Annotated in this window: 39 protein-coding genes and 1 other RNA gene (1 of these 40 running past the window's edge); 22 read left to right on the forward strand and 18 right to left on the reverse strand. The window is 73.4% G+C overall.

What is annotated here, in order from left to right; genetic code table 11:
- Window positions 1-554, reverse strand: the 5' portion of a protein-coding gene (locus QI554_RS20715; protein ID WP_281471644.1) for an alpha/beta hydrolase. It extends 343 nt beyond the left edge of the window; the window shows 554 of its 897 coding nt (coding positions 1-554); it begins with the start codon at window positions 552-554; its stop codon lies off the left edge, out of view.
- Window positions 555-887: 333 nt separating this feature from the next.
- Between QI554_RS20715 and QI554_RS20720 the strand changes: the two genes are divergently transcribed.
- Window positions 888-2582, forward strand: a complete 1695-nt coding sequence (locus QI554_RS20720) for a long-chain-fatty-acid--CoA ligase (RefSeq protein ID WP_281471645.1) — start codon at window positions 888-890, stop codon at window positions 2580-2582.
- Here the strand turns inward: QI554_RS20720 and rarD are convergent.
- Window positions 2506-3537, reverse strand: coding sequence for an EamA family transporter RarD (gene rarD / locus QI554_RS20725; protein WP_281471684.1), 1032 nt, complete (start codon window positions 3535-3537; stop codon window positions 2506-2508). The two genes, QI554_RS20720 and rarD, sit on opposite strands and share 77 nt — an antisense overlap.
- A gap of 288 nt (window positions 3538-3825) precedes the next feature.
- Between rarD and QI554_RS20730 the strand changes: the two genes are divergently transcribed.
- Entirely contained in the window at window positions 3826-5433 is a 1608-nt protein-coding gene (locus QI554_RS20730) for an ABC transporter substrate-binding protein (RefSeq protein WP_281471646.1), read from the forward strand.
- A 108-nt stretch (window positions 5434-5541) separates the two neighbouring features.
- On the opposite strand, the gene QI554_RS20735 is transcribed toward QI554_RS20730, so the two are convergent.
- A complete protein-coding gene (locus QI554_RS20735) occupies window positions 5542-6246 on the reverse strand; it encodes a PaaI family thioesterase (protein ID WP_281471647.1) in 705 nt (234 codons plus the stop codon).
- Between the two features lie 145 nt (window positions 6247-6391).
- Between QI554_RS20735 and QI554_RS20740 the strand changes: the two genes are divergently transcribed.
- The 4 genes from QI554_RS20740 (at window position 6392) to QI554_RS20755 (ending at window position 10952) form a co-directional block, all read left to right on the forward strand.
- Window positions 6392-7252, forward strand: a complete 861-nt coding sequence (locus QI554_RS20740) for a MaoC/PaaZ C-terminal domain-containing protein (RefSeq protein ID WP_281471648.1) — start codon at window positions 6392-6394, stop codon at window positions 7250-7252.
- A 276-nt stretch (window positions 7253-7528) separates the two neighbouring features.
- Entirely contained in the window at window positions 7529-8608 is a 1080-nt protein-coding gene (locus QI554_RS20745) for a Zn-dependent alcohol dehydrogenase (RefSeq protein WP_281471649.1), read from the forward strand.
- Window positions 8609-8706: 98 nt separating this feature from the next.
- The gene (locus QI554_RS20750; protein ID WP_281471650.1) at window positions 8707-9630 is read left to right on the forward strand and encodes a 3-oxoacyl-ACP reductase; all 924 of its coding nucleotides are present in this window, start codon (window positions 8707-8709) and stop codon (window positions 9628-9630) included.
- A gap of 155 nt (window positions 9631-9785) precedes the next feature.
- On the forward strand, window positions 9786-10952 hold the full coding sequence (locus QI554_RS20755; protein ID WP_281471651.1) for an Rv3169 family protein: 1167 nt from the start codon (window positions 9786-9788) through the stop codon (window positions 10950-10952).
- 72 nt (window positions 10953-11024) lie between these two features.
- On the opposite strand, the gene QI554_RS20760 is transcribed toward QI554_RS20755, so the two are convergent.
- The 8 genes from QI554_RS20760 to QI554_RS20795 form a co-directional block, all read right to left on the reverse strand.
- Window positions 11025-12317 (reverse strand): PASTA domain-containing protein, encoded by a 1293-nt coding sequence (locus tag QI554_RS20760; RefSeq protein ID WP_281471652.1) that lies wholly within the window; start codon window positions 12315-12317, stop codon window positions 11025-11027.
- Between the two features lie 221 nt (window positions 12318-12538).
- Entirely contained in the window at window positions 12539-14467 is a 1929-nt protein-coding gene (locus tag QI554_RS20765) for an ABC transporter ATP-binding protein (RefSeq protein WP_281471653.1), read from the reverse strand.
- A gap of 349 nt (window positions 14468-14816) precedes the next feature.
- Window positions 14817-16517, reverse strand: a complete 1701-nt coding sequence (locus tag QI554_RS20770; RefSeq protein WP_281471654.1) for an ABC transporter ATP-binding protein — start codon at window positions 16515-16517, stop codon at window positions 14817-14819.
- Between the two features lie 106 nt (window positions 16518-16623).
- Window positions 16624-16773 (reverse strand): VenA family class IV lanthipeptide, encoded by a 150-nt coding sequence (locus QI554_RS20775; protein WP_281471655.1) that lies wholly within the window; start codon window positions 16771-16773, stop codon window positions 16624-16626.
- Between the two features lie 114 nt (window positions 16774-16887).
- Window positions 16888-18804 (reverse strand): alpha/beta hydrolase family protein, encoded by a 1917-nt coding sequence (locus tag QI554_RS20780; protein WP_281471656.1) that lies wholly within the window; start codon window positions 18802-18804, stop codon window positions 16888-16890.
- Window positions 18801-22703, reverse strand: coding sequence for a class IV lanthionine synthetase LanL (gene lanL, locus QI554_RS20785; RefSeq protein ID WP_281471657.1), 3903 nt, complete (start codon window positions 22701-22703; stop codon window positions 18801-18803). Before lanL ends, QI554_RS20780 begins: the two co-directional genes overlap by 4 nt.
- A 387-nt stretch (window positions 22704-23090) precedes the next feature.
- Window positions 23091-23855: an SDR family NAD(P)-dependent oxidoreductase gene (locus tag QI554_RS20790; protein ID WP_281471658.1), complete on the reverse strand. Its 765-nt coding sequence runs from the start codon at window positions 23853-23855 to the stop codon at window positions 23091-23093.
- Between the two features lie 555 nt (window positions 23856-24410).
- Window positions 24411-25586, reverse strand: coding sequence for a PASTA domain-containing protein (locus QI554_RS20795; protein WP_281471659.1), 1176 nt, complete (start codon window positions 25584-25586; stop codon window positions 24411-24413).
- Between the two features lie 344 nt (window positions 25587-25930).
- On the opposite strand from QI554_RS20795, the gene QI554_RS20800 reads away from it, so the two are divergent.
- From QI554_RS20800 to QI554_RS20810, 3 genes are all read left to right on the forward strand, one after another.
- Entirely contained in the window at window positions 25931-26758 is an 828-nt protein-coding gene (locus QI554_RS20800; protein WP_281471660.1) for a Nif3-like dinuclear metal center hexameric protein, read from the forward strand.
- Between the two features lie 152 nt (window positions 26759-26910).
- Window positions 26911-27654 (forward strand): zinc ribbon domain-containing protein, encoded by a 744-nt coding sequence (locus tag QI554_RS20805; protein ID WP_281471685.1) that lies wholly within the window; start codon window positions 26911-26913, stop codon window positions 27652-27654.
- Window positions 27651-28814: a bifunctional RNase H/acid phosphatase gene (locus QI554_RS20810; protein WP_281471661.1), complete on the forward strand. Its 1164-nt coding sequence runs from the start codon at window positions 27651-27653 to the stop codon at window positions 28812-28814. Before QI554_RS20805 ends, QI554_RS20810 begins: the two co-directional genes overlap by 4 nt.
- A 51-nt stretch (window positions 28815-28865) precedes the next feature.
- On the opposite strand, the gene yaaA is transcribed toward QI554_RS20810, so the two are convergent.
- Window positions 28866-29666, reverse strand: coding sequence for a peroxide stress protein YaaA (gene yaaA, locus QI554_RS20815; protein WP_281471662.1), 801 nt, complete (start codon window positions 29664-29666; stop codon window positions 28866-28868).
- A gap of 150 nt (window positions 29667-29816) precedes the next feature.
- Between yaaA and QI554_RS20820 the strand changes: the two genes are divergently transcribed.
- Both QI554_RS20820 and rnpB read left to right on the forward strand, forming a co-directional pair.
- Window positions 29817-31247 carry an RNB domain-containing ribonuclease gene (locus QI554_RS20820; RefSeq protein ID WP_281471663.1) on the forward strand — a complete coding sequence of 477 codons (1431 nt, stop codon included), beginning with the start codon at window positions 29817-29819 and terminating at the stop codon, window positions 31245-31247.
- Window positions 31248-31271: 24 nt separating this feature from the next.
- Window positions 31272-31673, forward strand: an RNA gene (rnpB, locus tag QI554_RS20825) — RNase P RNA component class A.
- A 33-nt stretch (window positions 31674-31706) separates the two neighbouring features.
- Here rnpB and QI554_RS20830 read toward each other — a convergent pair.
- Entirely contained in the window at window positions 31707-32000 is a 294-nt protein-coding gene (locus tag QI554_RS20830) for an ArsR/SmtB family transcription factor (RefSeq protein WP_281471664.1), read from the reverse strand.
- A gap of 87 nt (window positions 32001-32087) precedes the next feature.
- Between QI554_RS20830 and QI554_RS20835 the strand changes: the two genes are divergently transcribed.
- A complete protein-coding gene (locus tag QI554_RS20835) occupies window positions 32088-32459 on the forward strand; it encodes a VOC family protein (RefSeq protein ID WP_281471665.1) in 372 nt (123 codons plus the stop codon).
- A gap of 11 nt (window positions 32460-32470) precedes the next feature.
- Here QI554_RS20835 and QI554_RS20840 read toward each other — a convergent pair whose 3' ends face one another.
- Window positions 32471-33142: a hypothetical protein gene (locus QI554_RS20840; RefSeq protein WP_281471666.1), complete on the reverse strand. Its 672-nt coding sequence runs from the start codon at window positions 33140-33142 to the stop codon at window positions 32471-32473.
- Window positions 33143-33354: 212 nt separating this feature from the next.
- Here QI554_RS20840 and QI554_RS20845 point away from each other — a divergent pair, with 212 nt between their 5' ends.
- From QI554_RS20845 to QI554_RS20855, 3 genes are all read left to right on the forward strand, one after another.
- Window positions 33355-33555 carry a hypothetical protein gene (locus tag QI554_RS20845; protein WP_281471667.1) on the forward strand — a complete coding sequence of 67 codons (201 nt, stop codon included), beginning with the start codon at window positions 33355-33357 and terminating at the stop codon, window positions 33553-33555.
- 87 nt (window positions 33556-33642) lie between these two features.
- Window positions 33643-33885, forward strand: coding sequence for a chaplin (locus QI554_RS20850; protein ID WP_281471668.1), 243 nt, complete (start codon window positions 33643-33645; stop codon window positions 33883-33885).
- 453 nt (window positions 33886-34338) lie between these two features.
- Window positions 34339-35046, forward strand: a complete 708-nt coding sequence (locus QI554_RS20855; protein ID WP_281471669.1) for a bifunctional DNA primase/polymerase — start codon at window positions 34339-34341, stop codon at window positions 35044-35046.
- Between the two features lie 43 nt (window positions 35047-35089).
- On the opposite strand, the gene QI554_RS20860 is transcribed toward QI554_RS20855, so the two are convergent.
- Together QI554_RS20860 and map are read right to left on the reverse strand one after the other, a co-directional pair.
- The gene (locus tag QI554_RS20860; RefSeq protein WP_281471670.1) at window positions 35090-36067 is read right to left on the reverse strand and encodes an SCO2278 family lipoprotein; all 978 of its coding nucleotides are present in this window, start codon (window positions 36065-36067) and stop codon (window positions 35090-35092) included.
- 82 nt (window positions 36068-36149) lie between these two features.
- Window positions 36150-36998: a type I methionyl aminopeptidase gene (gene map, locus QI554_RS20865; RefSeq protein WP_281471671.1), complete on the reverse strand. Its 849-nt coding sequence runs from the start codon at window positions 36996-36998 to the stop codon at window positions 36150-36152.
- A gap of 99 nt (window positions 36999-37097) precedes the next feature.
- Between map and QI554_RS20870 the strand changes: the two genes are divergently transcribed.
- Entirely contained in the window at window positions 37098-37325 is a 228-nt protein-coding gene (locus QI554_RS20870; RefSeq protein WP_281471672.1) for a hypothetical protein, read from the forward strand.
- An 81-nt stretch (window positions 37326-37406) separates the two neighbouring features.
- Here the strand turns inward: QI554_RS20870 and QI554_RS20875 are convergent, their stop codons facing one another.
- Window positions 37407-38066 (reverse strand): YegP family protein, encoded by a 660-nt coding sequence (locus tag QI554_RS20875; RefSeq protein WP_281471673.1) that lies wholly within the window; start codon window positions 38064-38066, stop codon window positions 37407-37409.
- Between the two features lie 225 nt (window positions 38067-38291).
- On the opposite strand from QI554_RS20875, the gene npdG reads away from it, so the two are divergent.
- A complete protein-coding gene (gene npdG / locus QI554_RS20880; protein WP_281471674.1) occupies window positions 38292-38984 on the forward strand; it encodes an NADPH-dependent F420 reductase in 693 nt (230 codons plus the stop codon).
- 208 nt (window positions 38985-39192) lie between these two features.
- On the opposite strand, the gene QI554_RS20885 is transcribed toward npdG, so the two are convergent.
- Window positions 39193-39804 carry an NADPH-dependent FMN reductase gene (locus QI554_RS20885; RefSeq protein WP_281471675.1) on the reverse strand — a complete coding sequence of 204 codons (612 nt, stop codon included), beginning with the start codon at window positions 39802-39804 and terminating at the stop codon, window positions 39193-39195.
- Window positions 39805-39978: 174 nt separating this feature from the next.
- Here QI554_RS20885 and QI554_RS20890 point away from each other — a divergent pair, with 174 nt between their 5' ends.
- The 5 genes from QI554_RS20890 (at window position 39979) to QI554_RS20910 (ending at window position 46320) form a co-directional block, all read left to right on the forward strand.
- A complete protein-coding gene (locus QI554_RS20890) occupies window positions 39979-40164 on the forward strand; it encodes a hypothetical protein (protein WP_281471676.1) in 186 nt (61 codons plus the stop codon).
- Between the two features lie 232 nt (window positions 40165-40396).
- Window positions 40397-41428 (forward strand): recombinase RecA, encoded by a 1032-nt coding sequence (gene recA, locus QI554_RS20895; protein WP_281471677.1) that lies wholly within the window; start codon window positions 40397-40399, stop codon window positions 41426-41428.
- Window positions 41429-41519: 91 nt separating this feature from the next.
- Window positions 41520-42536: a regulatory protein RecX gene (locus QI554_RS20900; RefSeq protein ID WP_343230800.1), complete on the forward strand. Its 1017-nt coding sequence runs from the start codon at window positions 41520-41522 to the stop codon at window positions 42534-42536.
- A 647-nt stretch (window positions 42537-43183) separates the two neighbouring features.
- Window positions 43184-44716, forward strand: coding sequence for a ribonuclease Y (rny, locus tag QI554_RS20905; protein ID WP_281471678.1), 1533 nt, complete (start codon window positions 43184-43186; stop codon window positions 44714-44716).
- A 221-nt stretch (window positions 44717-44937) separates the two neighbouring features.
- Window positions 44938-46320, forward strand: a complete 1383-nt coding sequence (locus tag QI554_RS20910; protein WP_281471679.1) for an L-serine ammonia-lyase — start codon at window positions 44938-44940, stop codon at window positions 46318-46320.
- Window positions 46321-46429: the final 109 nt, after the last annotated feature.

Raw genomic sequence — 46429 nt, forward strand, 5'->3', positions numbered from 1 at the left:
GGCCAGGCCCGCAGCGGGTCCAGCCACGGCGAGACGAGCACGAGCGCGTCGGGCCGCCGCCCGCCGGACGATGCCTGCTCGAGCGCGACGCTCAGCGCCAACCCGCCGCCGGCCGAGTCGCCGGCCAGCACCATCGGCGTGTCCGCGGGGGTGTCGGCGGAGAGTGCGCACCACGCGGCCCGCGCGTCGTCGAGGGCCGCAGGGTAGGGGTGTTCGGGCGCGCGCCGGTAGTCGAGCGAGTAGACGGTGGCGTGCGCGGCACGGGCGAGGTGGGCGGTCCAGCTGAGGTAGGCGCGCGAGGACCCGACCACGTAGCCGCCGCCGTGCAGGTACAGCATGACGCGGCTCGGCACCCGGGGCCCGACGGAGACGCGCCGCGCGGGCACCCCGCCCGGGCTGCGCCGCAGCACGTGCGAACCAGGGGGCAGCGGCTGCGCCTGCGCGTTCATCTCGAGCCAGGCCCGCTGGACGGCCACCGGCACCTGCGGGTGGAGGACCGGGCGCAGACCGTGGCGCACCAGTGCGCGCGCGACGGGAACGGAGAGTTCGGGCACGACGATCCTCCTCGACGGGTGGTACGCGCGCGGGCGGGCGGACCCGGGCGGGTGCAGCCCGCGCGGTGCGCCGTGACCCCTACACCTCTTGACCTTTCCTACGGTGGCACTGCGGTGACCGCCGCACCAGGGCCGTACGGGCGTGGTCCGGCCGCCTCAGGGGCCGGTCGCGTCCGGCGCCCGCGGCCCCGTGTCCGGCGTCGATCTTCACATGTCCCGGGGACCCCACTACCTTGCGCAGGGCACGTGCAGGGCACGTGCGGGGCAGCAGGGCAAGGCAGTCGGGCAGGGGTACCACAGTCGACGTCCGTCGACCGAACGAGCGGAGCGCGCATGGCCGGCCGGTGGAGTGTCTCAGTCAACGACCTGGTCCGGCGGCGCGCCGGCGACCCGTCCGTCGCTCTGCGGTACGAGGACCGCTCGTGGACGTGGGACGAGCACGTCGCGCTGTCCGCGCAGCGCGCCGCGTTCCTGGCGGACCAGCGCGACCCCGGGCGGCCGTTCCACGTCGGCGTGCTGCTGGAGAACGTCCCGGAGTTCTCCTTCCTGCTGGCCGCGGCCGCGGTGTCGGGCGCGGTGGTGGTCGGCCTCAACCCGACCCGGCAGGGCGGCGAGCTGGCGCGCGACGTCGAGCACACGGGCTGCACGATGCTGATCACCGGTGCCGCGCACGCCGCGCAACTGCGTGACGCGTTGCCGGACTTCCCCGCCGAGCGGGTGTGGAACGTCGACGAGCCCGGCTGGGCGGAGGCGCTCGCGCCGTACGCGGGCGCCGCGCTGCCCGAAGCCGAGCCGACGTTGGACGACCCGTTCATGCTGATCCTGACGTCGGGCACCACCGGCCACCCGAAGGCCGTCGTGTGCTCGCAGGGCAAGATCGCCACGCAGGGCATGAGCGTCGTGGGGATGCAGCGGCTGACCGGCGAGGACGTCGCGTACTGCGCCATGCCGCTGTTCCACTCGAACGCGATGATCACCTGCTGGGCGCCCGCCGTCGCGGCCGGGGCGTCGCTGGTGCTGCGCCGCCGGTTCTCCGCGTCGGGGTTCCTGCCGGACGTGCGCGCCTACGGGGTGACGTACGCGAACTACGTGGGCAAGCCGCTGTCGTACATCCTGGCGACCCCCGAGCTGCCGGACGACGCCGACAACCCGCTGACCCGGGTGTTCGGCAACGAGGGCGGCCCGCAGGACGTCGAGCGGTTCGCGCGCCGGTTCGGCTGCACGGTGCGCGACGGTTTCGGCTCGACCGAGGGCGGCCTGTCGTTCACGCCGGTGGCCGACATGCCGTCGGGCGCGCTGGGCAAGCCCAACGGGAACATCCGGATCCTGGACCCGGAGACCCGCGAGGAGTGCCCGCCGGGCCGGTTCGACGCGTCCGGGCGGCTGCTGAACGCCGACGAGGCGGTCGGCGAACTGGTCAACCTGGACGGCGCGGGCGCGTTCGAGGGCTACTGGAACAACGACGCGGCGACCGCCGACCGGCTGCGCGAGGGCTGGTACTGGAGCGGCGACCTGGCGTACCGCGACGCGGACGGCCTGGTGTTCTTCGCGGGCCGCAGCGGCGAGTGGGTGCGGGTCGGCGGCGAGAACTTCGGGTCGGCGCCGGTCGCGCGGATCCTGGCGCGGCATCCGGACGTCGTGCTCGCGGCGGTGTACGGGGTCCCGGACGAGGCGGCCGGCGACCAGGCGATGGCCGCGGTGGTGCTGCGCGACGGTGCCGAGTTCGACCCGGCCGGGTTCGCCGCGTGGCAGGCCGACCAGCCGGACCTGTCGCCGACGTGGCGTCCGCGCTACGTGCGCGTGGCGCGCGAACTGCCGCACACGCAGACCAACAAGGTGCTGACGCGGGTGCTGGCCCGGCAGGCCTGGTACGGCGACCCGGAGGGCGCGGACACGCTGTGGGTGCGGCCGGGCAAGGACGGAGCCTACGAGCCGCTCACCGAGGCCGAGGTCAAGGCGTTGGAGAACCGGTTCGCGGAGCACGGGCGGGCGCACGTGCTGGATCTGCTGGTTCGGCCGGGAGCGTAGCCGGGGGAGCCGGGGCCGACGAGGACGCCGTCGTCGCCGCCGCCTCGCGCGCGTCGGCGACGGCGCGCCGGGTGCGGCGGGACTGCGCCAGCGCGTCCGCGCTGAGTACGACGAGGGCGGTCCAGATGAGGCCGAAGCCGATCCAGCGCGAGGTCGGCATGGCCTCGTGGTAGATCCACACGCCGACGGAGAACTGCAGGATCGGGCCGAGGTACTGCAGCATGCCGATGGTGGACAGCGGCACGCGTACGGCGGCGGCGCCGAAGCACAGCAGGGGTATCGCGGTGACCACGCCGGTGCCCATCAGCAGCAGCGTGTGGCCGGCCGACACGGTGCCCAGCGTGCCCTCGCCGGTCCACGACAGGTAGACGAGGTAGCCGGCGGCGGGCAGGAACATCACGGCGGTCTCGGCGGTCAGCGACTCGGTGGGCGCGAGGCCGACGGTCTTCTTGACGTAGCCGTAGATGGTGAAGCTGGTGGCGAGGACGAGGGCGAGCCACGGCAGTCGTCCGTACGCGACGGTCAGCACGAGGACCGCGGCGATGCCGAGCCCGACGGCGATCCACTGGGCGCCGCGCAGGCGTTCGCCGAGCACCAGTACGCCGATCATGATGAACGCGAGCGGGTTGATGAAGTAGCCGAGCGACGTCTCGACGACCTGGTCGGTGTTGACGCCCCAGATGTACAGGCCCCAGTTGGTGGTGATGACCACGCCGGCGAGCACGATCTTGGCGAGCCGGGCGGGGTTGCGCAGCAGCTCACGGATCCACGACCAGCGGCGCAGCACCGCGAGCACGAGCACCATGAAGACCAGCGACCACACCATCCGGTGCGCGAGGATCTCGACCGCGCCGGCGGGCTTGAGGTGCGGCCAGTACAGGGGGAACAGGCCCCACATGATGTACGCCGCGACACCCAGCCACAGTCCGCGGCGCTGTTCCGCCGCTCCTCGCAAATCGCCCACGGGGGGACCCTAATCGCCGGTTCCACCGGGTGTCCCGGTCCAATTCGCCGCCGGTGGCCTGGACCACTGGGGCAGCGCGCGGGGCGGCGCGGGACCGGACCACATCCGGGCGTTTGCCTTCCGGTTGTCATCTGCACTGCTACTCCGGGTAAACGGTCAACCCGTGCCGGGGCAAAGGTTCATGACGCGAAATCGTTATGTGACGATCCGTCAGATCGCTGGGCGATCGTTGCTAGGTTGACCGAATCCACCAATCTCGGTTGCCCGCCAGGAGCAGTTTTGCGCCACGAACGAGTCCGCACCCACCGCCGGTTCGCCGCGGTCGCCGGTGCCGTCACCATCGCCCTCGCCGTGACCGCGTGCGGCGGTGGCGGCAAGACCGACAAGAAGTCCGACGCCTCCCCGGCCGGCGCCACCGGTGCCCCGGGCAGCAGCGGCGACCTCACCGTCCTCATCACGCAGGAGACCCGCGGCATCGACCCCGCGGTCTCCACCATCTCGTCGCTCAACGGCGGCACCCAGGCCGCCGCGGTCTTCGACGTGCTGTTCTGGATCGACCCGAAGACCGGCAAGGCCGTCCCGCAGCTCGCGGAGGGCGCGACCTCCGACGCGGAGGGCAAGGTCTGGACGATCAAGCTGCGCCCCGACGTGAAGTTCACCGACGGCACCCCGCTCGACGCGGAGGCGGTCAAGTTCAACTGGGAGCGCCACCAGAACCCGGACAACAAGTCCGTCGCGTTCGCCGCCGCCAAGGGCCTGACGTTCGAGGCGGTGGACGCCACCACGCTCAAGGTCACGCTGGCCGCGCCGAACATGGCCTTCGACAAGCTGATCGCGCACAACCTCGCGTTCATCGGCTCGCCGACCGCGATCAAGGCCGACCCCAAGGGCTTCATGGCCAAGCCGGTCGGCGCCGGCCCGTTCAAGGTCAAGTCGTGGGTGCGTGACTCGGCGCTGACGCTCGAGCGCAACACCGCCTACTGGGCCAAGGACAAGCCGCTGCTCAGCCAGGTGACGTTCAAGCCGGTCATGGACCAGACGCAGCGCCTGAACGCGCTGTCCGCCGGCCAGGCCGACCTGGTCACCACGGCCAACTTCAAGATGGTCGCCGAGGCCAAGGACAAGGGCCTGACAGTCGCCTACGACGAGAAGAACGGCGGCTTCATGACCATGTTCAAGACGGACAAGCCGCCGTTCGACGACCCGCGCGCCCGCCGCGCGTACGCGCTGATCATGGACCCGGCGGACCGCGCCGCGAAGATCCAGGGCCCCGACGGCGCCGGCCAGACGCTGAAGACGTTCCTGATGCCGTCCTCGCCGTTCGTCGACCCGACCGCGGTCATGCCGTCGAACAACAAGGTCGAGGCGCAGGCGCTGCTCGACCAGCTGGCCGCCGAGGGCAAGCCGCTGAAGTTCACGTACACCACGAACAGCAGCGCGGCCGCGCACGCCGGTGCCGAGTACTGGCAGGCGCAGACCAAGGGCATGAAGAACATCGAGATGAACCTCGAGTTCCTCGACGGCTCGTCGTACGCGACGAAGGTGATGATCCAGAAGGACTTCCAGGCCGCCGAGTTCGCGGTGACCTTCGACGACCCGGAGCCGGTCCTCTACAACGTGCTCGACTCCAAGGGCGCGGAGAACCGCACGGGCTACAGCAACCCGAAGGTCGACGAGGCGCTGGACAAGGCCCGCAACTCGACCGACGAGGCGGTGCGCAAGGCCGCGTACGCGACCGTGCAGCAGGAGCTCGTGAAGGACCTGCCGTTCTTCTCCTACGAGAAGTCGTTCGCGGCCGCGGTGCAGGGCAAGAAGGGCAAGATCGAGGGGCTGACGCTCTTCGAGGACGGCCTGATCCTGTTCGACCGGGTGAGCGTCAAGAGCTGACCCGGTCCCAGGGCCGAAGGCGTCGAGGGCCCCGCGCGGCGTGCCGCGCGGGGCCCCGCGTCGTGCCCCGGCCTCCGCGCCGCGGGCCGTCCGGGGTGCCGCCCCGGGTCACACCGAGCGGGCCCGGATGAACAGCCCCTCCGCGTCCGCGACCAGCACGCCGCCCGCGTACGAACGGGCCTCGACCCACGCCTTGCGGCCCTCGACGCGGACGACCTCGGCCTCGTAGTCGACGCGCTCGTGCAGCGGCGTCCCGCGGCGCATCCGCACGGTGAGGTAGGCGGTCATTCCGAGCGCGCCCGCGCCGGACTGCGCGACGCCCATCACCTCGTCGAACGCGGCCGCGACGTAGCCGCCGTGCACGCGCCCGTTGGGGCCCTCGTACGCCTCCCCGAACACCGCGTGCGCGCGGATCACCGGCCCGTCCGCGGCCAGCTCCATCGGCGGCGCCAGCGGGTTGGCGGCGCCCACGAACGGGCTGCGCTCGTGCAGCTGGATGTCGGCGAGGGAGGGTGTGCGATCTCTCAGCGAGGGCATCGCGGCGATCCGGGCTGCCAAATCTGATACCTCGTCAGCTACGCTGCCGAGAGCGTCCGCGTCGCCTTCCGGGTCGATGGTCTTGGCCGCCTCAATCAGGCGGCGGGTGGCCTCGGCCAGGCGGTGGCGGGCGGCGCGTCCCGCGCTGTCCGGGTCCGGGCGCGGCGTCCAGGTGCCGCGCAGCTCCGCCAGGACGTCCGCGGGCACCTCCGGCACCCCGGGGGCCCACGCGGGCGGTTCGTCGTTCGCGGCGGGCAGCGGTTCGAGCGTGGACATGGCGCCCCCAGGTGCGGTGTCGGTCACAGACGCGGTCGATCGAGGCCCGATCATTGCAGCAAAAAGGAAACAAGTTCTAGTTTGTGAGCGCCGCGGAACACCCGCGCGGCACGGACTCGACGACCACACCCAGGGAGGAGACGTCATGCCCATCGACGTCGCAGTGGCCACCGGTGCAGAGCCCCGCAAGGGCGAGATCAGCTGGACGCACAAGGATGTGATCCTCTACCACCTGGGCGTCGGCGCGGGCACCCCGGCGACCGGCGCCGACGAGCTGCGCTACACGTACGAGAAGAACCTCCAGGTGCTGCCGACGTTCGCGACCGTCGCGGGCACCAAGGTCGGCGGCAGCCTGTCCGCGCTGCCGGGCATCGACATCAACCTCCGCGCCGTGCTGCACGGCGGCCAGGAAGTGATCATCCACAACCCGCTGCCGGCCAAGGCCAAGAACATCCAGGCCACCAGCCGCGTCGCCGACGTGTACGACAAGGGCAAGGCGGCGGTCATCGTCCTGGAGTCCTCGGCGACGCTGGAGGACGGCACGCCGCTGTACGACTCGCGCGCCGAGATCTTCGTGCGCGGCGAGGGCGGCTTCGGCGGCGACCGCGGCCCGACGACCAAGATCGACGTGCCGGAGCGCGAGGCCGACCACACCGTCGACGTGAAGACCCGCGAGGACCAGGCGCTGCTGTACCGCCTGTCCGGCGACTGGAACCCGCTGCACGCGGACCCGGACTTCGCGAAGGCGGCGGGCTTCGACACCCCGATCCTGCACGGCCTGTGCTCGTACGGCCTGACCCTGAAGGCGGTCGTCGACACGGTGCTCGGCGGCGACGTGACCCGCGTCAAGCGCTACCGCACCAAGTTCGCGGGCATCTTCTTCCCGGGCGAGACCATGCGCGTGCGCGTGTGGGACGAGGGCGGCTCGCTGATCGTCCAGACGTCGTCGGTCGAGCGCGACGACGCGGTTGTGTTGTCGGACACGGTGGTCGAGTACACCAGCTGAACCCGAGCCGACCCCACGGTCGGTCGAAACAGTCGGCGGCGGGCCCGGTTTGCACGTATTTGTGCAGGCCGGGCCCGTCTCTTTGTCGCCCGAGCGCGCTCCGGGCGGTCCGGACTCCTTCACCGTGCGCGGCCGGGCGTATAGCTTGACCCTGTCATCGACCTTGTCGAAAACAAGAACGCGTTATATTTTCGCGGCGTCGACGACCACACCTCCGACCGGGCCCGGCCAGGGCGCCGGCGACCTCAAGGGCACGGCTAGGACGAGGAGCAGCTCATGCGCGCAGCCATCCTGCACGAGACCGGACAGGACAAGCTGGAGGTCCGTGACGACGTCGAGGCCGTGGGCATGGGCCCCGGCCGCGTGCGGGTCAAGCTGCACGTCACCGGCGTGTGCCACTCCGACCTGTCGGCGATGACCGGCGTCCTGCCGCAGCCCGCCCCGTTCGTGCCAGGCCACGAGGGTGCCGGCGAGGTCGTCGAGGTCGGCGACGGGGTCACCTCCGTCGCGGTCGGCGACAAGGTCGTCATCTGCTGGGCCCCGCCGTGCGGCGTCTGCAACTACTGCACCGGCGGCCAGTCCAACCTGTGCCTGAGCGGCTTCATGAACGCCGGCACCCAGAACTTCACCTACGGCGGCACCCCCGCGTTCGGCTTCACCGGCACCGGCACGTTCGCCGAAGAGGTCGTCGTCGCCGCCCCGTGCGCCATCAAGGTGCCCGACGACGTGCCCTACGAGGTCGCCTCGCTGATCGGCTGCGGCGTCACCACCGGCGTCGGCGCGGTCTTCAACAGCGCCAGGATCGAGCCGGGCGCCTCCACCGCGGTCATCGGCGCGGGCGGCGTCGGGATCGCCGTCATCCAGGCCCTGCGCGCCGCGGGCGCCGCCGACATCGTCGCGATAGACCCGGCCACCAGCAAGCACGAGTGGGCCAAGAAGTTCGGCGCCACGCACGCCATCACGCCGGACGAGGCGCAGGCCGCCAAGAACGACCTCACCGCCGGCCAGGGCTTCGACTACGTCTTCGAGGTCGTCGGCAAGTCCTTCACCGCGCGCAGCGCCTACGAGCTCACCCGCCGCGGCGGCAACACCGTCATCGTCGGCGCCGGCGCCATGGACGACAACGTCCAGTTCAACATGTTCGAGCTCTTCTTCGACCAGAAGCAGATCATCGGCAGCATCTACGGCGGCGGCGACATCGTGCGCGAGTACAACCGCATCATCCGCATGTGGCGCGCCGGCCGCCTCGACCTCGAGGCGATGATCACCCACCGCCTCGACCTCGCCGACATCAACGACGCGTTCGACCTGATGAAGAGCGGCGAGTCGATCCGCACCATCGTCACCCTCGCCTGACCCGAGGCCGATCCACCCGGGCCCGCCGCCCCACCGCCCCGAGGCGGCCGCGGCGGGCCCGCCACCGGCGGCCCGCGACCACCCCTGGAGACCAGCACATGACCACGTCCCTTGCCGGCAAGGTAGCCGTCATCACCGGTGCGGGCGGCGGCCTCGGCCGCGCCGAGGCCCTCGAACTGGCCAAGCAGGGCGCGAAGGTCGTCGTCAACGACTTCGCCCCCGAAGGCGCCCCGAACCCGGCCCAGGCCGTGGTCGACGAGATCGTCGCCGGCGGCGGCGAGGCGATCGCGCACCGCGGCGACATCTCGAAGTTCGAGGTCGGCGGCGAGCTGATCCAGCTGGCGATCGACACCTACGGCTCGATCGACATCCTGGTCAACAACGCGGGCGTGCTGCGCGACCGCATGCTGTTCTCCATGACCGAGGCCGAGTGGGACATCGTCCTGTCGGTGCACGCCAAGGGCACCTTTAACACCTCGCACCACGCCGCCAAGTACTGGCGCGACAAGTCCAAGGCCGAGGGCGGCCCGGTTTACGCCCGCATCGTCAACACCGCCTCCGAGGCGTTCCTCGCCGGCTCGCCCGGCCAGCCGAACTACGCCGCCGCCAAGTCGGCGATCGTCGGCCTGACGATGAGCACCGCGAACGGCTGCCACCGCTACGGCGTCCGCGCCAACGCCATCGCGCCGCGCGCCCTCACCAACATGACCAGCAACGTCTTCAACGCCAAGGACGGCCTCGCCGACGGCGAGCTCGACCCGCTGGCCCCCGAGCACGTCTCCCCGCTGGTCGCGTTCCTCGCCAGCCCGGCCGCCGACAACATCTCCGGCCAGGTCTTCGTCGTGCACGGCGGCTTCGTCGCGGTCGTCGAGCGCCCGACCCTGCAGGCCAAGTTCGACTCCAAGCAGGAGACCTTCACCCCCGAGGAGCTCGAGCAGGTCCTGGTGCCGCACTACGCGGACAAGAAGCTCAACCAGGGCTACTCGGCCACCGACCTGCTGTTCCTCAAGCGCGAGCGCTGATCCGCCGCGAAGGCGCGCCCCGCGGGATCCGCCCGGGGCGCGCCTTCCCCCTCGACTTCCGGGTGACACGTGTCACCCTCGCCGGACCCGTGTCCGGCAGCCACCATCAGATGGCGCACCCACCCGCAAGGGACTCGACAGAAAGGGGCCGCGCAGTGCTGACGCCCGCGGACGACTTCCCGATCCACCAGACGCCCGAGCCCGTCGCGAACCCCGCGACCTCGGACCGCAACGCGTACGACCGCTACTGGTTCAACGGGTACGACCGCGACGGCGCCTTCTACTTCGCGTTCGCCCACGGCCTCTACCCGAACCGCTTCGTCGCCGACGCCCACTTCACCGTCACCGTCGACGGCGTCCAGCACAGCCTGCACGCCTCGCGCCGGGCCTCGCTCGACCGGTTCGACCTCGGCGTCGGCCCGCTGCGCGTCGAGGTCGTCGAGCCCCTCAAGGTGCTGCGCCTCATCGGCGAGGCCAACGACACCGGGATCGCGTTCGACCTCACCTTCACCGCGCGCGCCGCGGTCATCGAGGAGCCGCGCGTCACCACGCGCAACGGCCACCACGTGATCATGGACGCCACCCGGCTCACCCAGCTCGGCGCGTGGTCCGGCACCATCACCGTGCCCGGCGGCCGCGTCATCGAGGTCGACGCCGCCACCACGCCCGGCACCCGCGACCGCTCGTGGGGCATCCGCCCCGTCGGCGAGCGCGACGCCGGCGCGCCCAAGCCGTTCAACCCGCTGATGTGGCTGTGGGCGCCGCTCCACTGGGACGACGAGGTCACCCTGTGGGGCTCGTTCGAGCGCGCCGACGGCGACATGTACCAGAAGGACGGGCACCGCGTCGCCGCCCAGCCGCTCGGCACCGCGCCGGACGCCTCCGCCGTCGCCGTGCCCACGGACGGCGCCGAGGCCACCGGCTACCAGGAGCTGCACCCCGTGCGGCACGAGCTGACGTTCAAGCCCGGCACGCGGCTGGTCTCCGGCGGCACCATGCACCTCGTCGACGGCGAGGGCAAGGAGTTCGCGTACCGCATCGAGCCCACCGGAACCCGCGGCTACCTGGCCGGACTCGGCTACCTGCACAGCACGTGGGGCCACGGCGTCTGGCAGGGCGAGCTCAAGGTCGAGGCCGAGAGCTGGGTGATCGACGAGGTCGACCCGCTCGCGTTCGACCGGCAGCACTGCCAGCAGGTCATCCGCGTCACCGAGATCGGCGGCGAGGGACGCACCGGCGTGGGCGTGCTGGAGCAGATCATCTTCGGCCCGCACCAGCGCTACGGCTTCAAGGAGATCCTGGACGGGCACCCGGGGGAGTAAGTTCGCAGCCCCGCATGACGAGGCGGGCGCGGCACGGGAGTTCCCGCGCCGCGCCCGCGTCTCCCCCCTGGCCTACTTGATCAGCGGCTTCTGGCAGACCGTGACGGTGACGCTCGAGCCGTACGGCTTGGACTTGTTCGGCCCGGGGTCGGTGCTCAGCACGGTGCCGAGCGCGCACGACTGACCCTCGCCTCGCGGGTAGTCGGTCGCCCTGGCCGTGGTGAACCCGTTCTTCCGGATCGCCGCGACGGCGTCCGCCTCGGACTTGCCGATCACGTCCGGGACGTTCGCGCGGCCGTCGGACAGCTTCACGAAGACCTGGCTGCCGCGCTGCACCTTCGTGCCGCCCTTCGGCACGGTGCTCAGCACGGTGTTCTCCGCCGGGCCGGTGTTCTCCACCCACTCGCCGTCGGCGGTGAGACCGAGCTCCTTGAGCTTCTTGTCCGCCTCGTCGGTGGTCTTCCCGGTGAGGTCGGGGAGCGTGACGAAGTCGGTGCCGGAGCCGTTCCCCCCGCTCTTGCCGCCGATTCCGTTGCTGTTTCCGTTGCTGTTTCCGTTTCCGTTTCCGCTGACGGAGCCCTTGGCGCCGCCGTTGCCGGAGCCCGGTGTCGTGATCGGGGCGGTGACGGGCGTGTCCGGGCCGGGGCCGAAGCCGCCGCTGTCGGCGAACCCGCCGCCGGACGTGACCGATCGGCCGGGGCCGGACGCGGTAGAACCGCCGTCGTCGTCCTTGTTCGCGGCGAGCGCGACCACCGCGGCGCCCACCACGATCAGCGCGACCACCACGGCACCCACCAGCATCGGCAGGGAACGGCCGCGGGCCGCACCGGTGTTGCCCTGCTGCCGGTCGAAATGCAGCCGTCCCGGAACGTCCACGGCGAAGGCCGCGCACGCCGCGCCCCGACCGCCCGTCGTCGACACGACCCGCAGCGCGACGCCGAACCGGTCGCTCTGCGCCTCGTGCGCTTCGCCGAGCACGTCCGCGCCCGGGATGCCGAAGCGGGACGCGATGTCCAGGCCCTGGCCGACCCGGTCGGCGGGCAGGGTGTAGCGGATCTCGACGACCTGGGTGCGGCCCGGCGGCAGCGGAACGGTCAGCGGCGCGGCGTCGAACTCCAGGCGCCCCTCGACTCGTTCGACGGGCTCGACGCGGTACGTGTCCGGGTAGGCGCCCGTGTTGCGGACGTGCATGCGGACCGTGACGGCGTGCCCGGCCTGTCCGCGCTGCCGGGCCGGTTCGATCCACGCCTGGACGCCGCCGCCGTCCACCCGCAGGTCGGTGCCGCAGCACTCACCGGGGCAGTAGACGCCGAGCCGCTCGCGGCCGTCGGTCCGGGCACCGCACAGGCGGCAGAACAGCCTCATCGTGGATCCCCCTTCCGGTGGTGCCGTGCATTCCGGGCTCACCCGAAACGGCACCGGACGCACAGGACGTCCGGGGAGACGGAGGCCGCCCGCACCCGGTTCCCCTCGAACGGGTGAATCCGGCGAACGTGAGGGAACCCCCTTACCTGCCCATCCGTTTGGATGTGTAGGAGGGGGAATTCAGAGGGACTCGGCGAGACTCGGCGGGACCCAGCGAGATGTCAGTGGGGCTTCGCCGCGGCATCGGCAGCCGTGGCGACGTGACCGGTTCCGGTCGCGGGCGCCTCCCGTGCCGGCGACTCCTCGGCCTGCGCCGCCGAGGTGATCGTCCGGCGCGCCACCGGGCGCGGATCCACCGACCAGTGCCCGATGAGGTCCGCGTACAGCGCGGAACGCGCGAGCAGTTCGTCGTGCGTGCCGACGGTCGGCAGATGGCCGTCCATGAGCAGTATCTGGTCCGCGCGCCGTGCCGAGTCCATGCGGTGTGCGATCACGATCAGCGCACCGGGCCGCGCGGCGAACGCGGTCTCGGCCAGCGCTTCGGTGGCCGGGTCGAGGTGGCACGTCGCCTCGTCCAGGACGACCACGCGCGCGGGGGAGACGAACGTGCGTGCCAAGGCGAGCAGTTGCCGCTCCCCTGCGGACAGCGCGCCCGGGTCGGTGATCTCCGCCGCGTAGCCGCCGAGCCGCGTCACCAGGTCGCGGCAGCCGACCAGCCGCACCGCGCGGTCCAGCTCCAGGTCGGTGGCGGCGGGCTGCAGGTAGGCCAGGTTCTCGCGGACCGTCCCCGCGAACACGTAGGCCTCCTGCGGCACCACGGCGATCTCGCGGCGCAGCCGGGCCTCGTCCAGGCCCGCGATCGGCGCGCCGCGCAGCAGGATCGTGCCGTGCTGCGGCGTGAGCAGCCCGGCCAGCAGCGCCGCGAGCGTCGACTTGCCGATGCCGCTCGGGCCGACGATCGCCAGGTGCCCGCGCTCCGGGAGCGCGAAGTCCAGGTTCTGGACGACCGGCGCGGCGTACGGGCCGTACGCGAAGGTGACCTCGCGCGCCGACAGCGCGGCCGGTCGCACAGGGCGCTCGGCCGCGGCGGCCGGGATCGGCAGCGGAACGGGGTCCGGCGCCGGCGCCTCGCCGACCTCGGCGAGCCGGCCCGCCACGACGCCGAGTTCGAGGATCCAGTCCCCGACGGTGGCGGTCAGCGCGCGCAGCGCCGGGGCGAGCTCCTTGACCAGGTAGAGCGTCGCGCCCGCGACCTCGCCGGGCGTGAGCGCGCCCGTGCGCACCAGATGCGGCGCGGCCACCAGCAGCAGCACCAGCGGGAGCTGGCCGCCCACGCCCACGACCAGCAGCCGCACCGCCGACGCCCGGGCCAGGGCGCGCGTCGCGCGCGCCTGCGCCTCGATGGCGGCCGCGAGTTCGCCCGTCACCCGGTCCTGCGCGCCCAGCGCCACGACATCGCGCAGGCCGGCCACGAGCCGGCCGGACTCGGCGGCGATCCGCTCGTCCGCGACCACCAGGTCGCGGCGCCGCCGGGCCAACGGGCCCAGCAGCCGCACGAACAGCCATGCCGCCGGCACCAGCGGGGCGAGGACGAGCGGCAGCACGACCGGCGCGAGGACCGCGAGGCCGATCAGCGCGGCCACGACGGTGACCACCAGCTGGCGCAGCGTCCGCAGCAGCGAGGCGGTCAGGTTGCGGCAGCTCTCGACCTGCTCGGTCAACCGGGCCACGGCCGCCGTGGGATCGGCCTTCCCCGGCCGCCGCCCGGCCACCGCCGCGTCCAGCGCTCCGGACACCACCCGCCGCACCAGCGCGTCCCGGAGCGGCTCCACGACCGCGGCCAGGTGCGGGAACATCGCGTACGTCGCCACGACCCGGATCAGCATGGCGAGGCCGAGCACGCCGAGGAGCGCGAACCCGACGGAGTTCCGCCCGGCGAGGAAGCCCTGGTCCAGCGCGGCCGCCACGAGCGCGCCCGACAGCAGAGCGGGCGCGCCCTCCAGCGCCGACCAGCCCAGGACGCGCAGCAGCGCGGCCTTACGGGGCCGCAGTTCGCCGACGATGAGGTCCCGCCCGGCCCGGATCCCGCCGGGGTCGGCGGCGGAGTGCCGTGCGGTCCGCGACGCACGGCGGCGGCCGAAGGGCTTCATCGGCGGGTCCGGTCGGCCGCGGGACGGGCGTGCGACCGCGATCGCGCGCGCGGCACGCGGCTGACGACGCGGCCTCGGGCCGCTCGCGCCAGGTGGGGCTCTGCGGCACGGACGTCGGCCGGACCGACGGCTTCCGCCTGGTCGGGAGTGCGTGCGACCGGTGCCGCGCCACACCTGGCGACGCGGCCTCGGGCCGCTCGCGCCGGCTGGGGCTCTGCGGCGCGGACGTCGGCCGGACCGACGGCTTCCGCCTGGTCGGGAGTGCGTGCGACCGGTGCCGCGCCACACCTCGCCGAAGACCGCGCCGCCCCCTCGGCGGCCCGCTCGGCCGTCTCGTCCCTCACTCCGCTCACGCTGCATCCCCTGCGAAATCCCCCGCGAACACCGCGCGGTAGTCCGGGTCCACCCACAGCTCCTCGTGCGTGCCGACCGCGCGTAGCCGGCCGTCGTCCAGCCACGCGACCCGGTCGGCCTGTGCGGCGGCGGTCGCCCGGTGCGCGACGACGATGCGGGTCCGGCCGGCCAGGCGGCGCCGGAAGGCGTCCATCACCTGGTGCTCCGTCACCATGTCCAGGCCCGATGTCGCGTCGTCCAGCACCAGCACGCGCGCGTCCTGGACGACGGCGCGCGCCAGGCCGAGGCGCTGCACCTCGCCGCCCGACAGGCCCAGGCCCGCGACCGGGGTGGCGTAGCCGTCCGGCAGCCGCAGTACGAACGTGTCGGCCTGGGCGATCGCCGCCGCGCGGCCGACCTCGCCCGCGTCCGCGCCCGGGCGGCCGTAGCCGAGCGCGTCGCGGATGTCCGTGCCGAACAGCGCCGGATCCGGGAACGCGTAGGCCACCGCGCGGCGCAACTCGCCGCGTGCGAAAGCGGACACCGGCAGGCCGTCGATCCGCACCTCGCCCTCGTCCGGGTCGTGCAACCGTCCCGGCAGCGCGGCCAGCAGCGACTTGCCGGACCCGGTCGCGCCGACCAGGGCCAGGCAACTGCCGGCGGGGACGGTCAGGTCCACGTCCGTCAGCAGCGGCCGGTCGCCCGACCGCACGGTGACCTTGTGGAACGTCAACTCGCCGCGCCCCGGCGGCAGTATCCGCCTGGTCCCGTGCGGGGCGGCGGGGACGGCCAGCAGTTCGTCCGTACGCCGTCGCCCCGCACGGGCGTGCGCCACACCGACCAGGCTCTCCAGCTGCTCGAGGAACCCGAGGCCCAGTGCGGCATATCCCGCGGCTGCCACCAGCCCGCCGGGAGGGATCCGCCCCTCCGACAGACCCCAACCGGCGACCGACAGCACCGCGAGCTCCACCACCGGCGCAAGCAACAGGACCTGGGCGACGGCGCGTCGTTGCGCGCGCCACAGTCCGTGGCCGACGGCGGAGAGTTCGGTGAGGGGCCACAGCACGCGCTGCTGTTCGCGCTCGCGCGTGCCGCAGGCCCGAATGGTGCGGACGCCCCCGAGGGCGTCCGCGAGTCGAGCGGCGATCCGGCCCTGGACCTCCTGGTACCGCTCGAACAGGTGTGTCGCGTGCGCCATGAACGCACGCACGACCGCCAGCCCCGGCAGAAGCCCGGCGAGGAACGCCACCGCCAGCCACGGGTCCAGCAGCCCGAGCGCGACGACGCCGCCGAGCGACGTCGCGAGCGCGCCGAGCGTGCCCACCAGGGCCGGCACCATGCGTGCCGCGTCCGGTGCCGCGCCGACCAGCCGGCCGGTCACGTCGCCGGCGGGGTGCGGGTTGCGGCCTCCGGTGCCGAGGTCCACCACGTGGTCGGCCACCTGGCGGCGCAGCCGCGCGGTCAGCGCGGCGGTCACCGACGGGCCGGCCACCTCGCCCAGCAGCCCGGCCGCGAGGCCGAGCACGAGCACGCCGCCGAGCGGCAGCAGGGCGGTGCCCGCCCCGCCGCCGCCCAGCACCGTGTCCACCGCGCCCGACGCCGCCGCGGGAAGCAGCAGCGCGGCCGCGGACGCCGCAGGAACCGACAGCAGCAGCGCGGCCGTTGCCGCCGGAGCGCACCGCCATGCGGTCCGGAAACCGGTCCCGGTCTCGGCCACGTGCGGTCCTCCTGGCAGGGATCGTGAGGTGCTGACAGAATCGGTGGGCATCCGCTCCTGATTCCGGCAGGAGCGGATGCCCGAACGAGGTGGCGCTACCTGCTGGTTAGCAGCCCATCGTGAAGATCAGGCAGGTGATGACCAGGCAGGTGAACTGGCAGCCGCCACCGCCACCGCCGTGGCCGCCGCCCAGCTCGACCGACTCGGTCTCCGGCAGGCGCTGCAGGGCCGCGAGGTCCGTCTCCAGGTTCTGCATGGTGTGTCCTTTCGTGTCACGGGCCGCCCCCCAACGGGTTTGCCCGTTCCCGTAACCGCGCCGACGTAGTTCGGCGCGGGCCTTGCGGTGGTGCGATGGGGCCGGGCTGTTCGCTCACACCTCGTACGACCTCAGGAACGCGGTCAGTCGGGTGTACAGCTCCGGAGCCCCGTCCCCGGCGAAGACCTCATGGCCCTGGCCGGGAAGCTCCAGATATCGGAAGTCGCCGCCCTCGGCGCGGCCGAGCTGCAGCAGCCGGTGGCGCAACGTGCGGGACTGGCCCACCGGGATCACGTCGTCCCGGTCGCCGTGCACGACCAGCAACGGCGCGCGCAGCCCCTCGCACAGGCGCAGCACGTCGCGCGGGCCCAGCGCGTCGTCCAACTCGACGTCGCCGCCGAGCCGCGTCATCAGCGCCCGCACCGGCAGCGACGCCTCGGCGATCAGCCGCGGCCCCGACAGGAACGGCGCCACGGCCAGCACACCCGACCACGCGTCGGGCTCCGTGCAGGCCGCCAGCAGCGCCAGGTACGCGCCGTAGCTCGTGCCGAACAGCGACGGCAACGGCAGCCCCGCCGCGACGCGTTCGCCGCCGAGCGTGCGGGCGATCGCCGCGATGTCCTCCAGGTCCGGGCCGCCCCACGCGCCGTGCAGGCACGACGCGTACGACTCGCCGTACCCGATGCTGCCGCGCTGGTTCGGCGCGACGACGGCGATGCCGTGTGCCGCCAGATGCTGCAGCACCGGCGAGAACTCGAACCGCCACGCCGCCGCCGGGCCGCCGTGCAGCGCCAGGACGACGTGCTCCGCGGTACGCCAGTCCAGGCCGCCGTACACGACCGACTCGACCGGGCCGACCTCGCCGACCAGCAGTTCCAGATGCGCGGGGTGCCACACCGGCGCGGCGTCTCCGTCGGGCTCGGCCTGCGCGGTCGCTTCCGACTGCTCGGCGTCGGCGGTGAAGCCTGCGAACCCCGCCGAGGCGACGCGGGCCTGCGGCACGCCCCCGTTGTTGCCGGCCAGCTGCCAGCGGCCCGGCCGGTCCGGCAGCACCGTCGCCAGTGCACCCGGCCGGTCCGGTGTCGAGAACGGGATGTGCAGCCCGGTCGACGTCCAGCGGCCGACCCCGCCCAGGCAGCCCTCGGGGACCGCGACGTCCAGCAGCGTGCCGTCCTCGGGGCCCCACACCGCGAGCCTCGACGTCGCGCCGCGGTCCAACTGCAGCGCCACACGCGCCCCGTCGGGTGCGATCGCGACCGGCCGCACCGTGGTGTTCGGCAGGTGCACCATCTCCGGGAACCGGACCCGCTCCGGCGACTCGCCGCGGTCCTCCGGCAGCCGGATCCAGCCCAGCCGTTCGTGCCCCGGCGCGTCGCTGGAGATCACCAGCAGGCCGCTCACCGGATCGCACAGCTGCAGCCGGTCGTTGCTGTCCTCCGCCAGTTCGAGCAGCGGGCTGAGCACGCCCTCGGACAGGTCGAGCACGGCGCTCTTGACCCGACCGCCGCGGACCGCGTCCAACGCCAGCCGCCGCGCTTCGGTGTCCAGCCACACGCCGCCGCCGAACATGCCCGGCAGTTCAGCGAACGTCTCCAGCGGGCCGCCGCCGATCGGCACACGCCACACCGTCGTCGTCGGCGTCGTATCCGTCCCGAGCGCCAGCGCGAGGCCGTCCGCACCCGGATAGGGCAGCAGCCGCAGGCCGGGGCTGCGCACACTCGCGACCACCTGCTCGCCGTCCGCGTCAGGACCGCCGACCAGCACCAGGTCGTGCCGCCCGCCAGGCTCGTGGCGGCACAGCAGCACGCTGCCGTCGGAGAGCGCGAGCAACTGCGTGTGCAGGTGCTCGGCACGCCCACCGTTCGGCCGCTCCGGGACCGGTGCCGCACCAGACGCTCCGGGAACCAGCGGCCACGACTCGACGTGCCAAGTGCCGTCGCCCACCGTCGCCAGACACGCGGCGTGCCCGCCGTCGAGCGAGAACGAGTAACTGACCCGACGCAGGGGCGGCGCGGCAAGTGTCGTGCTCATGCGGCGTGCCCCCCTTCGGCGGACCCGGACACCACAGCGGAAACGCCGGGCGCCGCGAGGGCATCAGTAGAGGAGGAGTGGTCGGCGTCGCGCGCCGACGCCACAACGCCGGGTGCTGCGAGGGCATCAGCGGGGGAGGAAGAGTGGTCGGCGCCGCGCGCCGACGCCACGCCCCCGAGGGCGCCCGCGGCACGTGTACCGTCCGCACGGCCCTCCACGGCCGGCGTGGCGTTCGCCTCGTCGCCACCGGCAGCCCGCTCGGCCGCCGGGGCCGCGCCGCGCGTGGAGGGTACGCCTGCGGCACACGTATCGTGCCCGCGGCCATCCACGCCTGCCGCTGTGTTCGTCGCGCCGCCCGCGGCCTGCTCGGCCACCCGGGCCGTGTCCAAGGACGCACACACATCGACGCTCGATGCAGCCTGAACCGCGGTCGACGGGGGCGCTGACCCATCCGCAATCGGCGTACCGGTGTTGGTGGCCGTCGTCTCGTCGCGGCCGCATCCCGCGCCCGGCGCGTCGAACCCGTCCGCATCGGATCCCGGCCCAGCGGTCACGCCGCCGTCCGCGATCACCGCGCGGTCAGCCGGTTCCGCAGCCGCCGCAGCACCCGCGCCCGAAGTCGACTCCACCGCCTGCACTTGCGCGCCCGCCGAGCCGCACGTCCTCACGCTGCCGCGCGATGTCGCCTGAGCCGCCGTGGAAGCGGGCGTTGACCCGTTCGCAATCGGCGTACCGGTGTTGGTGGCCGTCGTCTCGTCGCGGCCGCATCCCGCGCTCGGCGCGTCGTCCGCAACGGATCCCGGTCCAGCGGTCACGCCGCCGTCCGCGATCACCGCGCGGTCAGCCGGTTCCGCCACCCCTGCAGCACCCGCGCCGGAATTCGACTCCGTCGTCTGTGCGTTCGTGCCCGTCGATCCGCCTGCCCTCACGCTCGCCAGGTGTTCGTCCCGGGCGGGCTCGTCCGCCGAGACCGCCGCGGCGCCGTCAGGGTCGATCCACAGCCGCGGTCCGCCGTGCCGCAGGCGCAGCAGGAACGCCAGCACACCGGCCAGGCCCGTGCCGTACGACGCGGACACACCGACCGTCGTCTCGTCGCACGGGACCAGGCGGCCGTCGACCAACGCGCTGCGGGCCGCGATCAGTTCGGCGCACTCCTCGGCGTGGCCGCGGAACGTCGCGTCCGCGCCCGGGTCGTCCAGGTCGGCGAGGTCGAGCAGGAACTCGCCGTTGCCGGCCAGGCCGTGGCAGGCCGTCGTGCCGCAGTGCCAGCGGGCCCGTCGGACCGCGGTGGCGGCCTGTTCGGCGAGGTCGCGCAGGTGCGGGTCGCCGGTCGTGTGCCACAGGCGGATCAGGAACGTCCCCGCGCCGGAGGCGCCACTGCACCAGTGGGCGAGGCGTACGCCCGGCGGGTCCGTCGGACCCTGGGCCCACCAGGCCGCGCCGTCGTCGGCCCGTACGGTGCGCGACAGCGTCCGTCCGGCAGCCAACGCCGCGTCCAGGTAGGCGCCGCGACCGGTGGCCTTGCCCGCGGCGAGCAGGAACGCGCCGATGCCGGCGACGCCGTGCGCGTACCCGAGGTGCGCGGCTCCGGCCAGGCGTGAGTCGAAGTCCTTCGGGACCTGCCACAGCACCAGGTCGCCGTGCTCGCGGGCGGCCGACAGCAGGCCGTCGGCGCACGCCACGACGCGCTGCCGGAACCGGTCGTCGCCGGTGGCGTCCCACAGCCGCAGCTGGGTGAACCCGGCCCCGGCGGCGCCGTGGCACACGTCAGGGTTGGGCCACCGCACCGGCACCTTCAGCGCCATCTCGGCGGCGTGATGCGCGAGTTCGCGGTCGTCGAGCAGCTCCGCGGCCTCGAGCAGCGCCCATGCGGTGCCGGAGCGGCCGAAGTGCAGTCCGGGCAGGACCACCGGCTCGTGCGCGGCGCGTTTCCGCAGCCAGTCTGCGGCGATCCGTGCCGTCCCGGTCAGGGTGCCCCGCAGCGCGGGGGAGAGGGTGGGCGTGTGCGCGGCGCGGGCCAGCACGCCGAGGACGCCCGCGGCGCCGTACTGCACGCCGCACGGGTCCATCGCCGCGCCGCCTGCGGTCGCCTGCCAGAGCCGGTCGCGGCGTTCGGGCGTAGCTGTCGCGGCGAGGTGTTCGAGGCCGTCGGCCAGGACGCGGTCGACGAGCGCCGCGCCGACGCGTTCGCCGTCAGGTCGGGTTTCGGCCCCCGGCCACGCATGCGGCCGCGCGCCGTCCCGGACCCGGCCGGGCGCCGGAACGGGGTTGCCCCCGCGGCGTTCGACCGCGTCGAGGTGCGCGCGCACCCGGGCGAGGTCCCAACGCAGCTGCGGTTCGTCGCGCAGCAGGCCGCGGATCGCCGGGGCGAGCAGGCGCGCGGTGCGGCCGTGCCGGGCCGCCAGGTCGAGCCAGCCGCCGAGGCGGTCGACGGTGGAACGGGGCGCGTGCCCGGTCTGCTGGACGTCGTCGGGCAGGCCCGGGTCGACGCCGGTGGCGAGGAGGAAGAGCAGTCCGCCGAGGCTGTACAGGTCGGCCTCGGGTGAGACGGGGTGCAAACCGTGGCCGCGCCCGCGTGAACCGGAGGGGGCGCGCTGCTCGGGGGCGCGGTATCCCGGCGTTCCCGCGGCTCCTGCCAAACCGCCTGCCTCGGCGGCGAGTTCGAGGTCGACGAGACGCAGGCTGCCGTCCGGCGTCACCATGACGTTCGTGGGCGACAGGTCGCGGATGACCAGCCCCGCGCGGTGCATTCCGGCGACCACCCGGACGAGTTCGGCGACGATCCCGCCGGCCAGCTGCCACGGGACGTCGGGCGAACCGCCGGGGTCGCGCGGGTCGGTGCCGGCGTGCTGCATGACCCACGCGCGCAGTGCCGTTCCGGATATCCGCTCCTGCGCGAGGAAGAGCGTGCCCTCCTGCTCGACGAGCGCAATGTGCCTCGGCGTCAGACCCGTGTCGGCCAGACGCTCCAGCAGCGCGGACTCGTGGCGCAGCGCGGCACGGGCGTCCCGTCCGGAGTGGTCGACCTCGACGTGCGCGCGGGCCTGCTTGACGACGACGTCGGCACCGGTGATCCGATCCGTACCGACGAACACGCCGCCCTTCGCGGAGTGCCGGATCGCCGCCGTCACCGCGAACCGTCCCGCGACCAGCACCCCGCTGGGACCGGACGAACCCTGGGCGACATGCCGCGCCGCCAGCGGATCGGGCGCCCACGCGGGCGGCGCGAACCACGCCTCGCGCGAGTCCTCGACCTCCGAGCCGTCGGGCGCGGTCAGTGTCGGCCGGTAGGCGCCGTCGTTGCCCAGGCGCGAGCGATGGGTGAACCCGCCGTACCGGTAGTGCACGACGCTGCCGGGGCGGCACGCGCGGTCCGACATGACACCCGGGCCGACCATGCCGCGGGTCGCCAGGTCGAGCGCGTCGACCAGCTCGACGAACTCGACGTCGTCCGCCGGATAGACGGTGATGAACTTTCCCGACGAACTCCGCTCGGCCTCACGCGAGTTGAGCAGCCGCAGCAGCTCGATATCGGCGGGGCACTTGAACGGCACACCACGCGGTACGAGCACGTCGCACACCCGGTCGAGCACGGTCATCGCGCTCGCCGACGCCGCGCTCACGTGGATCTTCCAGCCCTGCGCGGGCAGCACGCGGCCGACGGGGGTGACGGTGCACCACAGGTCGTCGACGCGCACGTCCCAGTCGAGGCCGCCCTCCACCGCGGCGGAGTCCGCCGCCGTCTCGGCCACATCGTGGGACGGGGTTTCGGAGGATTCCCGGGCGCCGGCCTGGTGCCGGTCGAGCGCCGCTCGGACGCGCTCGACCAGGGTTCCCCCCGGCAGGTCGTGGACGGCGCCGTGCGCGGCGCGGTGCCCACGAACTCGTGTTGCGGCCAACCCTGATACCCCCCTCGCGTCCGGTGCGGCGGACCCATGAGCCGTCCGTCGCGACCGGCGCCCGGAAACCTGCCGCCGGGCCCGGCCCCATTGCCGCGCCCGACGTGGAACTGCCCCGCCACACCCCGGTGTTGCGAGGCCTCGGCGAGAACGAGAACGACCGTACGTTTCGTGTTCGGGAGGGCTCAACGAGTTACCGCTGGGTTCACCCGCATGGGTGAAGTAACCGCGAATCGGGAGGTCCTGCGCAGGGTGAGGCGGTACGCGCCTCAAGTGCCGAGGTCAGCCCCGTAACGCCCTGCTTCGCCACGGGCCGCGCCACACAATGCGTCACCGCGGCCCACGGGACGGCCACCGTCACAGCGGCGGCCGTCCCGTCCAGGCGGGCTACTTCGGCTGGAAGCGGATGCCGCCGTCCAGCCGGATCACCTCGGCGTTGATGTAGCTGTTCGTCAGCAGCTCGTGCGCGAGGGCGGCGAACTCCTCGGGCAGGCCCATGCGCTTCGGGAACAGCACGGCCGCGCCCAGGGTGTCCTTGACGGACTGCGGCGCGAGGTCGAACAGGGCGGTGTCCATCGTGCCGGGGGCGATCGTGTTGACGCGCACACCGATCGCCGACAGGTCGCGCGCCACCGGCAGGGTCATCCCGGCCACTGCGGCCTTCGACGCGCCGTACGCGGCCTGGCCGATCTGGCCGTCGAACGCGGCGACCGACGCCGTGCAGACGATCGCGCCGCGCTCGTTGTCGGCCTGCGGCTCGTTCTTCGCCATGGCGGCGGCGGCGATGCGCACCGCGTTGAACGTGCCGATCAGGTTCAGCTTGACGATGAACTCGAACGGCGCGAGCGGGTGGGGCGTACCGTCGCGCCCGACGGTGCGGGCCGCGTAACCGGTCCCGGCACACGCGACGAGCGCCCGCAGCGGAGCGGCGCCGACCGCGGCGTCGACGGCGGCCTGCACCTGCGCCTCGTCGGTCACGTCGGTCGCGACGAAGATCCCGCCGATCTCGGCGGCCACCTTGGCGCCGCGCTCCTCGTTCTTGTCGGCGACGACCACGATCGTCCCCCCGGCCGCGAGCCGCCGCGCGGCCGCCTCACCGAGCCCGGACGCCCCGCCGGTGACGACGGCCGAGGCTGCTGCGAGATCGAGCATGAATGGGACCTCCCTGACGGAGACTGCTTGACTCAGACAAGCTGATACGACGTCAGGGAGCATCGCACGGATGACCCCACCGAGGGATCGCCCCACGATGTGGCGCTGATCGCATCGAAGAGGGGACGAGGAGGACACCCTGCCGCCCGATGCCCGTGCCGCGCGACGACGGCGCGGATTGCGCACCGTCGCCTGCTCGTCGACGCGTGCCGCCTCCGCCGGGCGCTGCGCGCGCCGAACCGACGCCACCCGCCTGCGGGGCGCCGTCCGCACGGTGCGAGCATTCGCGCCCCGCGGCCAGACCGGCGAGGCATGCGTGCCGTGCCGGCGGCCCTGTCGGCGCTGAGAGCACCGGCCGCACGCCGCCTGTGGGCGGGACACCCTTTCGCGCGTCGCGAGCGCTTCTCTGCCAGCCGCGGTTCAACACGGAGACTCGTCCCGCCCGTTGCTGAGGCCTGCCCACGCTTCGCGCGGCGGGCGGGAGCTACGCGTCTGCGGGGCGTCGTCCTCGCGCGGCCCCGCGCGTCGCGGGTCGGTCGCCGGACGGTGCCGCGCTCAGCCCAAAGGCGAGATCGTGATCGGCGACTTCGGGCCCATCGTGATGGTGACCGTCGTGCCTTCCTGCGCCATGGTTCCGCCGCCGGGCTTCTGGCCCACGACGATGCATGCCTCGCCGCCGCCGCAGCGTCCGTTGTTCACCTTCACGTCGAAGCCGTGGCCGGTGAGCGTGCCCACCGCGTCGCTCTGGTTCTTGCCGATCACGCTCGGGATCGGCTTGAGTCCGGAGGAGGAACTCGACGGCGACGTGCCGGGTGCGCTCGTCTGGGGCTTGGTCGGCGGGTTGGGGCCCGGCTCCGTGGACGGGCCCGGTTCCGGGTCCTGGCGGGTGGGGGAGGCGCTGGTCTTCGTCGGGCTGGCGCTTCGGGTCCTCGTGGGGGACTGCGTCGGGGCTTCGGTCAGCAGGGTCGGGACCTCCGCCGGCGGGGCCACGACGTCGCCGGGGGAGGCCGGGGCCGTGGAGGTGGCCGCGGCGCGTTTGGTCGGGTCCTTCTTTCCGCCGCCCGTGCCGGCCGCGGCCATGCCCACTATCAGCGCCACCACGAGGGCGACCGCGGCCACCGCGCCGCCCGCGGCGAGCCAGGTGCGGCGGTTCCGGCCGCCCGCGCCCGTGCCGCCGGCGCCGTCGTGGAGCGGGTCGTACGAGGGGAGTTCCGCCGCGTAGACGGTGAGCAGCGCCCCCGCGGCCGCGCGCCGGTCCCTCGTCGAGACGATGCGGAGCGGTACCTCGAGCGTGTCCCCGGGGCCGTCGGCCGCGTCGAGGGCGTGGCCCGCGGCGTCCGCGCCCGGGACGCCGAACAGTCCGCCGACGCCCGCCAGGCGGCCCGCCGGGTCCCAGTCCTGCGGCACCGCGTACCGGACCGTCCACGTGGTCGTGCCGCCCGGCGCGACGTCGCCGGCCTTGCCGTGCCGTTCGACGGTGACCCGGTCGCCGACGTCGCGGCGCAGTTCGAGGACGTAGCGGTCGGGGATCCGTCCGGCGTTCCGGACCGTCAGGGTGGCCTCGACGGTCTCGCCGGCGTGCGCCGCGGCGTCGGGCGGCTCGCAGGTGACCTGGACGAGGAGGCCGGTCCGCGCCTCGCGCTGTCCGGCGAGGTCGGATCCGCACTCCGGGCCCGCGCAGTACTGCACGGCGTCCTCGTTGTCGGTGCCGCAGATTATGCAGTGCAGCATCTCTGTGCCCGCCCCCTGTCGGTTCGCGGCGGACGGGTCGCGGGTGGAGTCCCCACCGTCCCCGTGACCCGGCGGGCCGGTTGGCTCGGCCCTGTCGCGTCGCCGGTAATACCGGATCGTCCGGGTGGTTGGGGCCGTTTGAACGGACCAGCGCTCGAACTGTGATGCGAATCTCGCAGGGCTCAGGCGCTTTTCGCCGGGTTGGCGCCGGTTGCTCCCCGCCGGGCCCGCCGTCGCGCGCCGAGCGCCCCTGTCGGAGCGCGGTCCCGAGCGCTTCCGCGCCCGTCCGCGCGGGCTCGGCCGCTCGTCCGGCCGTCCGCGCGGATCACGGTAATCTCAACCCCGTGCCCAAGCTCTCCGACGTCCTCGCCACCCTGCACCGCTTGTACGACCCGACCTGGGCCGAGTCGTGGGACGCGGTCGGGCTGGTCTGCGGGGACCCGGACGCCGAGGTCCGCAAGGTCGCGTTCGCCGTCGACCCCGTGCAGTCGGTCGCCGACGAGGCCCTCGCGTGGGGCGCCGACCTGCTGGTCACCCACCACCCCTTGTTCCTGCGCGGCGTGCACTCGGTGGCCGCGACCGGCTTCAAGGGCCGCCTCGTGCACAGCCTGATCAAGGGCGACTGCGCGCTCGCCGTCGCGCACACGAACGCCGACTCCGCCGACCCGGGCGTCTCCGACGCGCTCGCCGCCGCGCTCGGCCTCACGGTCACGGGCCCGCTCGACCCGAGCGCCGCCGACCCCGACGGCTGCCGCGGCATCGGCCGCATCGGGACGCTCGCCGAGCCCGAGACGCTCGCCGCGTTCGCCGCGCGCACCGCCAAGGCGCTGCCCGCCACCGCCGCCGGCATCCGGGTCGCCGGCGACCCGGAGCGCCTCGTCCGTACCGTCGCGGTGTGCGGCGGCGCGGGCGACAGCCTGTTCGAGGCGGCCCGGCGCGCGGGGGTCGACGCGTACGTCACCGCGGACCTGCGCCACCACCCCGCGTCCGAGGCGCTGGAGGCCGGCAGCCCCGCGCTCGTCGACGCCGCGCACTGGGCGACCGAGTGGCCGTGGCTCGACCAGGCCGCGCGAGAACTGACGTCCGCGTTGGCGGCGTCCGGGGCTACGGTGGAGACGTACGTCTCACGCCTGGCCACCGACCCGTGGTCGTTCCACGTGCCCAGCCCCTGACCGACGCGGCCCCGAGCCGTCCGGCCCCCCGGCCGCCCGGTCGGCCCCGCACCCGGCCCGCCTCCGCGGCGCCACCCCGACATGACAGGGCGTCAGCAACCGGCGCCGTCCAGCCCGTACCGCCCCGCAGCACCCGTGTGAAGGAGAAACCGCTGAACGCCGCGCCCGCCGACCAGCTCCGCCTGCTCGACCTGCAGGCCCTCGACTCGCGCCTGGACCGGCTCGCCCACCGGCGCCGCACGCTGCCCGAGCACGAGGAGATCGACCGCCTCGGCAGCCGCCTCACCACGCTGCGCGACCTCGTCGTCGCCGCCGAGACCGAGGACAGCGACGCGGCGCGCGAGCAGACCAAGGCCGAGCAGGACGTCGACCAGGTCCGCACCCGCGCCGAGCGCGACCAGCAGCGGCTCGACTCGGGGCACATCAGCAACCCGAAGGAGCTGGAGAACCTCCAGCACGAGATCGTCTCGCTCGGCAAGCGCCAGGCCGACCTCGAAGAGGTCGTGCTCGAGGTGATGGAGCGCCGCGAGGAGATCCAGGGCCGGCTCGCCGGTCTCGTCGAGGAGCGCGACGCCGCGCAGGCCGAGCGCGACGCCGCCGCCGGGCGCCGCGACGCCGCCATCGCCGAGATCGACCAGGACAGCGCCGGCGACGCCAAGCAGCGCGACGTCGTGGCCGCCGCGATCCCCGCCGACCTGCTCAAGTTGTACGAGAAGATCCGCGAGCAGGCGCACGGCGTCGCCGCGGCCGCCCTGTACCAGCGCCGCTGCGAAGGCTGCCGTCTCGAGCTCGGCATCACCGACCTCAACGCGATCCGTGCCGCGGCCGCCGACGCGATCGTGCGCTGCGACAACTGCCGCCGCATCCTGGTGCGCACCGCCGAGTCGGGCCTTTGAGCACCCGCCGGTTCATCGTCGAGGCCGACGGCGGCTCCCGGGGCAACCCGGGCCCGGCCGCCTTCGGCGCCTTGGTGCGTGACGCCGAGAGCGGCGAAGTGCTGTGGGAGCGCGGCGAGTCCATCGGCGTCGCGACCAACAACGTGGCCGAGTACCGCGGTGTGCTCGCGGGCCTGAGCGCGGTCCGCGACCTCGACCCCGACGCGCGGGTCGAGGTGCGCGCCGACTCCAAGCTCGTCGTCGAGCAGATGTCGGGGCGCTGGAAGATCAAGCACGCCGACATGCAGGACCTCGCCGCCCAGGTGCGCGCGGTCTTCCCGGCGGGCCGCGTCACCTACACGTGGGTGCCGCGCGAGAAGAACAAGTACGCGGACCGGCTCGCCAACGAGGCCATGGACGCCGCGGCGCAGGGCCGCCAGTGGGAGCCGAAGCAGTCCGCCGCGGCGACCTCCGCGGCCGCCGCCGCCGAGTCGCCCGAGGACATAGCCGACGCCAAGTCCGTCCCGCCGCCCGCCGGCTGGGGCCCCGACCTGGGCACCCCCACCACGCTGGTGCTGCTGCGCCACGGCGAGACCGCGCTCACCCCGCAGAAGCGGTTCTCCGGCTCCGGCGGCGGCACCGACCCCGAACTGTCGGAGCACGGACTCTGGCAGGCCGAACGCGCCGCGGAGTTCCTCGCGTCCCGCGGCACCGTGCAGGCCGTGATCAGCTCGCCCCTGACCCGCTGCCGCCAGACCGCCGACGCGGCCGCCCGCCGCCTCGGCCTCCAGGTGCGCGTCGAAGAGGGCTTCCGGGAAACCGACTTCGGCGCGTGGGAGGGCCTGACCTTCGGCGAGGTCCGGGACCGCTGGCCGGACGAGCTCGCCGCCTGGCTCGACTCGCCCGACGCCGCCCCGCCCGGCGGCGAGAGCTTCACCGAGGTCACCCGCCGCGTCGCGGTCGCCCGCGACAAGGTCCTGGCCCGCCACCCCGCCAAGACGGTCCTGGTCGTCACCCACGTGACGCCGATCAAGACCCTGGTGCGGCTCGCGCTGGACGCCCCGGCGCAGTCGATGTTCCGGATGGAGCTGTCGGCGGCCGCCATCACGTCGATCAACTGGTGGGCGGACGGGAACGCGTCGCTGCGCGTGTTCAACGAGACCTCGCACCTGCGCCCCTGACACACACGCGGGCGGGGGAGCGGGGCCAGGCGGTCCCGCTCCCTCCGCCGGTCAGATCTCGCTGACCACCACGTCCAGCCCCCACGGCGCGTTGCGCTTCGCCGGCGCGTTCGTCTCCACCGTCCAGCCCGCCTCGCGCAGCACCTCCGCGAGCTCCTGCGGCGTGGCCGGCTCCGCGCCCGACTCCAGCAGGCCGCGGGTCAGCCGGCCCTTGGTCGCCTTGTTGAAGTGGCTGACCACGGAACGCTTCACGACCCCGTCGACCTCGCGCTCGTGCAGGACCCGGACCGTCGCCGTGCGCGCCGCGACCGCGCCGACCGGGCGCCACGCGGCGCCGTAGGCCGACGAGCGCAGGTCCAGCACCAGCCCGTCGCCCGCGAGTTCCGGCAGTTCGGCGTCCAGCGCCTCGCGCCACAGGGCGGGGAGCGCGCCGAGGCCCGGCAGGCGCACGCCCATCGACAGGCGGTACGGCGGGATCCGGTCCGTCGGCCGCAGCGCGCCCCACAGCCCCGAGAACACCAGCAGGCTCCGGTCGGCCCGCTCGCCCGCGGCCTTGTCGAGGGTGTGCAGCCCGAGCGAGTCGTAGAGCACCCCCGTGTACAGCTCGGCGACCGGCAGTGTGGGGGACTCGCGCAGCTCCAGGTTCCGCAGCACCTCGCCGCGCAGCTTCGGGCCGAGGCCGAGGACTTCGAGGGCCTTGACCTCGTCGCCCTCGCACAGGGTGACGAGCGAGTCGATGACCCGCTCGCGTACGGCGTTGAGCCCGGGAAGCGACAGCCCCGGCAGGTCGAGGACGGGCCCGGAATCTCCGGATGAGGCCTTGCCCTCCGAGGGCGGAAGCAGGACGAGCACGGACGGAACTCCCGGGAAGGCGCGGTGACAAGGGCACGCGACCGCCAGGGGGCGAGGGTGGCGACCGCGCGCCTAGCCTATGACGCGCCCGGCCGTCCAAAGACCGGCAAAAGCCGTCATTCGCCGGTCAATCACCCTAAGCTCGGCGGCGTGCCCCGACGCCACATGCACCTGCGGGTCGCCGACGGCGCCCGGCTCCGCGCCGGATTCGCCGCGCTGCGCGCCGATCTGCGCCTGCCCGACGGGTTTCCGCGCGAGGTCCTCGCCGAAGCCGCCGGCGCCGCCGCGGCCGGGCCGCGGTTCACCGGGCACGACGCGACCGACCTGCCGTTCGTCACCATCGACCCGGCCGACTCGACGGACCTGGACCAGGCGATGCACCTGGCACGCCACGGCTCCGGCTACCGCGTGCACTACGCGATCGCGGACGTCGCCGCCTGGGTGGCCCCGGACGGGGCGATCGACGCCGAGGCCATGCGCCGCGTCGAGACCCTCTATCTCCCCGACGGCCGGATCCCGCTGCACCCGGCCGAGCTGTCCGAGGCCGCCGCGAGCCTGCTGCCGGGGCAGGACCGGCCCGCGCTGCTGTGGACCCTCGACCTGGACGCCCACGGCGAGCTGGTCGGCACCGACGTGCGGCGCGCGGTCGTCCGCAGCCGCCGCCGCTTCGACTACACCGAGGTCCAGCGCGCGCTCGACGCCGGCACCGCCGAGGAACCCCTCGCGCTGCTGCGCGAGATCGGCCTGCTGCGCGAGGAGATCGAGCGCGACCGGGGCGGCGTCAGCCTGCCGATCCCGGAACAGGAGATCGTCCAGACCGGCGACACCTGGGCGCTGGCCTTCCGCGCGCCCATCGCCGCCGAAGGCTGGAACGCACAGATCTCCCTGCTCACCGGCATGGCCGCGGCCGACCTGATGACATACGCGGGCGTCGGCGTCCTGCGCACCCTGCCGGACGCGCCCACGACCGCCCTCGCGCAGATGCGCCGCGTCGCCAAGGCGCTGGACGTCGACTGGCCGGACGGCGCCACCTACGGCGAGGTCATCCACGCGCTCGACCCGGCGCTCCCGCACCACGCCGCGTTCCTGCAGGAGGCCACGGGCCTGCTGCGCGGCGCCGGCTATACGGCGTTCGACGGAGGCGTTCCCGAACTCGCCACCCACGCGGCCGTCGCCGACGAGTACGCGCACGTCACCGCCCCGCTGCGGCGGCTGGTCGACCGCTTCGCCGGCGAGGTCTGCGTGAGCGTGGTCGCGGGCGACGACGTCCCCGCGTGGGTGCTCGGCCGGCTGCCCGAGCTGCCCAAGGCGATGGAGTCCGGCGACCGCAAGGCGCACGAGGTCGAACGCGAGGCGGTCGACCTGGTCGAGGCCGCGGTGCTCGAGCCGCACGTCGGCGAGGAGTTCGACGCCGTCGTGGTGGACCTGAACGACCGCGGCGACGCCGGCACCGTCCAGCTGCGCACCCCGGCGGTACGCGCCAAGTTCACCGGCACCGGCCTCAAACTGGGCTCCGCGGTGCGGGTCCGCCTCACCGAGGCCGACCTCGCCGAGCGCCGCGTGCGGTTCGCGCCGGCCTGACCGATACGCTTGACCCACGGCGGAAGAGCCGGCCGGGCGGCCGCGTCGGGTCCCTTCGGGGGCTCGCCGAGGAACGTCCGGGCTCCACAGGGCATGGTGGTGGGTAACACCCACCTGGGGCGACCCACGGGACAGTGCCACAGAAAGCAGACCGCCAGGCGTCCTCGGACACCTGGTAAGGGTGAAACGGTGGTGTAAGAGACCACCAGCGCCCGAGGTGACTCGGGCGGCTCGGTAAACCCCACCTGGAGCAAGGTCAAAAGGGCGCCTTCGGGCGCCTGCGCAGGCGTTCGAGGGCGGCCCGCCCGAGCCTGCGGGTAGACCGCTAGAGGCCGGCGGCAACGTCGGCCGTAGATGGATGGCCGCCTCCGTGCGGGCCGCAAGGCCCCCGCGAGACAGAACCCGGCGTACAGGCCGACTCTTCCGCCGCCGCCCGGCCCCTGTTGGGGGACCGGGCGTTCACGCGTCCGGGCCCAGGACTGCGGCGAGCAGGCCTGGGAACGCCGTGTCCAGGGCGGTGCGGCGCAGGGTCATGTAGCGGGCCTTGCCGTCGGCGCGGGTGTCGGTGAGGCCGGCCTCGCGCAGGATGCGCCAGTGGTTGGACAGGGTCGAGCGGGGGACGTCGAGGCCGTCGGGGCTGCACGCGCTCTCCCGGCCGCCGGCCATGCCGCGGACCAGGGCGAGGCGGACGGGGTCGCCCAAGGCGTGCAGGACGGCCGCCATGTCCAGGTCCCTGTCGTCGTGCCGTGCCACCGGTCCTCCTCGCGTATCCGTGCCCAGGGGACGTAGTATGCCGCTCGCTTCGTTGTTTCGGGAATATCGAAATGATCAGGAGGGGCCATGTCCGTGCTCGCCACTCTCGCCCGCGTCTATGTCGACGACCTCGACACCGCGCTGCCGACCTTCCTCCAACTCACCGGCGAGGAGCCGAGGCTGCGGTTCGCCTACCGCGACCTCGAGCTCGCGAGCGTCGGCGGTTACCTGCTCCTCGCCGGCACCGACGAGGCGCTCGCGCCGTACCGCGGCACGCACGCCACGACGCTGGTCGACGACCTCGACGCCGTGCTCCGGCTCGCCCGGGACCAGGACGCGGACATCCTCGACGGCCCCAACGACGTCCCCACCGGCCGCAACCTCACCGTGCGGCACCCGGGCGGCGCCACCATCGAGTACGTCGAGTTCGACGCCGCCGCCCGGGCCACGCTGGGCTGAGGCGCGGGGGCTCAGGCCGCCCGCCAGCGGAAGCGGTCGTCCCCGGGCGCCGTGCTGCAGACCATCAGGGTGCCCGTGCTCGTGCGGCCGAACATGTTGTGCTGCGAACAGAACGCGCCCGGGTGCACCCCCGCGATCGAGCCCGGCTCGGGCGCCTGCGTCGTCGCCGGCGCGGGGGCCGGTGCCCGCGTGGTCGCCGGCGGCCGCGGAGCCTCCGTGCGCGGTGCGGCCGGGGGATTCGCCGGGGGAACGGCCGGGGCGGTCGCCGGCTGTGCGGGTGCCGGGGTGGTGGTGGCGGGCGCGCTCGTCTCCGGCGGCGCGGACGTCACGGGGGCCGTCGTCGCGGGCGCGGCCGACGCCGTGGCCGCGGTCGGGGTCGCGGACGGCGTCGGCGACGCGCTCGGGCTCGCACTCGCGGACGCCGTCGCGGGGGAGACGGCCTCGCCGCCCTTGCCGTCCGACCCGTTCGCGCTGCCCACCGCGGCGGCGAGGAACAGCAGGCCGCACACCGCCGAGACCGCGATCCGCACCGGGCGGGCCCAGTTCGTGAACCTCCACATCAGGAAGATCCCGATCGGCGCCACGAATATCAGCAGCGCCACGATCCAGCCGGTGCGCTGGTACCAGGGCAGGGCGCGAGGAGGCGGGCCGAACGCGGGCGGCCCCCCGTATCCGTAGGACATGGCGGCCAGGCTGACAGCTGCACCCGAACGGTTGTTGCGTTTCGCGGAAACCCGCGTCGCGGAATGCCGGAATCCGTCTGTTTCGCGGGAAAGGTGCCCCGGGGAAGGCCGTTGGCGGCGGCTGCGCACGCGCCGCACTCCACGGATGGTCCTCCGTTCGCCCCCAGGGCCGTTACGGTGAGTGCAGGACCCCTCACGGCTCTGGAGTGCCTGTGGACGATGACAGCGGATGGCGGAACGCGTGGCCGTTCCGGTGCCAGGACGACGTGCCGCACGCCTGGAAGTACAACGGGGCGTACGTGCCGGGAAAGCCCTGGTCGAAGTACTGCCTGGTGTGCTTCATGGTGAAGGCCGGCAACACCACGGACAACGATCCGATCGCCCAGCCGGCGGCCTCTGGATCGAACGGGTGAATCTGGACAAGTCGCTCGTTTCCCTCTGCGGGTGGGCTCGTTGAGCAGGTTGCCGAACCCGATCGGCAGCTTTTCGTGGAGGAATTTGTGAACAACATCAAGAAGGCCGCCGTCCTCGCGGCCGTCGCCGGTGCCGCCGTGGGCGCCGGCGCGGGCGCCGCGCACGCGAGCAGCGAGGCCAACGGTGCCGCTGTCGACTCCCCCGGCGTCGTCGCGGGCAACGCGGTCCAGGTCCCGGTCCACGTCCCCGTGAACGTGTGCGGCAACAGCGCGAACCTCATCGGTGCGCTGAACCCGGCCTTCGGCAACACCTGCGTCAACGGCGGCTGAACCTGCCGCACGCGGTCGCCCTCCTTGGCCGCTGTCGGCTGCGACGAGCGCCCCGTCCCCGGTTCCCGGTGGGCGGGGCTGCTCGCATGAGGACCGCTGTCGCGGCGGCCGGTGCCCCCGGCCCGGCCCTGCCTCCCCCCGGGGCCGGGCCGTACACCGAACGCCGCACCCCTGTACGCCCCGTCGCCTGTCGCCCCGCCCCGACACCGGCGCCGCAGCCCGCCCGCCCGCCACTCGGGCCCGCGTGCCCCGCGTACAGATTCCGCCCCCGTCCGACCGGAACCGATGACCGGAAGTACCACACCGATCGCATTCCGGTCACCTCCTGACCCACCCCGGTCGTCGCGTCCGACAAACCGCGATGATGGGGATTGCCTTCGTCGTTCTTCCGCGTTGTGCACGGTGACGCCGCGCGTCGGGAGATCATGGGAAGCACGCGGAAGAAGGGGTGCCATGGACCGTACGGATCGCATCGGCAAGCGGGCCCGAGTGGCCGGGTGGCTGCGCCGCCAGCAGCGTGAGGACCCCGCCACCGTCCGGGACCGGCGCGCCGACCTGGTCCTCGAGGCGGTACGCCTCGGTTGGCCGGTGTGCCCCGCCGCGCACCCCCTCGAATACGGCTGTTCCTGCGACCGCGTGGGCTGTCCCGCTCCGGGCATGCACCCGCTCTCGTCCGCGTGGCAGACCCAGGCCACCACCGACCCGGCCCAGGTCGCGCGGTGGCTCGAGCGCCATCCCGAGGCGAACTTCGTGACCGCGACCGGCATCGCGCACGACGTCCTCGACGTCCCGGTCGACGCGGGCGAACTCGCGCTCGCGGCACTCGGCGACGAGGTCGGCCCGGTCGCCGCCGTCGGCCCCGACCGCTACCTGTTCTTCACCGCCACCCGCGGCACGCCCGTCGACGAGGACGAGTGGTGGCCGTGCGAACTCGACTGCCACCCCGAGACGCTCGCCGAACACCCCGGGCTGCGCTGGCACTGCCGCGGCAGCTACGTGCTGCTCCCGCCGTCCCGGCTGCCGTCCGGCGGGACCGTGCACTGGCTGCGCGGGCCCGCGACCCCGCTGCCGGATCCGCTGCGCGTGCTCGACGTCCTGACGGACGCGTGCGACACGGTCGGCGCCACCTCGGTCGACACCCGCTGGCTGATGGGCATGTGACCCCGGCGGGACGCGTCCCGCCAGGTGACCGCGCGCGGGCGGGTCAGTCGCCGTCCGCGCCGATCACACCGCTCATCACGCCGATCACCTGCACCTGGCCCTTGCCCGTCGGCGGCACCACGGCCGCGTAGGACGCCAGTTCGTGCTTGGTGTACGTCTGCTTGGGCTTCTTCGCGAGGAACGCCTGGACGTTCCCGTCGAGGTCCCCGAGGGTGCCCGGCACCGTCACCTTCGTGCTGTGCGTGACCGCGAACAGCACCAGCGCGCTGCCGTCCTTCAGGCGGATGGCCAGCGGCGGGTACTGCTGCGCCGGCGAGTCGACGACCTGCCGGATGAAGCCGTCCTGCACGGGTTCCTCGCGGGTCTGGCGCAGCTTCGTGACGATGGTGTTGGCCGTGATCAGGTCGGCCGACGTCTTGCCGTCCGCCAGGTACTTCGTGAACGTGCCCGCCAGGTCCTTCGGGCCGACCGAATAACCGCCGGCGTCCAGCGGAAGGGCCTCGACGTGGCCCTTGCCGTCCCGCATCGGCTCGGGGAACGTGTCGGTCTCGGAGGCGAGCGTCGCGCCCCACGCGGCCATCCACGGCGCGTCCGGGCCCGCCTTGGTGAACACCAGCAGCTGGTTGTGCGCCTTCGGGTACGACGGCGTGTTCCGCGCCGCGAACCACTTCGGCCACCCCACCGTCGCGGGGATCCAGAACTCCGGCTGCGCGTGTGTGAACGGCTGGTACTGGCGTGTCCTGCGCGGGTCGGTGAAGTCCGCGATGTGCAGCGCCGCCTGGTCGATCGCGCCGAACGAGCCGGTCTCGATGGCCGCGTTCACGTTCGCGTCCCGCTTGCCGAAGGCCTCGTTGTTGCGTGCGTCGAAGTCCGCCAGCACACGCGCCGCCTCGGCCTTGCCCAGCGGCGCGACCTTGGCGTGTTTGCCGTCGACGGTCACACAGCCGGTCGTCGCGAGGAGCGCGAAGACGAGCACACATATAGCCGCGCCGAGACGCGCGGTACGACCTGCCTGGGCCATGGAAGCCTTCCGGGGCGGCCCGTCGGCCTGCGCGGCCGCGGGACACTGCGGGGACGCGCGAAACCCTACTGCGCGCCAGGAGTTACGGCAGCGTCAGGATCTCCGCGCCCGAGTCCGTCACCACGATGGTGTGCTCGAACTGCGCGGTCCGCTTGCGGTCCTTGGTCACCACGGTCCAGCCGTCGTCCCACATGTCGTACTCGTGGGTGCCGAGCGTCAGCATGGGCTCGATGGTGAACGTCATGCCGGGCTCCATCACGGTGACCGCCCGCTCGTCGTCGTAGTGCGGGATGATCAGGCCGGAGTGGAACGAGCTGTTGATGCCGTGGCCGGTGAAGTCGCGGACCACGCCGTAGCCGAAGCGCTTGGCGTACGACTCGATGACGCGGCCGATGACGTTGATCTGGCGACCGGGACGCACCGCCTTGATGCCGCGGTTCAGCGCCTCCTGGGTGCGCTCCACCAGCAGCCGCGACTCCTCGTCCACGTCGCCGACCAGGTAGGTGGCGTCGGTGTCGCCGTGCACGCCGTTGATGAACACGGTGACGTCGATGTTGACGATGTCGCCGTCGTTCAGCCGCGTGCTGTCCGGGATGCCGTGGCAGATGACCTCGTTGACGGACGTGCACACGGTCTTCGGGAAGCCGCGGTAGCCCAGGCACGACGGGTAGGCGCCGTGGTCGAGGATGTACTCGTGGGCGATCCGGTCCAGCTCGTCCGTCGTCACGCCGGGGGCCACGTGCTTGGCGGCCTCGACCATCGACCCGGCGGCGATCCGCCCGGCGATCCGCATCTTCTCCACGGTCTCGGCGTCCTGGACGTCGGACCCCTTGTACGGCGTGGGCGCGTCCTTCCCGACGTACTCCGGCCGCGGGATGTCGGCGGGGACGGTACGGATCGGGGTCGGCTTGCCGGGAACGAGAGTCGCCATAACCTGCGAGTGTAGTCAGCGCGCCAGGGGCATCATCACCCGCGAGCGTTACTGCGGGCGGACGAGCCGCATCGGATTCGACCGGCAGGAGCACACACCATGCTGAGGCTGTGGCGGCGGCCGAAGGGCCGCGCGGGGGAGTGGTACTACTGCGTGCGCCACAACAAGGTCGAGGAAGGGCCCGAGTGCCGCGCGCTCGACCGGCTGGGGCCGTACGCGACGCGCTCGGAGGCCGAGCACGCGCTCGAGCTCGTCCGGGAGCGCAACGAGGCCTGGGAGGGCCGCGGCGACGACGGTGACGACGGCGGGAACGCCAAGGACGCCTAGCGGCTGCGCGGCGCGCGAAACGCGCAGTGGGCGCCGGCCGGCGGCCGACGCCCACAGGGGGACTCGCTGAGGCGCGGGGGACTAGCGCTTCGTCGCCGCGACCCGGCGGGTCGCCGTCTTGCGCGCCGCGCTCTTGGTCGCGGGCGCCTTCTTGGCCGCCGACTTGCGCGCCGGCGCCTTGGCGGACGCCTTCTTCGCGGTCGCCTTCTTGGCCGTGGTCTTCTTGGCGGTCGTCTTCTTCGCGGCGACGGACTTGGCCGCGGTCGTCTTCTTCGCCGCGGTCTTCTTGGTAGTCGCCTTCTTGGCCGTCGTCTTCTTCGCGGCGGTGGTCTTCTTGGTGGCGGCCTTCTTGCCGGACACCTTCTTCGCGGTGGCCTTCTTGGCGGCCGTGGCCTTGGCCGTGATGGCCTTCTTCGCGGTGGTCGCCTTCGCGACCGCCGTCTTGGCGGCCTTCTTGGCCGCCTTCTTCGCGGTCGTCTTCTTGGCCGTCGCCTTCTTCGTCGTCGTCTTCTTCGCGGTGGCCTTCTTGGTGGTCGCCTTCTTCGGCGCCGCCGTGGCGCCCGACGTCTGGTCGTCGACCTCGCCCGTCGAACCGCTGCGCTGCACCGAGCGGAGCGCGGCGAGCGCCTCGCGCTTGGTGTCGTAGGACAGGGACTTGGCGAGCGTGGTGCCGTTCGCCGCCTCCAGGACAAAGCCGTACTTGCCTGTACGTGCCTTGCTGAGAACGAACTTCGCCGGCATCGGTGCCTCCCGTGGGCGGGACATGTCCGGCCCGTCGCCGAACGATTTCCGTATCAAAGAAGCACGATTTGTGGCTGTTGTCACATATATCAGGCGTATTAGATTAGGTGTCAAAGATCCGAAATACCCCGAATGGCCGCTTAGCCCGGAATTGAGCTGTGACCTCGGCTGCATCTGGGCGTCGCCCCCGTGCCTCTTCAAGACCCCCCTGGCAGGATCGCGCCCATGACTACCCCCTCCAACGCTCAGCGCGACCCGCGGGACCTGCCGGACGTCGGCAGCCTCGTGGTCGGCGTCCTCGGCGGCACCGGTGAGCAGGGCCGCGGCCTCGCTTACCGGCTCGCCGTGGCGGGCCAGAAAGTGATCATCGGTTCGCGCAGCGCGGACCGCGCCGAGTCCGCCGCCGCGGAGCTGGGCGCGGGAGTTCGCGGTACCGACAACGCGACGTGCGCCGCCGAGAGCGACGTCGTCATCGTCGCCGTGCCGTGGGACGGCCACAAGGACCTGCTCGTCTCCCTCAGCGAGCAGCTCGCCGGCAAGATCGTGGTCGACTGCGTCAACCCGATGGGCTTCGACAAGCAGGGCGCCTACTCGCTGCCCGTCGAGGAGGGCAGCGCCGCACAGCAGGCCGCCGCCGTCCTGCCGGACTCGCGCGTGACCGCGGCGTTCCACCACGTCTCCGCCGTGCTGCTGCTCGACCCGAACGTCGAGTCGCTCGACACCGACATCATGGTGCTCGGCGACGAGCGCGCCGCGACCGACGTCGTGCAGGCGCTCGCGAGCCGTATCCCGGGCATGCGCGGGGTGTTCGCCGGCCGGCTGCGCAACGCGGGCCAGGTCGAGGCGCTGACCGCCAACCTGATCTCGGTCAACCGCCGCTACAAGGCACACGCGGGCGTGCGCATCACCGACGTCTGACACGCGCTGTCCGGCACGCGCCCTCTTGCGTGCGCGCCGACTGACACGTGCCGTGCGCGCGACGCCGCATGAGGGCTGACGCCGCGTACGTACGGCGAAACGCGGGCGGGCCCGGCACCCTGTGGGGTGCCGGGCCCGCCCGCGTTTTCACGCGTGTTCAGCCGATCCGAAAAGCGTCGCGCGGGGTCGGCTCGTCACTGACGCGGCGTCAGCCGGCCAGCGACTGCGTCCAGTCGCGGAGCGCCTGGACGTGCTGGACGCCCGTGTTCTTCTCGACCGCGGTCTGCAGCGCCTGCAGCGTGAACTTCACCATGCCGGCGGTGGCCGGGTCGGTCAGCACGCGCTGCGCCTCGGCGTCCACGCCCAGGCGGCTGTGCACCTCGGGGATGGCGATCTCGGGGCCCTGCACCAGGTACACGGCGAGGTTGCGGAGCTGGCCGGTGAGCTCCTCGAGGGCGCGGATGCCGCCCTGGGCGCCCGGGGAGGCGGAGAGCGCCACGACCGGCTTGCCGACCCAGGAGGACTGGCCGTACGGGCGCGAGGCCCAGTCCAGCGCGTTCTTCAGCACGCCCGGGATCGAGCGGTTGTACTCCGGCGTCGAGATGATCACGCCGTCCGCCTCGCGGATCGCCTGGCGCAGGCGCTCGACCGACTCGGGGACGTCGCCCTCGAGGTCCTGGTTGAAGTGCGGGAGCTCGTCGATGCCCTTGAAGACCTCGATGCTCATGCCCTCGGGCGCGAGCGTCGGGAAGGCCTGCAGCAGGGCGGTGTTGAAGGACTCGGCGCGGATGGAGCCGGAGATGGCGAGAATGCGGGACATGGTGAGCCTCCTGCGACGCATTTCTTCTGGTTGAACATTTAACAATCTAGCGCCAGGTCGTTGCGTTTTCAACTTCCCTGGTGTCCGAGGGTCCTCAACCGCGTCGGTGCGGGCCGCATTCCCGGTGTCGGGGGGCGGGCTCCGGCGGTTCGGGGCGTCCGGGAGAATGAGGGCATGAACCGTCTCGTCGTCCTCGCGTCCGTCGTGGCCGTGCTTGCCGTGGTCGCGGCCGTCGTCGCGTTCGTCAACGGCAGCTGGCTCGGCGTGCCGTTCCTGCTCCTCGCCGGCCTGGACGGGAACCTCGCGTTCCTGGTCGCGCGCCGCAAGCGCGACGCCGCGCGGGCCGCCGCGCGCGCCTGACGCCGGGCCGCGGAGCCGTTCCGCGCCCTTGTTCGACGTCCCCCACAAGGTCTCTTTCGCCTGATTTTCCGGGCCTGGGGGTGTGTCGAAGTCGTATTCGAACAAAAGTTCGCCTACGCTGGGGCGCCGGAGTTGTCCACAGGTGTGCGAGGCGCGGCCCACGATGTCGGTGCGACGGGTTAGCGTCATGACAATGAAGCGCACACCACGACCCGACAGGGCGGCATCAGCGATGGCAGGACAGGACCGCGAGAAGGCGCTCGACGCCGCCCTCGCCCAGATTGAGCGACAGTTCGGCAAGGGCTCGGTCATGCGCCTCGGCGACGACGCGCGCGCCCCTGTCGAGGTCATCCCCACCGGCGCGATCGCGCTCGATGTCGCGCTCGGCATCGGCGGCCTCCCGCGCGGCCGCATCGTCGAGGTGTACGGCCCGGAGTCCTCCGGTAAGACGACGGTCGCCCTGCACGCGATCGCCAACGCCCAGCGCGCCGGCGGCGTCGCCGCCATCGTCGACGCCGAGCACGCCCTCGACCCCGAGTACGCCAAGAAGCTCGGCGTCGACACCGACGCCCTGCTGGTCTCCCAGCCCGACACGGGTGAGCAGGCCCTCGAGATCGCCGACATGCTGATCCGCTCCGGCGCGCTCGACATCATCGTCATCGACTCCGTCGCGGCCCTGGTGCCCCGCGCCGAGATCGAGGGCGAGATGGGTGACTCGCACGTCGGCCTCCAGGCCCGACTCATGAGCCAGGCGCTCCGCAAGGTCGCCGGTGCGCTCAACCAGACCAAGACCACGGCGATCTTCATCAACCAGCTGCGCGAGAAGATCGGCGTCATGTTCGGCTCGCCGGAGACCACGACCGGTGGCCGCGCGCTGAAGTTCTACTCGTCCGTGCGTCTCGACATCCGCCGCATCGAGACCCTCAAGGACGGCACCGAGGCGGTCGGCAACCGCACCCGCGTCAAGGTCGTCAAGAACAAGATGGCCGCGCCGTTCAAGCAGGCCGAGTTCGACATCCTCTACGGCGTGGGCATCAGCCGCGAGGGCGGCCTGATCGACATGGGCGTCGAGCACGGCTTCATCCGCAAGTCCGGCGCCTGGTACACGTACGAGGGCGACCAGCTCGGCCAGGGCAAGGAGAACGCCCGCAACTTCCTGCGGGACAACCCCGACCTCGCCAACGAGATCGAGAAGAAGATCAAGGAGAAGCTGGGCGTGGGCCCGCGCGTCGACGCAGATGTCACCGCTGAAGAAGAGGCCTGAGCACGAGGCTGACGGGGCCGGGCCCGACCCGGCCCCCGGTGGGCCGCACGACGACGCGTCCGCGGACCCGCCCGAAGAACCGGCTGTCGGCGTGCCCGACGGCCGCACGCCGGGCTGGAACGACACCTGGGCCCGGGAGACCGACCCGGCCGAGCGCGAGCGCGCCCGGGAGGCACTGGAGGCGGCGGTCGCGCGCGGCGGCACGCTGACCTTCGAAGGGCTCGGGCTGACCGAGCGGCCCAAGGCGGCCACGCGCCGCCGCAGGGGGAGCGACGACGGAACGGGGCTCGGGGGCCCCGGTTCCGCGACGGCGGACCCGGGCACGGGGGAGTACGCCGACCCGGCCGCCCCCGCGGCGAGGTACGCCCGCGGCCGAGCCGAACGCGGTGACGCACCGGCCGCCGGCGACACCGACGGGGACTTCGACACCCCGCCCGACACCGGCCGCCGCGGCGGGCGCCGAAACCGACGCGGCCGCTCCCGCGACAGCGACGCGTCCTCCGACGGCGCACCGCGCGAACGCCGCCAGCGCCGCATCGGCCCGGCGCAGATCGACCCCGACGCCGACCCGGAGGCGGCGGCCCGTGCGATCTGCCTGCGGCTGCTCACGGGCCAGCCGCGCACCCGCGCCCAACTCGCCGACGCCCTCCGCCGCCGCGGCGTCCCCGACGAGGTGGCCGACCACGTCCTGGGCCGGTTCGCCGAGGTCCGGCTCATCGACGACGCGGCCTTCGCCAACGCCTGGGTCGACACCCGCCACACCGGCCGCGGCCTCGCCCGCCGCGCCCTCGCCCGCGAACTCCGCCAACGCGGCGTGGCACCCTCGCTCGTCGACGAGGCCGTCGAACGCCTGGACCCGGAACAGGAGTCCGAGACCGCCCGCGCCCTCGTCGACCGCCGCCTGGCCGCCACCCGCCACCTGGACCGCCAGGTCCGCCTCCGCCGCCTCGCCGGCATGCTGGCCCGCAAGGGCTACAGCGAGGGCCTGGCCCTCCGCGTAGTCCGCACCGCCCTCGACGAGGACGCCGCCGCCCACCCACCCCCGGACGACGACGAGGCCTGGCCCTACGGCGACTACGACGACACTCCGGAACCCCCGGAAGACTGACGCCTGGACAGCCCCTGCGACGACCGGGCCCCGACCAGGGCCGAACCGTGGCGGACGCCGCCGCCCTCCGACGACCCGCCACAACCAACGCGGTTGCCGTCGCGGGGCGGTCGTGCCCAGCGCGCGGCGTGCGCCGCCGCTGCGGCGGGTGGTCTCGTGCCTGCCCTGTCTCAGCGTCCGGCAACCCGCCCGTCCGGGCCCGGTGTTCGTCGTTCGATCGGGCTCGTCGGGAGGCCGGTCGGCCGGGCGGAGCAACCGGGCGTTCAGGTGGAGGTCGGGGCAACTGCCGTCGGGAACACGGTCGGTTCGGGCTGGACTGCTTGACCGTTCTGTGACCTCGACTTAACCTCACAGACAGTGAGGGATCATCGCGCACCGCGTGGTCGCCCCGTTCTGTCGTCTTGCCAACGCCACACGCGCCATCCGACAACCCCGACATCCGTGGCCGGACTCCCGTCTCCGGTCTCCCACCCGACTCCGGAACCGGTGCGAGCCCGGCCGGTTCCCGGATCCGGCTCCGCCGGGCGACACCGACCGCGGTGTCCCGCGGTGCTGTTCGCGGTCCTCCCTCGCCTCGCGGTGCCTCAGCGTGTCCGCGGAACGCCGCGCGTCGAGCGGACCGAGTGCGGAGAGAGGGAGTGGGCCTCGTGGTGGTAGCCCTGGATGCCGGACAGGCCGTGCCGTACGCCGTCGCCGCGACCGTGGCCGTCGGGGCGCTCGTGGTGTCGCTCGCCCTGCTGGCCGCGGCCCGCCGGGTCCGCGCGGCGGCGCCCGAGGCGGTGGCCGCGGAGCTCAGCCGGGCCGCCGTCGAGGCCGCCGGGATCCGGGACCGGGCGGAGCGCGACGCCGGGCGGATCCGGGACGAACTGCGGGAGCAGCGCGCCGACGTCGAACGCCGCGAGCACCGGGCCGCCGAGCGCGAGGAGCGGTTGGACGCGGACCGGTCCCGGCTGCGCGCTCGGGCCGCCGAGCTCGCCGCCGCCGAGGAACGCGCGACGGTGGAGCGGTCCCGGCTCGCCCAGGCCGCCGACGAGCGCCGCGCGATCCTGGAGCGCACCGCCGGCCTGACGTCGGACGCCGCGAAGGACGAGCTGGTGCGCGGCATCGAGCACCAGGCGAAGCGCGAGGCGGCGATCCTGGTGCGCGACATCGAGGCCGCGGCGCGCCGGGAGGGGGACTCGCGGGCGCGCGACATCGTCACGATGGCGATCCAGCGCGTCGCGACCGAGCAGACCGCCGAGTCGGTGGTGTCGTTGCTGCATCTGCCGCACGACGACATGAAGGGCCGGATCATCGGCCGCGAGGGCCGCAACATCCGGGCGTTCGAGGCGGCCACCGGGGTCAACCTGATCATCGACGACACCCCCGAGGCGGTGCTGCTGTCGTGCTTCGACCCGGTGCGCCGCGAGGTGGGCCGGCTCACCCTGGAGACCCTGGTCGCGGACGGCCGCATCCACCCGCAGCGCATCGAGGAGACGCACGAGCGCTGCCGCCTGGAGGTGGAGCGCGGCTGCGTCCGGGCCGGCGAGGACGCCGTCGTCGACCTCGGCCTGACCGACCTGCACCCGGAGCTGATCGCGCTGCTGGGCAAGCTGCGCTACCGCACGTCGTACGGCCAGAACGTGCTCAAGCACCTGGTCGAGGCCGCGCACATCGCCGGCATGATGGCCGCCGAGCTGCGCCTGCCCGCCCCGCTGCTGAAGCGTTGCACCGTGCTGCACGACATCGGCAAGGCCGTGACGCACGAGATGGAGGGCAGCCACGCCCGGGTCGGCGCGGAGCTCGCCCGCCGATACGGCGAGCCCGACGACGTGGTGCACGCGATCGAGGCGCACCACAACGAGGTGGACGTGCGCTCGGTGGAGGCCGTCCTGACGCAGGCCGCCGACGCGATCTCGGGCGGCCGTCCCGGCGCGCGCCGCGAGTCGGTGGAGGTGTACGTCAAGCGGCTGGCCCGCCTGGAGGAGATCGCGCGCGGGCACGCGGGCGTGGACAAGGTCTACGCGATGCAGGCCGGCCGCGAGGTGCGGGTCATGGTCGTGCCGGACCTGGTCGACGACATCCAGGCGCACGTCATCGCGCGGGACGTCGCCAAGCGGATCGAGGAGGAGCTGACCTACCCCGGCCAGGTCCGCGTCACCGTGGTGCGGGAGAGCCGCGCGACCGAGTACGCGCGCTGAGCCCCGCCCTTACGCCGCAACCGCGTTGGACCCGCGCGGCCGGATACGCCCGGTGAGCGGTCCGCGTCATGCGCGCGAATGCTCCGGAACATCCGGTACGGCCGGGTGATCACGTGCGTCACAGTGCGTACCCTGGGGAGAGCGTTGCCCGGACCCACCCCCGTCCCGGGCGCCGCGGCCCGCACCGCCCCGACCCGTGACCCCACGAAAGGCCACCTCCGTTGGCGATCAGCGTCTTCGACATGTTCTCGATCGGCATAGGTCCGTCGAGTTCGCACACGGTAGGTCCGATGCGGGCCGCGCGCATGTTCGTGCGCCGGCTCAAGTCTCAGGGCCTACTCGCGCAGACCGTGTCCGTCCGGGCCGAGCTGTTCGGCTCGCTCGGCGCCACCGGGCACGGCCACGGCACGCCGAAGGCGGTGCTGCTGGGCCTGGAGGGCTTCTCGCCGCGCACCGTGGACCCGCTGGGCGTCGAGCCCGAGCTGGAGCGCATCCGCGCCACCCGGCGGCTGCGCCTGCTGGGCGCCGACGTCGGCGACGCGCACGAGATCGCCTTCGACGTGGACCGCGACCTGGTGCTGCACCGCCGCCGCTCGCTGCCGTACCACGCGAACGGCATGACGGTCTGCGCGTACGACGCCGAGGGCGTGCCGGTGCTGGAGAAGACCTACTACTCGGTCGGCGGCGGCTTCGTCGTCGACGAGGACGCGGTGGGCGCGGACCGCGTGAAGCCGGACGACGCCGAGCTGCGCTATCCGTTCCGCACGGGCGACGAGCTGCTGCGCCTGACCCGCGACACCGGCCTGTCGGTGTCCGCGCTGATGCTGGAGAACGAGAAGGCCTGGCGCACCGAGGACGAGGTCCGCGCCGGCCTGCTGGAGATCTGGGACGTCATGCGCGCCTGCGTCGCGCAGGGCCTGAGGACCGAGGGCATCCTGCCGGGCGGCCTGAAGGTGCGGCGCCGGGCCGCGCACACCGCGAAGGTGCTGCGCGCCGAGGGCGACCGGGCCAGCCACGCCATGGAGTGGGTCACCCTGTGGGCGATGGCCGTCAACGAGGAGAACGCGGCGGGCGGCCGCGTGGTGACGGCGCCGACCAACGGCGCGGCGGGCATCATCCCGGCCGTCCTGCACCACTACGTGGCGGCGGTGCCGGGCGCGGACGACGACGGCGTCGTGCGGTTCCTGCTGGCGGCCGGCGCGGTCGGCATGCTCTTCAAGGAGAACGCCTCGATCTCGGGCGCCGAGGTCGGCTGCCAGGGCGAGGTCGGCTCGGCCTGTGCGATGGCGGCCGGCGGCCTGGCCGAGGTGCTGGGCGGCACCCCGGAGCAGGTCGAGAACGCCGCCGAGATCGGCATCGAGCACAACCTGGGCCTCACCTGCGACCCGGTCGGCGGCCTCGTCCAGATCCCGTGCATCGAACGCAACGGCATGGCCGCCGTCAAGGCCGTCACCGCCGCCCGCATGGCCCTGCGCGGCGACGGCCGCCACCACGTCTCGCTCGACAAGGCGATCAAGACGATGAAGGAAACCGGCGCCGACATGAAGACCAAGTACAAGGAGACCGCCCGCGGCGGCCTCGCGGTCAACATCATCGAGTGCTGAGCGGCTGCCGCTGAGCCGCGGAAACGCGGCGGGGGCCGGCGGGGGGGGGGGGGGGGGGGGGGGCGGGGGGGGGGGGGGGCGCGGGGGGGGCCCCCGGGGGGGGGGGGGG

This window comes from Yinghuangia seranimata, from assembly GCF_029953285.1.
GTDB lineage: Bacteria > Actinomycetota > Actinomycetes > Streptomycetales > Streptomycetaceae > Yinghuangia > Yinghuangia seranimata.

What these genes read in the sequence shown, in the direction of transcription:
- QI554_RS20855 (WP_281471669.1), top strand. Translation starts at nt 34,339, where the DNA reads ATGGACCGTACGGATCGCATCGGCAAGCGGGCCCGAGTGGCCGGGTGG.
- QI554_RS20780 (WP_281471656.1), bottom strand. Translation starts at nt 18,804, where the DNA reads ATGAGCACGACACTTGCCGCGCCGCCCCTGCGTCGGGTCAGTTACTCG.
- QI554_RS20790 (WP_281471658.1), bottom strand. Translation starts at nt 23,855, where the DNA reads ATGCTCGATCTCGCAGCAGCCTCGGCCGTCGTCACCGGCGGGGCGTCC.
- QI554_RS20840 (WP_281471666.1), bottom strand. Translation starts at nt 33,142, where the DNA reads ATGTCCTACGGATACGGGGGGCCGCCCGCGTTCGGCCCGCCTCCTCGC.
- QI554_RS20760 (WP_281471652.1), bottom strand. Translation starts at nt 12,317, where the DNA reads ATGAGGCTGTTCTGCCGCCTGTGCGGTGCCCGGACCGACGGCCGCGAG.
- QI554_RS20740 (WP_281471648.1), top strand. Translation starts at nt 6,392, where the DNA reads ATGCCCATCGACGTCGCAGTGGCCACCGGTGCAGAGCCCCGCAAGGGC.
- QI554_RS20720 (WP_281471645.1), top strand. Translation starts at nt 888, where the DNA reads ATGGCCGGCCGGTGGAGTGTCTCAGTCAACGACCTGGTCCGGCGGCGC.
- QI554_RS20795 (WP_281471659.1), bottom strand. Translation starts at nt 25,586, where the DNA reads ATGCTGCACTGCATAATCTGCGGCACCGACAACGAGGACGCCGTGCAG.
- QI554_RS20745 (WP_281471649.1), top strand. Translation starts at nt 7,529, where the DNA reads ATGCGCGCAGCCATCCTGCACGAGACCGGACAGGACAAGCTGGAGGTC.
- QI554_RS20775 (WP_281471655.1), bottom strand. Translation starts at nt 16,773, where the DNA reads ATGCAGAACCTGGAGACGGACCTCGCGGCCCTGCAGCGCCTGCCGGAG.
- QI554_RS20860 (WP_281471670.1), bottom strand. Translation starts at nt 36,067, where the DNA reads ATGGCCCAGGCAGGTCGTACCGCGCGTCTCGGCGCGGCTATATGTGTG.
- QI554_RS20870 (WP_281471672.1), top strand. Translation starts at nt 37,098, where the DNA reads ATGCTGAGGCTGTGGCGGCGGCCGAAGGGCCGCGCGGGGGAGTGGTAC.
- map (WP_281471671.1), bottom strand. Translation starts at nt 36,998, where the DNA reads ATGGCGACTCTCGTTCCCGGCAAGCCGACCCCGATCCGTACCGTCCCC.
- QI554_RS20875 (WP_281471673.1), bottom strand. Translation starts at nt 38,066, where the DNA reads ATGCCGGCGAAGTTCGTTCTCAGCAAGGCACGTACAGGCAAGTACGGC.
- QI554_RS20750 (WP_281471650.1), top strand. Translation starts at nt 8,707, where the DNA reads ATGACCACGTCCCTTGCCGGCAAGGTAGCCGTCATCACCGGTGCGGGC.
- QI554_RS20765 (WP_281471653.1), bottom strand. Translation starts at nt 14,467, where the DNA reads ATGAAGCCCTTCGGCCGCCGCCGTGCGTCGCGGACCGCACGGCACTCC.
- npdG (WP_281471674.1), top strand. Translation starts at nt 38,292, where the DNA reads ATGACTACCCCCTCCAACGCTCAGCGCGACCCGCGGGACCTGCCGGAC.
- QI554_RS20890 (WP_281471676.1), top strand. Translation starts at nt 39,979, where the DNA reads ATGAACCGTCTCGTCGTCCTCGCGTCCGTCGTGGCCGTGCTTGCCGTG.
- QI554_RS20835 (WP_281471665.1), top strand. Translation starts at nt 32,088, where the DNA reads ATGTCCGTGCTCGCCACTCTCGCCCGCGTCTATGTCGACGACCTCGAC.
- recA (WP_281471677.1), top strand. Translation starts at nt 40,397, where the DNA reads ATGGCAGGACAGGACCGCGAGAAGGCGCTCGACGCCGCCCTCGCCCAG.
- QI554_RS20735 (WP_281471647.1), bottom strand. Translation starts at nt 6,246, where the DNA reads ATGTCCACGCTCGAACCGCTGCCCGCCGCGAACGACGAACCGCCCGCG.
- QI554_RS20885 (WP_281471675.1), bottom strand. Translation starts at nt 39,804, where the DNA reads ATGTCCCGCATTCTCGCCATCTCCGGCTCCATCCGCGCCGAGTCCTTC.